This window comes from Streptomyces boluensis (assembly GCF_009908195.1).
Classification (GTDB): Bacteria; Actinomycetota; Actinomycetes; order Streptomycetales; family Streptomycetaceae; genus Streptomyces; species Streptomyces boluensis.
Window position 1 is genome coordinate 1 of sequence record NZ_JAAAHS010000009.1, and the last position, 50,969, is coordinate 50,969.

The window sequence follows — 50,969 nt, forward strand, 5'->3', positions numbered from 1 at the left end:
CCCCCTCACAGCAGCGCCCCGCCCCACACCGTGCGCAGCACCGTGCCGAGCGAGTCCACGACATGCTCCGCACCCGCGGAACGCAGCCGCTTCGCGCGCCGCTCGTTCTGCCCGTACCCGAGGAACGCCACCCCTGCCGCGCGTGCGGCCAGGTAGTCCGCGGGGGCGTCGCCGATCATCAGCGTGGTGGCCGGGTCGGCGCCGAGCGAGTCGAGCGCCCGGTGCAGGCAGTCCGGGTCCGGCTTCAGGGAGCGGACGCGGTCGGTGCGGCGGCCGTGGACGTGCGCGCCGAAACAGCCGGCGACGCCACGCCCTTCGAGGTAGTGGCGGGCGGCCTCGGGGGCGTTGTTGGTGGCGACGGCGAGCCGCGCGCCGGTGGCGTGCCAGGTGCGGATCAGCCGGTCGACGTACGGCGTGGGGAACGCCCTGGCCGCGGCGTGCAGTTCCTCCGCGGTGAGCCGGGCCTCGAGAGCCGACTCGAGCGGGCTGCCGGGGCGGGCGCGGTGCACCGCGCGCAGGACGGCGTGCGGGTCGCCCGACTCCCGCTCCGCCTGGGTGAGCAAGCCGTCCTCGTGCTGCTCGGTGAGCCAGCCGACGAGGTTGTCCACGACGGTCTGGGCGTCGTGGTTCGCGTAGAGACGGCAGATCGGGCCGTCGAAGTCGAAGAGGACGTGCTCCGCGCGTGTGACCAAGTCCCGCATGTTCTCGATCACTTGACCCACCCGCTCGCTCTGCGCCGTTTCGGAAGTCATCTAAGAGAGTGTCAGGGTCCGGGCGATGGTGTTCCAGAGCGCGTCGAACCACTTCTGCGACTCGTTGACGAACGCCTCGTCGCGGTGGCCGGTGAGGTTCTCGAAGGAGAACAGCAGCGACTGCGTGCCGAGGGCGTCGTACATGTGCACCTTCTCGCTGCCGATCTCCTCCTCGCGCTTGGTGACCATGTAGTACGCGAGGAGGGCCTCGGAGCCGTTGAGCAGGTACAGCTTCATCGGTGGGGTGAACGGCAGCGCGCGGAACTCCACCTTGATGTCGATGCCGTGACTGGCGCGCAGGGCACGGAGGTTGTGGCGCAGGACCTGCCCCTGGGCGTTGCGCTGGGCGAGCCAGCGGCTGTGCACCGGGTCGTCCACCGTCGACGAGTCAGCCCCGGTGCCCGCCTCGTCCGGATCGCCGGCGGGTACGGGGAAGGCCAGGTTGATCCGGCTGCTGGGCAGCAGCACGCGCAGGGTGATCGACTCGGGGCGGAGGCGGCCCTCGTATATCAGGCGCAGTGGCTCGCTGAGGCCCATCATCAGGGTCTCGCTGGTCAGGCAGATCGCGTCGATGGTGATGTGCGGGACCTGGAAGGCGTCGACCATGCGCGGGGCGAGGCCGACCATCGTGGTCTGCGGTTCGTCGGCGGCCGGTGACGGCTCGGCGACCTGGGGCGGGCTGCCCTTGGAGACGTTCATGAGCAGGCCCTCGTTCGCGAGGATCGCCAGCGCCTGGCGCACCGCACCCCGCTCGACCCCGAACTCCTGCGCCAGCTTGGCCTGGGTCGGCATCCGGCTGCCCGCCGGCACGGCGCCGCTGCGGATCCGCTGACGCAACGTGTCGGCGATGTCCTTGTGCGAGGGCTTTCTGCCGTTCACCGCAACGCTCTCCTGGGTCACATGCCAACGCTACAACTGCCTGCCATCTAGCGGGAGTTGTTTGAAAGTTGTTTAGCCAAGCCGACCAAGTGGGGACAACCACAGTGTAGTTGGCTGCCAACTTCACCATCCTGGCGAAAGTTGCCAGCCATGTAACTCCTCCCCACCCGAAGGAGGAACCACCATGCCCGCCATTGCCGTACTGGGAGCCCTCTTCGTGATCGGCTTCGAACAGCTCATCGAGTCGCGGTACGGTCCCCTGGGGATCGTCGGAATGCTGCTCCTCAGCATCGGGATCAAGGCGAAGGACCCCACGTGCAGTTCGCTCGGCGCGGTCGTCCTCGCGGTCCTGCTCGCCGGACCCGCACTGGCCTGAACACCCGAGCGGCGCGGCCCGCCGCTCAGAACGTGTCCGGGCACCATGGCAGCCGGGACGTACGCAGCAAGGCGTCGGCAATGGCGGCGGCGCCCCTCCGTTCCTCCACCACCAGGCCGAGCGCGAGCAACCGCACCACGGACTCGCCGCCCAGCCACAGCGCACCCAACTCCCGTATGCCCAGGGAGAGTTCAGCAGCGTCACGGGTCGGCACACAGGACCCGCGGCCGTCCGGTCCGGCCTCCAGGCGGTACCGCCCGCCGGCCAGGCCGAGCCGGTCGTGCACCTCGACGACGAGGCTGCCCGGCACCGCGTACGTCCGCGCCTCCAGGGCCCGTACGACATCGAGGACCCGCACCCACAGCCAGTCCCCGAGCGTCACGATCCGGGCGGCGCGGGCATTCGGAAAGACATCCGGAATCAACGCGTCCGGAGCCCGCACTCCCGTGTGCACCCGCACGATCCAGTCGACCGAGCAGACGTACCGCCACAGCGCGAGCTCGGCGGCCGGGCTCGCGGCGATCAGGTCGCGCACGACGGCGGAGTTCAGCGGCTGCTTGCCGTCGCCCCACTTCTCGTCGCAGGTGTACGCGAGCAGGCCGTCCACCTCGCCCGACGCCGAGCGGTACACGGCGTAGAACGGTTCCTTCCACTCCATCCGGTCCAGGCGCAGCTCACCCGTCGCGACCTGCCACCACCGCGTGTCGCGCCCCACGGCTCCCGGTGTCGATCTCCGTACCCGCTCGAAGAGTTCGGGCCCCAGCTTGCGGACGTCGGCGCCGTCCACGAGGTCGATCCGGCCGCCGTCCCCCGGCTCCGCCCAGCGCGGGTCGAGCCCGGTGCGCTGCACGTCGATCTCCCACTCGGCGACCCGGGTGGCGGGCCCGAAGCCGTACCGCCCATAGATCGGGTACTCGGCGGAGATCAGCGTGGACACCACCTCGCCGCGCTCCTTCGCCGCCCCGAGATCCTCGGTGATCATGCGGCTGAGCAGGCCGCGGCGCCGATGCGTCGGAGACACCGTGACGCTCGATACGCCGCTGGACGCCACCTCGCCCCCACCGACCGCGGTCAGCCGCTGCGGGAACGAGCGGTACGTGGCCACACAGCGGCCGTCCTCGAAGGCGCCCCTGACCCGGTCGAGGGCGACGGACGATCTGCGGTCCTCGACCTCGCGCACGGAAGACGTCGGGGTGCGCAGGAACCCGGTGTTGAGGGCCCGCACCCAGTCGGGGAAGTCGGCCTCGGCGAGGAGGCGTACGTCTACGGCCATGAACTCACCGTAGGGCGGCCCGCACCCCGCACGTACTCAGGTATTTCCCCGACTTCTCCCCTACGAGCCCGGCGCCACGACGCCACGGACGGCCTCCCCGAGACGCCCCTGAACAGCCCCGCGCACGTCAAGAACACCGGGCGTCCCTCAGAACACCAGGCGCGGATCAGAACACCGCGCGCCCCGCAGAACCCCCACGCGCCTCAGAACGCCGCGCGTACCTCGCCGACCTCGCGGGCGCCGCCGAGCAGCGGTGCCGCGCCGATCCGGGCGATCACCGGAGCGTCCAGGCCGAGCAGGCCGAGCGCGCGGGCGAGGATCGGGCCGAGCGCGCGGCCCGAACCGTCGTCGACCTTGAAGGCCAGCGCGCGGCCGTCCGGCAGCGCCACCGCCTGCACCGCCTCGGCCCCCATCTTCGACAGGGCACCGGGCACCTCCCGCATCAGCCAGGTGTCCGGGCGGCGGGTGCCCGCCACGTACTCGGGGTGGGCCCGCATCGCGTCCGCGACCCGGCGCTCCGCCGAGCCCTCCTCCGCGAGCACGAAGTGCCGGAAGGCGCGGGCGAGACCGGTGAGGCTGATCGCCATGAGCGGGGCGCCGCAGCCGTCCGTACCGGTGGCGGCGACGGGCTCGCCCGCGGCCTCCTCGATCACCTCACGGACCAGCTGCTGCAGCGGATGGGACGGCTCCAGATACGAGTCCTGGGGCCAGCCGCGCTCGGCACAGACCGCGAGCATCGCGGCGTGCTTGCCGGAACAGTTCATCGTGACCCGCTCCCGCACCGCGCCCCCGGCCAGGTACGTCTCCGCCTCGGTGGGGTCGAGCGGCAGGTCGGGCGGGCACTGCAGGGCCGACTCGGCGAGGCCGAACTCGCCGATCATCGTGCGCACGAGATCGAGGTGGAAGGGCTCCCCGGAGTGGCTCGCGGAGGCAAGGGCGAGGCGCTCGCCGGAGAGTCCGAGACCGGCCCGCAGCACGGCCGCGGCCTGCATCGGCTTGTTCGCGGAGCGCGGGAAGACGGGAGCGGAGACATCGCCGATGGCCTGCTCCACAGTGCCGTCGGCGGCGAGGACGACCAGCGACCCCCGGTGCCGGCCCTCGACGAAACCGGAACGCACGACCTCGGCGAGGACCGGGGTTATCGCGGGCTGCGGGGCGGCGGAAACGGTAGCGGGTCGCGTCATCGTCGGTCTGGCCTTCCGGTGGTCCCGCTCCGGACCACCGGGGTGGCCGGTGGCTCAGGAGAGCAGGTCGTCTACTTGTGCTTCCCCTTCACGGTACCTGCGGGCGATCTCAGCACTGCAATCGTCGGCCGTACGCTGCAGCAGCTGGCGCCGCCGGGACACCTGCTGCTCGTACCGGACCAGGCGGCCCATCGCGGTGTGCAGCTCGTCGTCGGTGCGGGCGTCCAGGTCGGACAGCTCCACCTCGCCGAGCATCTCGGCGGCCAGGCTGCGGTACTCCTCGCCGTGCGGCGTACCGACCGTGACGTGCCGGGCCGACGAGCGGTGCCGCGAGGGCGTGTCCGTGAGGATCTCGGAGAGCCGAGCCACCATGTCCGGGTCGGGCGCCGGAGCGTCCGGGGCGCGGCGCCGGGCCAGCTCCGCCCGCAGGATGTCGATCCGCCCCTGGAGCAGGCGGCGCACATAGCTGAGGTCGGCCTCGTCCTGCTGTGAGGTGCGGCGCAGGGTCCGTACCTCGGGCAGCCGGAGCACCGCCAGGTTGTGCTCAGGAATCTCCGGCAGCCGGTCCCCGGTGCGCTGTGTGGGCGGGCGCCGCGTACCGGCACGCGCCTTGCGCGCCGTCGGTACGGGCCCCGGCGGCTGCCCCGCGGTGCTCGACGTGCTGTTCATGCTGATGACCGTCCCCTCGACCGGTGCGGCGCGCCAGTGACGCGCGGCTGCTCAGCAGAATGCCACCCTTCGCACCCGGGATGGGGCGGAGTGCACTCGTTCGGCCCCCAAATGGACGCAGCGCCACGGCAGTGCCCAGTTGGGGGCGCCGGACGGCCTGTTGGCATTACGTGGCAGATGAGGGAAACGGACTGCCACGGACTGCCACGGACTGTCGGGGAACTGGCCCCGGAGGTTGTCCACAGGGGGCGCGGGACGGTTCGGGACGGTTATCCACAGGGCGGCGGGGCCGGGGCCCGGACACGGCATCATGGACGGCATGCGAGCAGTGGTGCAGAGAGTGGACGGCGCGAGCGTCGTCGTGGACGACGAAGTGGTCGGCGAGATCAAGGGCGAGGGCCTGTGCGTCCTCGTCGGGGTCACGCACGACGACACCGAGGAGAAAGCGGCCCAACTGGCAAGGAAGCTCTGGTCGTTGCGGATCCTCGGCGACGAGAAGTCCTGCAGCGACATAGCGGCTCCGCTGCTTGTGATCAGCCAGTTCACCTTGTACGGGGACGCCCGCAAGGGCCGCCGCCCCACCTGGAACGCGGCGGCGCCCGGCCCGGTCGCCGAGCCCCTGGTGGACGAGGTGGTCGCCCAACTCCGGGCGCTCGGCGCGACGGTGGAGACGGGCCGGTTCGGGGCGCAGATGCGGGTGTCCCTGACGAACGACGGCCCGTTCACGGTGCTGCTGGAGATGTGAGGCCATAAGTGGAGACGGCGGAGCTCAGGGTTCGACGACGACTTCCTGCGCGGCCGCCGTCGTACCGACGAGGAGTGCGGCGTCGACCGGGATGTTCCGCTTGACCAGGGCGAGGGCGATCGGGCCCAGTTCGTGGTGGCGTGCGGAGGTCGTCACGAAGCCGATCTTGCGTCCCTCGGGTCCGTCGGAGGCGAGCCGGATCTCGGTGCCGTGGCCGGGCAGATGGACCTCGCTGCCGTCCAGGTGCAGAAAGACCAGGCGGCGCGGGGGCTTGCCCAGGTTGTGCACGCGGGCGACGGTCTCCTGGCCGCGGTAGCAGCCCTTCTGCAGGTGGACCGCGGTGCCGATCCAGCCCAGCTCGTGCGGGATGGTGCGGTGGTCGGTCTCGAAGCCGAGCCGCGGCCGGTGCGCCTCCACGCGCAGCGCCTCATGGGCGAGGATGCCGAGCGCCGGTCCGTGCTCCGCGGCGTACGCCTCCAGGTCGGCGCGGGGCAGGAACAGGTCCCGGCCGTGCGCGGTCTCGCGTACGGCGACGCCGTCCGGGGCCGGGGCGATGGAGCCGGCCGGAAGGTGCACGACCGCGAACTCCTCGGTGCGGTCGGCGACTTCGACGCGGTAGAAGAACTTCATCGACTCGAGGTACGCGAGCAGCGCTTCCGTGGTGCCCGGCTCGACGTGCGCCCAGACGGTGCTGCCGTCGTCGACGAGGTAGAGGGCGTGCTCGATGTGACCGTTGGCGGAGAGGATCAGCGCCTCGGTGGCCTGACCCACGGGCAGGTCGCTGACGTGCTGGGTGAGCAGCAGGTGCAGCCAGCTGAGGCGGTCGTCGCCGGTGACCGTGATGACGCCGCGGTGCGAGAGGTCCACGAGACCGGTGCCATCGGCGAGGGCACGCTGCTCGCGGTACAGCTCGCCGTAGTGCGCGGCGACACCTTCGTCGGCGCCTTCGGCGGGGACGGCACCGGGCAGGGACAGCAGGGGACTCTTCATATCCACTCAGACTACGACTCGGTAAGTGCCGGGCTTATTCCCCGGCCGAATCAGCGGCCGGCTCTGCGACCGTCTCAGCGGCCGACTCGGCGGTCCGCGTGCAGGTGCCGCACCGGCCGAAGATCGCGAAGTGCTTCATGTCGGTGTCGAAGTCGAAGGTGTCCCGGAGCTTCGCGGTGAACTCGGCGGCGATCTCGACATCGGCCTCGACGACGTCCGCGCAGTCCCGGCAGACGAGGTGAAGGTGATGGTGCCGGGCAGCGAGGTGGTACGTGGGCGCCCCGTGCCCCAGGTGGGTGTGGCTGACGAGGCCGAGCTCCTCCAGGAGCTCCAGGGTGCGGTACACCGTGGAGATGTTGACCCCGGAGGCGGTCCTGCGCACCTCGACGAGGATTTCGTCCGGAGTCGCGTGCTCCAGGGTGTCGACGGCTTCGAGGACAAGCTGTCGCTGCGGCGTCAGCCGGTAGCCGCGCTGCCTGAGGTCGCTCTTCCAGTCGGTGGTCACCACGCGTCAAGTGTAGGCGTGCCCGACCTGGGGTCCCCGTGCCGTACGCACTCGGACGCGGGCAGACACCAGCGGGGCCGGTCACCTGCGTACAGGTACCGGCCCCGGGGCTGCTCGAAAACCACGCCTACTGGAAGGCTGTGCCCACTCGAAAACTGCGCCTACTTGAAGGCTGCGTCTACTTGAGCTGTGCCTACTTGAAGAAGGCGATGCCGTCGTCCGGCAGATCGCCGAGGTTCCGGGCCATCTCGGCCACGTCCTCGGGCGAGACGACCTTCTTCAGCTGCGCCGACATGTACGGCCGCAGCGACACCTCGGGGGTCTGCTTCTCGCCGACCCACATCAGGTCACTCTTCACATAGCCGTAGAGCCGCTTGCCACCGCTGTACGGGCCGGAGGCCGCGGTGCGGGCGACGGCGTCCGTGGCCAGGTCGATCTGCGGCTTCTTGTCGGCCAGCTCGCCGTACCAGACCTCGACGACACCGTCGTCGCGGACCATCACGACCTCGACCTTGCGGTCCTTGCCGATGCGCCAGAAGCCGGACTCGGACTCAAGGGGCTTGACCTTGTTGCCCTCGTCGTCCAGCACCCAGGTGTGGGAGCGGTACTCGAGGAAGTCCCGCCCGTCGTGGGTGAAGCTGACCTCCTGGCCGAAGTTGCACTTCTCGCTGCCGGGGAAGTCGTGCACACCCGCACCGGCCCAGTTGCCGAGGAGGAAGGTGAGGGGCACGAGGTCCGGGTGAAGGTCGGACGGGATCTCGATCATGAGCTACTCAGGCGATCTGTGTCGGGGCGGAGGTCAGCGCTGACCCTGGTACAGCTTCTTCACGGTCAGTCCGGCGAACGCGAGAACGCCGACGCAGACCAGGACCAGCAGGGCTGAGAAGAATGCCTCAAGCACGGGGGTGCTCCTTGATGAGCGGTTAGCAGGACGGGGCCGCGCCCCAGCTTAGTCCGCCCGCCCTCGTCCTTCTCTGTGAGGTCGCCCGCCCCCCGCCCGGCCGGGCGGGGGGCGGGTACGGGGCTGCGCTGACCAGGTACGGGGCTACAGTTCCCGGCATGGCGAAGAAGCTCGTGATCAAGGTGACCGCCGGGGCCGACGCCCCCGAGCGCTGCTCCCAGGCCTTCACCGTGGCGGCGGTGGCCGCGGCCAGCGGGGTGGAGGTCTCGCTCTGGCTGACCGGCGAGTCGGCCTGGTTCGCGCTGCCGGGCCGGGCGGCGGAGTTCGAACTTCCGCACGCGGCGCCGCTGCCGGACCTGATCGAGTCGATCCAGGCGGCCGGCCTGATCACCCTGTGCACGCAGTGCGCGGCCCGGCGCGACATCACGGAGAAGGACGTCCTGGAGGGCGTACGCATCGCGGGCGCGCAGGTCTTCGTACAGGAAGCGATGGCGGACGACGCGCAGGCGCTCGTGTACTGAGCCGCGTACGGGCTGAGTGGTCAGTGGCGCCGCTTGCCGTCCAGCTCGTCCCACCACTCGTCGGACTTGGGGTCGCCGGAGGGGTCGTCCCACCAACGGTCGTCCGGGCCGCGGCGGTTGGCGACGATCGCGGCGAGCGGCGGGATGACCATGGCGACCACGCACATGCCGACGGCGACGGGGATCGACCAGAGGCGTACGACGGCCCACGCCAGGACGAAGAGGGCGATGCAGGTGCCCATCATGGCGAAGTAGACGTGCCGCCTTCGCGCGTACATACGTCCAGGGTAGAACTCCGCGTCGGCCCCGGACAGCGGCCGCGTACAGCCGTCCCGGGCAGTCCTCCCGGCAGCACGAGAGGCAGCCGTCCCGGCAGCACGAAAGCCGGAGGACCGCACCCGAGTCCTGGTAAGCGTCCAACCCCCAGGGGTGCGGCCCTCCGGCCGTAGTGAGCGCCGTCCGGCGCGCGCCGTCAGACGGCGATGGCGACCTCGGCGAGGCCTCCGGTCTGGGCGACGACCGTGCGGTCCGCCGTGCCACCGGGCACGAGGGCGCGCAGGGTCCAGGTGCCCTCGGCCGCGTAGAAGCGGAACTGGCCGGTCGCGGAGGTCGGGACCTCCGCGGTGAACTCGCCGGTCGAGTCGAGGAGCCGTACGTAACCGGTGACGGGCTCGCCGTCGCGGGTCACCTGGCCCTGGATGGTCGTCTCACCGGGCTTGATCGTCGAGGCGTCGGGGCCGCCTGCCTTTGCACCACACATAAGTCACTGTCCTCCGGGATCAGTTGGAGCCGAGCTCGATCGGGACGCCGACGAGGGAGCCGTACTCGGTCCACGAGCCGTCGTAGTTCTTGACGTTGTCGACACCGAGCAGCTCGTGCAGGACGAACCAGGTCAGGGCCGAGCGCTCACCGATGCGGCAGTACGCGATGGTGTCCTTGGCGAGGTCCACCTGCTCGTCGACGTAGAGCTGCTTGAGCTCGTCGTCCGACTTGAACGTGCCGTCGTCGTTGGCGTTCTTGGACCACGGGATGTTGCGGGCGCTCGGCACGTGGCCGGGGCGCTGCGACTGCTCCTGCGGGAGGTGGGCCGGGGCGAGCAGCTTGCCGCTGAACTCGTCGGGCGAGCGCACGTCGACGAGGTTCTCGGTGTTGATCGCCTTGACCACGTCGTCGCGGAAGGCGCGGATCGCGGTGTTCTGCGGCTTGGCCTTGTACTCGGTGGCGGGGCGGCTCGGCACCTCGGCGACCAGGTCGCGGGAGTCCAGCTCCCACTTCTTGCGGCCGCCGTCGAGAAGCTTGACGCCGTCGTGGCCGTAGAGCTTGAAGTACCAGTAGGCGTACGAGGCGAACCAGTTGTTGTTGCCGCCGTAGAGGACGACGGTGTCGTCGTTGGCGATGCCGCGCTCGGAGAGCAGCTTCTCGAAGCCGGCCTGGTCGATGAAGTCACGGCGGACCGGGTCCTGCAGGTCCTGCTGCCAGTCGACCTTGATGGCGTTCTTGATGTGGTTCTTGTCGTACGCCGACGCGTCTTCGTCGACCTCGACGATGACGACCTTCGGGTTGTCGAGGTTGGCCTCGACCCAGTCGGCGTCTACCAGGACGTCGCTGCGGCTCATGCTGTTCTCCTCCGGGGCAGTTGCGGCGGGGTGGTGCGTGAGGGGGCTCGTGGGTACGCGGCGACAGCGCGGCGTACGCGACACGGGGTGGCCCGGCGGACGCCCGGAAGGCGTCAAAGGGCCCGGGGAATACGGGAGTTGAACGTCCCGCTCAGAAGGAGCGACAGAGCATGGCGGCGACGCGGCACAGGTCTACTGCCCGCCGCTTCGTGAGGTCCGCCTGTCGCTTCATGTGACCGATCGTAGGGAGGGAGCGGCGGCCGTGTCACCGGCGTGTCGTATTTTGAGACACGATCGTCCGTATCCTGATATGCGAACCGCCCCGGCCCCCGCGCGAGCGGGTTCCGGGGCGGCTGTATCGCCCATCACATCTACGTTCCGGACGGGATCGTCTCGCACTGCGGACTTATCACCGTCGGCACCCGGAGTCTCACCGAGCGTGGCGCTGGGTGCGGCTCGGGGTACGGCTCGGGGCGCGGGTCAGGATGTGGGTCCGGGTGCGGGCTATCCGGCGAGCTTCACCTGCGAGCCCGTCACGGTGATCTCGACGCCGTCGCCGCGCGCCTCGACCTTGTCGAGCTCGATACCCGCGGGCAGCCCGTCGATCACCTGCTGGAAGTCGGTGATCTGCCGCAACCGCTGCTCGGCCACCGGGACCGCGCCGAGCTTCGGCAGCTTGTCGGCGCTGACCTGCACGGTCTTACCGCCCTCGACCTTCGCCGAGCTCACCACCTCGACCGGCTCCGGCAGGGTCTGGCCGAGCACGGTCGCCTCGACGGCCACCTTGATCTTGCCGTTGCCCCCGTCGGAGAGGCCGACCACCTTCGCGGTGACACCGGGAGCGACCTCGACCGGTTCGACCTTGGCGGCCTTGAGCAGTTCGTCGTACCCGATCCGCGCGGAGCCGGTGGCCTCGGCGGCGGTCGCGGAGCTGTAGTCGGAGGAGAAGGCCACCCCGAGCATCCGCGCGTTCAGCTCGGCGATGCGGACCTTGCCACCGCCGTTCGACGCCTCCAGGTCGTCGATGCCGATCTCCACGTCGTCGAGCTCGCCGCCAAGGACCTGGGTCAGGAACGGGAAGCCCTTGATCGACACCTCCGGGTCCTTCTCAAGGCCCTCGCTGCTGCGCAGCTGTTCGGCGACCTTGTCCTCGGCGAAGCCGACGGCGACCCGGTCGGCCGCCACGAAGAGGCCCCCAAGGACCACGGCGATGATCAGGACTATTCGCAGTGCACGCATGGTTCGGTGCTTCCCCCCACTGAATTACCCCCACTGGTACGGACGTTCCGCGAGCCTAAACGACCGGTCCCCCGCCGCGGTTCCAGGTGGGAGGCGCGACGGGGGACCTGTCGAAGGGCTGTGACGATCGGGGCGTAAGGGTCAGCCGACGACACGTCCGAGCAGGTACAGCGCGGGCACCGCCGCGGTGAGCGGCAGCGCCACCCCGGCCGTCATGTGCACGAAGCGCGACGGGTAGTCGTAGCTCGCCACCCGCAGGCCGACCAGGGCACCCACGCCCGCGCCGGCGCCGAGCAGCGCGCCCGCGGCGCCGATGGCCGTCAGGCCGCCCACCGCGATGCCCGCGCCCGCGGCGGCGAGCAGCGCCACCACGACGGAGACCGGGCCGGACAGCGGCAGCACGCGGGCGATCACGGCGACACCGACGGCGACCGCGCCGACCGTGACCGCCTCCGGGTCGGCGGCGAGAGCGCCCGCCGCGAGGATCGTGAGCGCGGCCGACGAGACCGTCGCCATCAGGCCGTACATCCGCTCGTCCGCGCCCGCGTGGCTGCGGAGTTGGAGGACGAGGGTGAGCAGCACCCAGACGCCGCCGGTGCCGAGGATCGCGGCGGGCGCGTGCTCCCGGCCGACGGTCAGCACCACCGCGTCGGCGGCCACACCGCCGAGGAAGGCGAGCGCGATGCCCTGGCGCGCGGGCCACATGCCGTTCAGCCGGAACCAGCCCGCCGCCGTCAGCGCCTGCAGCAGGAGCAGCGGCACCAGGAGTCCGTACGCCCCGAGGGCCGCGCCGCCCGCGAGCAGCAGGGCGAGCAGGGCGGTGAGCCCGGCGGGCTTGAGGCCGGGGGCGATGATCGGTGAACGCCCTTCGAGCCGGGCCCGCTGGGCGTACGTGAGCCGCGCCTCCCCGTCGTTCGGGGCCGCAGCGGCCGCCGGTGCGGACGTGCCGCCCGACCCGGCCTGCTGACCTTGCTGCCCCTGCTCGAACTGCTGGGCCTGGTGGGCCTGGTGGGCCTGGTGGGCCTGGTGGGCTTCCGGTGACTGAGGTGACTGGGGCGTCTGCGGCGGCAGGTACGCGGTGTCCGCGGCGGCCTGCTGCGGCTGTCCGTACCCGGTCTCCCAGGACTGGCCCTGGAAGGTCTGGGTCCGGCCCGGCTCCTCGTACCCCCCGCCCTGCGGCCACTGCGCGGCCTGCTGCTGCGGCTGTTGATACGGGTCGTACGACTGCTCGTACGGCTCATACGGCTGCTGACTCATCGCGTGCGGCTCACCCTCCTGCGAACGGCGGGAGCACCTCGACCGTGCCGCCCTCGGCAAGCGCCACCGTCTCATGGGCGCGGGTGCCCACGGGGTCACCGTCGACCAGGAACGAGCATCGCTGCAGGACCCGGACGAGTTCGCCGGGGTGTCGCTCGCGTACGGCGTCCAGCGCCTCGGCGAGCGTCCCCGCGGCGTAGGGCTCGTGGGCGATTCCGGCGGCGGACTTGGCGGCCGCCCAGTAGCGGATCGTGCCGTTGGCCATGGCGGGCGCTCCTTTCGTTGTCTACCGCCCCAGTATCCGTGCTCGGCGCGGCGGCTCGGGACGCCTGTGGATAACCCGGCGGGACGGTGCGGAACCCCGGCCGTTCAGGACACCGACCAGCGGGCGATGCGGTCGAGCAGCGCGTCGTCGGCCGCGTGCTCCGCGTGCCCCATCCCCGGCTCCAGCCAGAGCTCGGCACCGCCGGCCGCGGCGTCGGCCAGCATCCGAGGGTGGTCGACCGGAAAGTACGGGTCCCGGTCGCCGTGCACGATCAGGAGCGGGGTCGGAGCGATCAGCGGGACCGACTCGACCGGCGAGAGCGGCACCGGGTCCCAGTCGCGGTGATGGATACGGGTATGCAGCACATGGCGCCCCACGACCCGGCCGGCGGGGCGGGTGACCAGCCAGTGCAGGCGGCGCATCGGTGCCGTGCCGCGGTAGTACCAGCGCGCCGGGGCGCTCACCGCGACGACCGCGTCGGCGTGCGCGTCCGTGCGCCCCTCGCCCTCCCGATCCGTACGGCCCTCCTCCGGCGCCCGGTACAGCGCCGCCTGCCGCAGCACCACGGAGCCGCCCATGGAGAAACCGACCGTCACCACGCGCGCGTGCCCGAGCTCCCGTGCCCAGGTCACCGCCGCCGTCAGGTCGAGCACCTCGCGGTCACCCACCGTGGACCGTCCGCCGGAGCGCCCGTGCCCCCTGAAGGTGAACGTGACCACGCTCGCGTGCCGGGCGAAAACCTCCGCCGCGCGGCGTACGTGCGGCCGTTCCAGGTCCCCGGTGAAGCCGTGCGCGATCACCACCGCGGGGCCCTCGGCACCACGCGGACCAGGCTCGTAGAACGCGTCCACGGAGACCCCGTCGACGGTCCTCAGGGTGGTACGGAGCGTGCCGCCGGGGCCGCTCTCCGTGTCCGTCGTGCGCGGTCGGCGCGGAGTAGTTCGCGTCACACGCCCTGCCGGTCGGGTGCTCATGTGGGCTATTCTCCTAGGCGAAGGACCTGGGCAGCGCAGCCCCCGGGTCCTTTCGTGCTTTCACGACCGGTTCGCGAGGACCGGACGAGGAGCGCGGCGGGACCCAGGGCGCGGGTGCCGCACCAGCTCCACCGGTTGTGCGTGTTCGAAGCAGTGTCACAACTCCCCCATCGCCTCGAATGGCGTGGGAGATGCCCCCAGCGCAGGGACCGAGGAGGAACCGACGTAATGGGCGAGCAATACGTGCACGACAGTCACCCGACCCGGGCAGGTGGGTCGCGATGAGCTCTCTGCTGCTCCTGACCAACGCCCTTCAGCCGTCGACGGAGGTGCTCCCCGCTCTCGGTCTGCTGCTGCACAACGTGCGCGTGGCCCCCGCCGAGGGCCCCGCACTCGTCGACACCCCTGGTGCCGACGTCATCATGATCGACGGCCGCCGTGACCTGCCGCAGGTCCGCAGCCTCTGCCAGTTGCTCCGGTCCACCGGACCCGGCAGCCCGCTGATCCTGGTCGTCACCGAGGGCGGCCTCGCGGCCGTCACCGCCGACTGGGGCGTCGACGACGTACTCCTGGACACCGCGGGACCGGCCGAGGTCGAGGCCCGGCTGCGGCTCGCGATGGGCCGCAAGGAGATCACCGGCGACGACTCCCCCATGGAGATCCGCAACGGCGACCTCTCCGTGGACGAGGCGACGTACAGCGCGAAGCTCAAGGGCCGGGTGCTCGACCTGACCTTCAAGGAGTTCGAGCTCCTGAAGTACCTGGCGCAGCACCCCGGCCGGGTCTTCACGCGCGCGCAGTTGCTCCAGGAGGTCTGGGGCTACGACTACTTCGGCGGTACGCGGACCGTGGACGTCCATGTGCGACGCCTGCGCGCCAAGCTGGGCCCTGAGCACGAGTCGCTGATCGGCACCGTGCGCAATGTGGGCTACCGCTTCGTGACGCCGGAGAAGGTCGACCGGGCGGCCGACCGGGAGAAGGCGACGGAGGCGCGGCCCAAGCCGGAGGGATCCGGGGGGAGGGATGCGGCTTCTGCGGCATCTGTCACCCGGAAGGGCGTGGAAGTGCCGGTGGAAGCCGGTACGCGACCTGCAAAGAGTTAGCTCTCCACGCGTAGACTTCGTGCGTGGCCAAGGTGACGCGGGACGACGTTGCACGACTTGCGGGTACTTCGACCGCGGTCGTCAGTTACGTCATCAACAACGGACCCCGGCCGGTCGCCCCGGCCACGCGCGAGCGCGTTCTCGCCGCGATCAAGGAACTGGGGTACCGGCCCGACCGGGTCGCCCAGGCCATGGCGTCGCGGCGGACCGACCTCATAGGCATGATCGTGCCGGACGCGCGCCAACCGTTCTTCGCGGAGATGGCGCACGCTGTCGAACAGGCCGCCGCCGAGCGCGGAAAGATGGTCCTCGTCGGCAATTCCGACTACCTCGACGAGCGCGAGGTGCACTATCTGCGGGCCTTCCTCGGGATGCGGGTCTCCGGGCTGATCCTGGTCAGCCAGGGGCCGAGTGAGCACGCCGCCGCCGAGATCGACGCCTGGGACGCGCGCGTGGTGCTGCTGCACCGGCGCCCGGAGGCCATCGAGGACGTAGCGGTCGTCACCGACGATGTCGGTGGCGCCCAGCTCACCACCCGCCACCTCCTGGAACACGGCCACGCGTACGTCGCCTGCCTCGGCATCACCGAGACGACGCCCACCATCGGTGACCCGGTGGCCGACCACGTCGAGGGCTGGCGGCGGGCCATGGGCGAGGCCGGTCTCGCCACCGAGGGCCGCCTCTTCCAGGCGCCGTACAACCGCTATGACGCGTACAACGTCGCGCTCGGCATCCTCTCCGCGCCCGACCGCCCCACCGCCATCGTGTGCGCCACCGACGACCAGGCCATCGGCGTGCTGCGGGCCGCCCGTGAGCTGCGTATCGATGTGCCGGGCGAGCTGGCCGTCGCCGGGTTCGACGACGTGAAGGAGGCGGCGCTCACCGATCCGCCGCTCACCACGGTCGCCTCGGACCGGCCCGCCATGGCGCGGGCCGCGGTGGACCTGCTGCTCGACGATTCGCTGCGGGTCGCCGGATCGCGCCGGGAGCGGCTGCGCCTCTTCCCGTCCCGGCTCGTCGTCCGGCAGTCCTGCGGCTGCGCCTGAGCGACCGCTCCCCCCCCCGCTGCTCCCCCGCTTTATTTCGGGCATACGCACTTCTGTCGGGCTTCTCAGGGCGTACTCAGACGGTTCTCATACGGGCTGTCGAAGCTCTGAGACATGACCGAAAGTTTTCGCCGCAGCGGCGACCACCCCGAGCAGCAGCACTCCGAGCAGTACCCGTCCTACGCGGGCCCCTACTCGGACCCCTACGGCACCTATCCGCCGCCGCCTCCGTACGCCCCCGCCCAGCACGCGGCGCCGCGGCGGGCGAAGGGGCCGGTCGCGCTGCTCGCCGCCGTGGCGCTCGGGGCCGCGGCGGTCGGCGGGGGCACGGCGTTCGCGGCGCAGGAGCTGTGGGGCAAGACCGCTTCCGCGTCGACCGGGGTGAACGGCACCAACGCCGCCGCGGGCAGCAAGGGCAGCGTCAGCGGGGTCGCGAACGCGGTGAGCGACAGCATCGTGGAGATCCAGGCCGACACCGCCTCCGGGCAGTCCACCGGCTCCGGCGTGATCATCGCGTCCGACGGCGAGATCGTCACCAACAACCACGTCGTCTCCGGCGCCTCCACGGTCAAGGTGCGCACCAACGACGGCAAGAGCTACACCGCCGAGGTCGTCGGCACCGACTCCGCCAAGGACCTGGCGTTGATCAAGCTGCGCGGCGCGTCCGGGCTCAAGGCGGCCACGCTCGGCGACTCGGAGCAGGTGAACGTCGGCGACCAGGTCGTCGCCATCGGCTCCCCCGAGGGCCTCACCGGCACCGTCACCAGCGGCATCGTCTCCGCCAAGGACCGCGACGTGACCGTGTCCAGGGACGGCGGGCAGGACCAGGAGCAGGGCGGGCAGGGGCAGGACGGCGGCGGGCAGTGGCCGTTCGAGTTCGAGGGGCGGCAGTTCAACGGCGACACCGGCTCGTCGAAGACCACGTACAAGGCGCTGCAGACCGACGCCTCGCTCAATCCGGGCAACTCCGGTGGCGCGCTCATCGACATGAACGGCCGGATCATCGGCATCAACTCCGCGATGTACGCGCCGAGTTCGGGCAGCGGGTCCAGCTCGGGCAGTGTCGGGCTCGGGTTCGCCATCCCGGTCGACACGGTCAAGGCCGACCTCGCGAAGCTGCGCGCCGGCTCCACGGACTGACCCGGCCGCGCAGCGGAGGAGGTACGCCATGTCCCGTACGACGCGTCCGGTCGCCGTTCCGGTGAACCGGGTCCGGCACGCCGTGGCCGGGGTGATCGGCTGGGGGGAGAGTCGCGCCCCCGAAACACCCGTCGCCGCAGGTGGGGACGGGCGGAAGACGCGGCGCGAAGGGTTTTCCACAGGCCGCCGCACGGGGTTTTCCACAGGCCGAGGCAAGCGTCGCGACTCCGTGCGACGCTGACGGCACGACACCGGAAGACCACGTGCAGACCCTTGAGGACCCGACACCGATGAGCCCCACCGAAGGCGACACCCAGCGCATCCTGATCGTCGACGACGAGCCCGCCGTGCGCGAGGCGCTGCAGCGCAGCCTCGCGTTCGAGGGGTATGCCACGGACGTGGCCGCGGACGGACTCGAAGCCGTCGAGAAGGCCGCGTCCGGCGACCCCGACCTGATCGTGCTCGACATCCAGATGCCCCGTATGGACGGCCTGACCGCGGCCCGCAGACTGCGCGCGACCGGCTCCACCACACCGATCCTGATGCTCACGGCCCGCGACACGGTCGGCGACCGGGTCACCGGCCTGGACGCTGGGGCCGACGACTACCTGGTCAAGCCCTTCGAGCTGGACGAGTTGTTCGCCCGCATCCGGGCGCTCCTGCGCCGTAGTTCGTACGCGGCGGCCCTGCTCGGCGAGCAGGGCGGTGCGGACACGGATGTCCTGGAGTTCGGCGACCTGCGGATGAACCTGGCGACGCGGGAAGTGGCGCGCGGCGGGCGGCGGGTCGAGCTGACCCGGACCGAGTTCACGCTCCTGGAGTTGTTCCTGGCCCACCCGCGCCAGGTCCTCACCCGCGAGCAGATCCTGAAGGCCGTCTGGGGCTTCGCCTTCGAGCCGAGCTCCAACTCCCTTGATGTGTACGTGATGTACCTCCGCCGCAAGACCGAGGCGGGTGGCGAGCCGCGTCTCGTGCACACCGTGCGGGGCGTGGGGTACGTCCTGCGGGCGGGCGGCGCGGAGTGAACGCAGCCGTGCGGCGCTTCCGCTCGCTCCCACTCCGGTCCCGGCTCGCGCTGCTCGTTGCCATGGCGGTCGCGGTGGCGGTGGCGGCGAGCGCGGGCGCGTGCTGGTTCCTCGTACGGGACACGTTGTACAACTCCCTGGACGACACGCTCCGGCAGAACCGGGTCGACGGTGACCTGGTGGCCGAGATGGCGCAGCGCGGCGAGTGCAAGGCGTCCGGGCCGACCGTCGTCTACCCCGACCCCGGTTCACGCGTGCTGAAGCTGAGCATCCAGGTGGTCGACCCGCAGGGCAAGCGGTGTGTGATCGGCGGCGAACCGCTCAAGGTGACCGAGGACGACACGGCGGTCGCGGACGGCCGCAGCAGCGAGAGCGCGCACGACGCGAAGACCGCCGACGGCACCGACTACCGCGTCATCACCTACCCGTTGGAGCACTACACGGGCGCCGTGACCGTAGGCCGTCCGCTCGCCGAGGTGCACGCCACGCTCGGCAACCTGACCCTGCTGCTCGCCCTGGTCGCCGGGGTCGGAGTCGTCGGGGCCGGCGCGGCGGGACTGTGGGTGGCCCGCACCGGACTGCGCCCCGTCGACGAGCTCACCGGGGCCGTCGAGCATGTGGCCGTCACCGAGGACCTGACCGTGCGCATCCCCGCCGAGGGGGACGACGAGATCGCCCGCCTGTCGAGGTCGTTCAACGCGATGACGGCGGCCCTGGCCAGTTCGCAGGAGCGGCAGGCGCAGCTCATCGCGGACGCGGGCCACGAACTGCGCACACCGCTGACGTCGTTGCGTACGAACATCGAGTTGCTCGCCCGCAGCGACGAGACCGGCCGGGCCATCCCGCCCGACGACCGCAAGGCGCTGCTCGCCTCGGTCAAGGCCCAGATGACCGAACTGGCCGCGCTGATCGGGGACTTGCAGGAGCTGTCCAGACCGGACACCGGGCCCGCGAAGGTGCAGGTGGTCGCGTTGCACACGGCGGTGCGCACCGCCATCGACCGGGCCCGGCTGCGGGGCCCCGAGCTGACGATCACGGCGGAACTCGCACCGTGGTACGTCCGGGCGGAGCCGCCCGCGCTCGAACGGGCCATCGTGAACGTCCTCGACAACGCGGTGAAGTTCAGCCCGCCGGGCGGCACGGTGAATGTCGTCCTCGACCGGGGCGAGCTGACGGTGCGGGACCGGGGGCCGGGCATCCCGGAGGACGAACTCCCGCATGTCTTCGACCGGTTCTGGAGATCGCCTTCGGCGCGGAGCCTGCCGGGTTCGGGGCTCGGCCTCTCGATCGTGGCGCGGACGGTGCAGCACTGCGGGGGTGAGGTGTCGCTGCGGCAGGCGGTGGACGGAGGTCCGGGGACGGTGGCGGTGATCCGGCTGCCGGGCGCACCGACGCCGCCGCCGGGAGATCCGACGGCGGCGGCGTAAGCCCTGGCCGGGCCCGGTTGGAGGGCTCCCTAGCCGTCGACCCGTACGTCACCGACGAAGGCCGTCCACGCGCCCGCCGGGATCAACAGCGCTGGACCCTCAGGGCACTTGCTGTCGCGGACCGGGACCACGCCGGGGTAACCGTCGGCGACCTCGATGCAGTTGTTGGCTCCGCCGTCGCTGTACGAGGACTTGCGCCACACGGCGTTGCTGAGGTCGAGGGTGCCGGTCATGAGCGGTGCTCCTCGACGAACGCCGCCCACGCGCCCGCCGGGATCAACAGCGCCGGGCCCCCGGGGACCTTGCTGTCGCGGACCGGGACGACACCGGGGTAACCGTCGGCGACCTCGATGCAGTTGTCGTCCCCGCCCGCGCTGTACGACGACTTGCGCCACACGGCGTTGCTGAGGTCGAGGGTGTTCTTCATGCTCGGTGCTCCTCTATGACGTCCCGAATGAACGCGAGCGAGTCCGACGGGGACAGCGCCAGGTCTCTGAGCCGATCGTAGGACAGGCGATAGTTCAGAACACTGTCGTTGTCCTCGATCAGCACGCCATTGCTGTTGCCTTCCACGTAGACAACACCGCTTCCGTCCTCCTGCCACAGCAACGTGAGTGATTCGCGCATGTGGTGGTGGAACCCCGCCCGGAAGGGGAGCACTTGGATCACGATGTTCGGCCACTGAGCTGCGGCCTCAATGTGCCGGAGCTGATCCCCCCAGACCTCCGCGCACGCCACCGGGCGCCTTAAGGCGTACTCGTCGATGATGACGCGGACGTAGGGCCGGGGCTCCTGGTTCAGCAACTGCTGTCGGCCGAGCCGGGCCGCCACTTGCTCCTCGACCCACCCTTCCGGTTCGCGTGTTGCCTGGGGCCCAGACAACACCTCCTGGGCGAAGCCTTCGGTCTGCAACAGCCCCGGAACACTGGGCGTGTACTTCCACATGACCCGGGCCGTTTCTTCCAGGTCCATGAACCCCTTGAACTCGTCCTTGAAAACCTCCCGCCTAGCCGCCCTCCAGCGCGAAACCAGCAGGTCACCGGCCCCGTAATAGCGGTCGAGTTCCTCCATCACGGCCAGTTTCGAGAAGCGTTGCCCGGACTCCAGGCGCGACAGATAGCTCTTGTCGTAGGTCGTGTCCTCGGCCAGCTTGCCGAGCGTTATCCCGGACTTCTCGCGCAGATACCTGAGGGTCCGCGCCAGCGTGTCGCGCCCGGACTCCCCCTCCACACCCGGAATTTCAGCCATTACTCACCCTCTCCGTTGCCTGCGTTGCCTGCTGTTGCCTGTTGTTGCCCCTTGCGCAGGCAACAGCGAACCCCTGTTGCAGCGTATGCCGGAGGCGTAATCATCGAGACACGAACGGTGATCACCGCTCGCCGCACATCCCCCTGCCTGGAGTCTCGCCGTGGTTCAACGCGCCCTTTTGCTCTGCCTGTTACTCGTACTGAGCCTGTTCCTGCCCGCGCGGGGGCGGCACCGCGCCGGGGGCGCCCCCGTCGAGCGCCGTGCGCGCCGGCGGATGGAGCTTCGGCTCGCGGTGCTCGGGTTCGACATGGGGCCGCGTCGGATCCACGGAGCGGAGGTGGGGCGGCGGTGAGCAGTGCCAACCTGCGTTTGCTGCCGTGGAGTTCGGCTGACGGGAAGCCCTGTTACCTCAGTACGGACGACCCGCTCAGCACCCTCAGTCGACTGGCGGACGACCTCGAAGAGGAACAACTGACGTGCGGCGAGGACGTATTGGAAGGGGCTGCCGCCGTGCTTGCCGACCCCGTGGCCGGGGAGCGCGCGGTGCGGTTCGCGCTCTCCCAGGCCGTCGCGTCGCTGCGTGAGGTGCTGCGGGTCGCGGTCAGTCGGGGAGGTCGGATCGAATCAGGCGCCGTTGTGCCGGATCAGGGAATCGACCAGGCCTGACCTCGTGTTCGGGTAGTCCATCGGCACGATGCCGAGACCCCGCCACCCCGCGCCCTCGGCCGAGTCCAGCAAGTCGTGGACCTGCGGGTTCAGACGGTCCGCGTTCCACCTCGGCGGCAACCCCGCAGCCGTACTGACGAAGTTGATGTAGAACGGGCCCGGTTCCGTGGCCGCCTTGCGGAAGTGGGCCTCGATCTTGGGCCACTTGGCGAACGGCTCCGCCATGTACTCGTCCTGGAGGGAGAAGACGGACGTGTCGCCCCAGCGGACCCCACCCGGCAGGCCGCCGTTGTCCGCGATCAGGACGACCTTGCCGCGCGCCTGCCCGAGCGAAGGCAGCGCGTCCCCGATGGCGAAGAGGGAGCGCCAGCCGCGTACGTCCAGGTAGTCCGTGAAGACCGCGCCGAACTCGGCGTCGGCCACCTCCGAGTACTCCTGCTTGACCCGCATGAGAACCGTCTCGGAGGGGTGCGCGGCGAGGAAGTCGCGGCAGGCGATCAGGACGTCGCCGAACATCAACTCCTGGTAGGACGCGCCGTGATGGATGGCGAAGGAGCCGTCGATGGCGCGGCAGCGTACGTCGAGGAAGCGGATGCCGGAAGCCAGTTGCTCCGCGATGGTGGTGTTCTGGCACTCGGTCCACGGGCCGCCGAAGCGCGCCCCCGAGTCATGCGTACCCGGAATCGTCAGTGAGCTGAGCGCGGCACCGTCGCCCAGACCCGCCATCCAGTCCTGGGTGCCCAGGGTGGTGGCGGGCCGGGCGTGTGCGGTTGCCGTTCCCGCGTAGGTGAAAAGTCCGGCGGCGGAGAGGGCCGCCGCTCCGGTGAGGAATCCCCGTCGGTCCATGGTCATGACAGAGAGCGAAGCACAGGGGACGGGTGGGGCGACAGATACGTAAGTGCCAAATGCGGGACGGGAGTTGGAGACACCCTTACTTGTCGAACCTCAACCCCTCACCCGCCAGCCGCACCCGGATCCCCTCCTTCTCCACCTTCACGTCGCGCAGCCGTACGTCGCCCGCGTCGCCCGGCAGCTTCGGGAGCTGGAAGCCGAGGGAGAGGCGGTCGGCGAGGGCGGGGCGGGTGAGTTCGGAGAGGCCGTCGAGGAGGGCCGGGTCGAGGCCGAGCTTCTTCAGGAGCCAGGGGTGCTCCATCGCCACATCGATCAGGTTGATCTTCATGAGGTTCTTCACGAAGCGCGGGGAGCCGGTGAGTTCGGCGAGTTTGCGCTCGTTGTGGAGCGCCGCGCGGACCACGGAGTCGGGTACGCCGAGGCGCTCGACGACCGCGTCCACCGCGAAGAGTGCCTTGACCTTCTCGGTCTCGCGGCGCAGATCGGCCACCGACTTGCGGCTCAGGTGCAGGCCCTGGCTCGGTCCGGTGCCGGGCCGGTACGTGGCCAGGTCACCGATGTCGAGGCGCATGTTGCCGATGCGGGTGGAGATGCCGCGCTCGCCGCTGCGCTGGATCCGGGCCTCGGCGGCGACCCGCAGGTCGTGCCCGGCGACCGGCAGGGTGCCGCGCGCGATCACCCGGTCGTGGCCGTCGGCGGTGAACGTGACTTGGGAGGCGCCGAGTTCACGGTTCAGGTCGTCGAAGGAGAGCAGCACCTCGCCGTCCATGGCGCCGATCTCGGCACCCTTGAAGTCGAGCAGGCCGCCCTTGATCTTCACGTCGGTCGCGGTGGTGGACACCTTGGCCAGGGAGATCCGGTCGGCGGCCACGTCCGGCACGGTGACGCGGACGGTGTCCAGGCGCTCGTCGACGGCCTGGGTGAGGAAGGGGAAGCCCTCGATGTCGACCTCGGGCGCGGCGCTGAGGTGCATCGCTTCCTTGAGCTTCTCGGCCGACTCGTGCTCGGTGTAGAGCAGCGCCCAGCGGTCACCGAGGCCGAGGAAGGCCGTGGCCACCAGGAGCAGGACCACGATCTTGGCCGCGATGGGCAGGCCCGCGAAGCGGTTGCGCTTGCGACGGCTGCCGCGGCGGTGATTCGGCGGTGACCAGTCCTCGTCGTCGCCGGGGTCGTCCTCGCGCAGGAACTCGTCGAGCGGGCTGCCCGCCAGGGCGGCCAGTTCCTCGTACGGGTTGCCCTGCGGCGGAGTATCCATTTCCTCCCGGAAGGAGGTGTGGTCGGGGTGTTCGGGGTGACGCGTGGTTATGCGGTGGGGGGTGGTACGCATCGGCTCATCTGACCATGCGCGCCGCCCCCCGCCGCAAGTCCCTACTCCCAGTAAGGGCGGAAATGCGTCACATCTCTTTCACGAACCACTTACTGACCACTTACTGACCAGGTGTTGAGTTGCTCACTTCACGACGGTAATGCGGTCGGCCTTCGGCGGCGCGATCGGCTTGTCCGCCGAGGAGTTGGCGGTCAGGTAGTCGTTGAACGCCTTCAGGTCGTCGCTGCCGACGACCGGGTTGGTGCCCTTGCCCAGCTCGGTGAAGCCGTCGCCGCCGCCCGCGAGGAACGCGTTCATCGCGACCCGGTAGGTGGCGGTCTTGTCGATGGCCTTGCCGTTCAGCTTGACCGAGTCGGCCACGACCCGGTCCGCGCCCGACTTGGTCATGTCGAGCGTGTAGGTGACGCCGTCCGAGACCTGAAGGATCTTCGGGGACGCCTCGTTCGGGCCGCTGACCTGCTGCTGAAGCGCGGTGATCAGCTGGGCGCCGGTGAGGTCGACCAGGTTCACGGTGTTGCTGAACGGCTGCACGGTGAACGCCTCGCCGTACGTCACCACCCCGTCGCCCTCGCTGCCGCTCGCCTTGTGCACCAGGTCGGAGCGGATGCCGCCGGGGTTCATCAGGGCGAGTACGGCCTTGTCGTCCAGGGACTTGGCGTGCGCGAGCTGCGCGTCCGCGATCAGGTCGCCGAGCGGCTGCTCGGGCGTGCCCGCGCCACGACCCGGGATGTCACCGGAGATGTACCCGACGGGCTGCTCCGCGATCGGCGCGGCCAGCTTGTTCCAGCGCTCGATCAGCGAGGTCATGTCGGCGGCCTTCGCACCGTCCCGCTTCACCACCCGGTTCGCGGACTCCACGCCCGTACGCACGATGTCCTTGGTCTTGCGGTCGTACGTGAGCGTGGTGTCCGTGAACAGCTTCCCGTACGAGGAAGCCGAGGTGACCAGGCGCGGCTTGCCCGCCGGGTCCGGGATGCTGCACACGTACGCCTGGTGGGTGTGGCCGGTGACGAAGGCGTCCACCTTGGGGCTGACGCCCTTGGCGATCTCGCTGATCGGACCGGAGACACCGTCGCCGGGACCGGGGCTGTCACAGTCGTAGTTGTACGCCTGCGAGGCCGGCTCGCCGCCCTCGTGGACGAGCGCGACGATCGACTTCACGCCCTGCTTGTCCAGCTCCTTGGCGTACTTGTCGATCGTCTTGATCTCGTCGTGGAACTTCAGGCCCTTGATGCCCTCGGCGGAGACGATGTCGGGGGTGCCCTCCAGGGTGAGGCCGATGAAGCCGATCTTCACCCCGTTCTTCTTCCACACGGTGTACGGCGTGAGGATCGGCTTGTCCGTCTTCTCGTCCGTCACGTTCGCGGCGAGATACGGGAACTTGGCGCCCTCGAAGACCTTGCCGTCCTCGTAGCAGCCGTCCTTGGGGTGGCAGCCACCCTTCTGTATCCGCTCCAGCTCCGCCCGGCCCTCGTCGAACTCGTGGTTGCCGACGCTGCTGGCGTCCAGGTCGAGCTTGTTGAGCGCCTCCACGGTGGGCTCGTCATGGAAAAGGCCGGAGAGCAGCGGGGACGCGCCGATCAGGTCACCGGCGGCGACGGTCGCGCTGTACCGCTCACCCTTGCGCGCCTCGCGCAGCGCCGTGGCGAGGTACTCGACCCCGCCCGCGTCGATCTTCTTCTCAGTGCCGTCCTGCTGACGCTCGGTCACCTGGCCCGAGGAGCCCGCGGGCGGCTGCAGGTTGCCGTGCAGGTCGTTGAAGGAGAGGAGCTGCACATCGACCGTGCGCCCGCCCCGCCCGGCGTCCTGCTTCCCCTCGGCTCCCGCGGGCAGCGCCGCCACCATTGCGGCGGTGGCACCGAGCGCCGCGACGCCCACCAGCAACCGGCCCCCGATTCGGCGCCGTTGTGCTCCGACTGACATCAGATCCCCCTTCAGGTCCGCACGATGCGAGCCGCAGCCTAGAGTCAACGCGCGTAGCGCAACAGGGGGTAGCGGGTTACGAGGAGGTTGCCGCCAGGACGAACCGGGGCCCACCGGGCGAGCGGCGGGCGCCGTGTCCATGGGCTCGCGGCCTCGGGCGACGTACGCTCAAGGACATGACTGACGCAGCTCCCGCGGTCCCGCCGCGCTCGATCCTGACCCTCGACGCGCTCACGCCGGAACAGGCCGAAGCCGTGCTCGCGCTGCTCGCGGACGCCGCCCGCACCGACGGGCAGCAGGCAGTGTCCGAGCAGGGCCGGCTGCAGTTGCGCGGCGGCCCGCGCGACGGGGTGCGCCACCTCCTGCTGCTCGTCGGCGAGGAACTCGTCGGGTACGCCCAGCTGGAGGACACCGACCCGGTCGAGGCGCCCGCCGGTGAACTCGTGGTGCACCCGGGCCAGCGGGGCCACGGTCACGGCCGGGCGCTCGGCAGCGCCCTGCTCGCGACCTCCGGCAAGCGGCTGCGGGTCTGGGCGCACGGCGGGCACTCGGCGGCCCGGCACCTCGCCCAGGTGCTCGGCCTGACCCTCTTCCGTGAACTGCGGCAGATGCGGCGCCCGTTGAGCCTCGACTCGGTGGCGGAACCGGCGCTCCCCGCGGGTGTGCGGGTCCGCGCCTTCGTACCCGGCCAGGACGACGCGGCCTGGCTCACGGTCAACGCGGAGGCCTTCGCCCACCACCCCGAGCAGGGCTCCCTCACCCAGCGCGACCTGAACGACCGGATCGCCGAGCCGTGGTTCGACCCGGCGGGCTTCTTCCTGGCCGAGTCGGCCGAGGGCGAGCTGCTCGGCTTCCACTGGACGAAGGTGCACGCCGAGGAGCAGCTCGGTGAGGTGTACGTGCTCGGGGTCCGCCCGTCCGCCCAGGGCACCGGACTCGGCAAGGCGCTCACCGCGATCGGCCTGCGCCACCTGGCGGCCCAGGGCCTGCCGACGGCGATGCTGTACGTGGACGCGGACAACAAGGCGGCCGTGTCGGTGTACGAGCGGATCGGCTTCGTCACCCACGAGACGGACCTGATGTACCGCACGGAGACGTGAGCCACCCGGCAGCGGCGTGATCCGCCTTCTCTGAAGGCCTGTTGGGGCGGTGACAAGAGCTTCGGCTCTTGACGCCGCCCCTTCTTTGGATCACCCTTTCACTACTTGATTAGTGAAAGGGGGTTGAGCAGACGTGTTCGCCTACCGGATCGACCGGCGCAGCGGAGTCGCCACGTACGTCCAACTGGTGCAGCAGACCAAACAGGCCCTGCGCCTCGGCCTGTTGGAGCCCGGCGACAAACTCCCGACCGCGCGCGAGGTCGTCGAAGCCACGGCCATCAACCCGAACACCGTCCTGAAGGCCTACCGCGAGCTGGAGCGCGAAGGCCTCGTCGAGGCCCGCCGCGGCCTCGGCACCTTCGTACGGAAGTCGCTCGGCTCCACGCCGGCCGACTCCCCGCTGCACGGCGAGCTGAGCCAGTGGGCCGCGCGCGCCCGCGCCGCGGGGCTCGAACGGGACGACGTGGCGGCGCTGTTCGCCGCCGTACTGGAAGAACAGTTCACGCAAGAGCACGGACCCGAGGGGGATCCCGCATGACCGACACCGCCATCGAGGCGGCCGCACTGGGCAAGAGCTACGGGCGCCGCGGCCGGGCCCTCGACGACTGCTCCTTCCGGCTGCCCGCCGGACGGATCTGCGCGGTCGTCGGCCCGAACGGCGCCGGCAAGTCCACCCTGCTCGCCCTCGCCGCCGGACTGATACGCCCCACCACCGGCGCCCTCACCGTGCTCGGCGGAGCCCCGGCCGACACCCGCCCCAAGATCGCGTACGTCGCCCAGGACAAGCCGCTCTACCCGCAGCTCAGCATCGCCGACACGCTGCGCCTCGGCGCCGAGCTGAACCCCGGCCGCTGGGACGCGGAGCTCGCCGAACGCGTCGTGCAGGAAGGGGAGTTGGACCCGGCGTCCCGCGTCCGCACCCTCTCCGGCGGTCAGCGCACCCGCGTCGCGCTTGCCCTCGCCCTCGGCAAGCGGGCCGAGCTGCTGCTCCTCGACGAGCCGATGGCCGACCTCGACCCGCTCGCCCGGCACCAGCTGATGGGGACGCTGATGGCCCAGGCCGCCGAGCACGGCACGACCGTCGTCATGTCCTCGCACATCGTCGGTGAACTGGCCGACTCCTGCGACCACTTGCTCCTCGTCTCCGGCGGCCGCGTCCGCCTCGGCGGCCCCATCGACGACCTCGTCGACGCGCACACCCTGGTCACCGGCCGCGGCCCGGTCGCCGAACTCGCCCCGCACACCGTCGTCGAGTCCCGCGCCACCGGCCGCGGCACCACCGCCCTGATCCGCCCCGAAGGCCCCGTGGGCCCCGGCTGGGAGGCCCAGGAACCGTCCCTGGAGGACCTGTTGCTCGCCCACCTGCGCTCCCCCGACGCCCCCGCACTGCTCACGCCGGGCACGGACCCGCGCACCGCGCCGCTCGCCGCGCCGCTCGCCGAGGGCGAGGTGACGGTGTGAGCTCGTCCCTCCTCAAGGGCCCCCGTACGTCACTGCTCAAGGGCCCCCGCTGGACCGAACTGCGCCTGCACCGCACGGCCCTGCGTACGACACTCATCGCCCTCGTCCTCGCCGCCGCGGTCACCGCCTTCGTGCGCTGGGCAGCCAGCGCTTACCCGCCCGTGGAGGGCGCCTGCGATGGCGTTTGCGAGCCCACCTTCCTCGGTTTCGCCAACGGCGAGCACCTGCTCGGGGAAGCCACGGTCCAGGCGTCCCACGCGCTGCTCCTGCTCCCGCTCCTGATCGGCGTCTTCATCGCGGGCCCCTTCACCGCCCGCGAACTGGAGTCCGGCACCCACCAGTTGGCCTGGACCCAGTCCGTGACGCCCACCCGCTGGCTCGCCTCCCGGCTGGCCACGGCCACCACTCTCGCCGTGGCCACCGCCCTCGTCCTGATGGCCATCTTCCGGTTCGGCGCCTCCGACCTGCTCGGCGCCTGGAACATGAACTGGCCCGACCGCGGCGTCTACGAGGCGACCGGCCCCGCCCTGGTCGCGTACTGCCTGTTCGCCGTGGCCGTCGGCACCCTCGTCGGACTGCTCGTGCGCCGCACCCTGCTCGCCGCCTCGCTCACCGCTCTGGTCACCGGCACCGTCCTCGCGGTCCTCGGCTCCGTGCGCTGGCAGCTCTGGCCGGTCGTCCAGGCCTCCGGGCCCGCGACCACCATGGAGCCGCACTGGATGAAGGTCCTGCCGCGCGGCGCCTTCATGACCGACGTCGGCGTCACCAACGCCGCCGGTGAACGCTTCATCGCCCGCCAGTGCACGCCCGACCAGATGGCACACTTCCCGTGCCCCTCGGACACCCGTATCGCGGGCTGGTTCCTCGACTACCACCCGCGTTCCCACTTCTGGTACACCCAGTTCATCGAGTCCGGCATCGTGCTCGTCCTCGCCGCGGCCGCCGCGTACGCCGCGTTCCGGGTGCTGCGCCGCCGTACGGCCTGACGCACCGGCCGACCCCCGGGCCGTAAGGACGCCCGGGGGTCGCCCGCCCATGTCCCGCACGTCATGTCGCCGTAACCAATGATTCAGACGGGCTTGCGACCCTCACGGAATGCAGCCCGCCGTACCCGAACCGTCGATCCCGACGCCCAGAGCAGGCCTCGGCCCTTCGCCGTTCGGCGCGCCCGGAACCACCTGGACGCGGAAGAATGGGTTCATGAACCAGGCAAGCGCCCAGGCGGCTCAGCACCCCCAGCCCTCCGTAGGCTCGATCGCGGCCCACCGCCCGCACACCGTGGCCGCGGCCGTCTCCGATCTGGAACCCGACCTCGACGCCGATCTCGACACCTACGAGGCGTACGAGAAGGAGACCGAAGGGGCCGAGGGCACCGAGCTGCCGCAGGGCCGGTTCCTGGACCGGGAACGCAGCTGGCTCGCGTTCAACGAACGGGTCCTCGAACTCGCCGAGGACCCGTACACCCCGCTCCTGGAGCGCGCCAACTTCCTGGCGATCTTCGCGTCCAACCTGGACGAGTTCTTCATGGTCCGGGTCGCGGGTCTGAAGCGCCGCATCGCCACCGGCGTCGCCACCCGCTCCGCCTCCGGACTCCAGCCCCGCGAGGTCCTCGACCTGATCTGGACCCGCACCCGCGAGCTCATGGCCCGGCACGCCGCCTGCTTCCAGGAGGACGTGGCGCCCGCGCTCGCCGACGAGGGCATCGGCATCATCCGCTGGGCGGAGCTCACCGAGAAGGAGCAGGCCCGCCTCTTCACCCTGTTCCGGCAGCGGATCTTCCCCGTCCTGACCCCGCTGGCCGTCGACCCGGCGCACCCCTTCCCGTACATCTCCGGGCTCTCCCTGAACCTGGCCGTCGTCGTCCGCAACCCGGTCAGCGGCCACCGGCACTTCGCCCGGGTCAAGGTCCCGCCGCTGCTCAGCCGCTTCCTGGAGGCCTCGCCCGGCCGGTACGTCCCCGTGGAGGACGTCATCGCCGCGCCCGCGCACCTGGAGGAGCTTTTCCCCGGCATGGAGGTGGAGGCCCACCACATGTTCCGGGTGACCAGGAACGAGGACCTGGAGGTCGAGGAGGACGACGCCGAGAACCTCCTCAAGGCCCTGGAGAAGGAGCTCATGCGGCGCCGCTTCGGCCCGCCCGTACGCCTGGAGGTCGAGGAGTCCATCGACCGCCACATCCTCGACCTGCTGATCCGCGAGCTGAAGATCTCCGAGGCCGAGGTCTACCCGCTGCCGGGCCCCCTCGACCTCACCGGCCTCTTCGGCATCGCGGGCCTCGACCGGCCCGAGCTGAAGTACCCGAAGTTCGTCGCGGGCACCCACCGCGACCTCGCCGAGGTCGAGTCGGCGTCGGCGCCCGACATCTTCGCCGCCCTGCGCGAGCGCGACGTCCTGCTCCACCACCCGTACGACAGCTTCTCCACCTCCGTACAGGCCTTCCTGGAACAGGCCGCGGGCGACCCCGACGTACTCGCCATCAAGCAGACCCTCTACCGGACCTCCGGCGACTCCCCCATCGTCGACGCCCTCATAGACGCGGCCGAGTCCGGCAAGCAGGTCCTCGTCCTGGTCGAGATCAAGGCCCGCTTCGACGAGCAGGCCAACATCAAGTGGGCCCGCAAGCTGGAGGAGGCCGGCTGCCATGTCGTGTACGGCCTGGTCGGCCTGAAGACGCACTGCAAGCTGTCGCTCGTGGTCCGCCAGGAGGGCGAGACCCTGCGCCGCTACAGCCACGTCGGCACCGGCAACTACCACCCGAAGACGGCCCGCCTGTACGAGGACCTGGGCCTGCTGACGGCCGATCCCCAGGTCGGCGCGGACCTCTCCGACCTGTTCAACCGGCTCTCCGGCTACTCGCGCCGCGAGACCTACCGACGCCTTCTCGTCGCCCCCAAGTCCCTGCGCGACGGCCTGATCTCGCGCATCGACAAGGAGGTCCAGCACCACCGCGCGGGCCGCCCCGCCCATGTCCGTATCAAGGTCAACTCGATGGTCGACGAGGCCGTCATCGACGCGCTCTACCGCGCCTCGATGGCGGGCGTGCACGTCGACATCTGGGTGCGCGGCATCTGCGCGGTCCGCCCCGGCGTCACCGGACTCTCGGAGAACATCCAGGTCAGGTCCGTACTGGGCCGGTTCCTCGAACACTCACGGGTGTTCGCCTTCGGCAACGGCGGTGAGCCGGAGGTGTGGATCGGCAGCGCGGACATGATGCACCGCAACCTCGATCGCCGTATCGAAGCACTGGTCAGGGTCACGGACCCGGCCCACCGCGCGGCCCTCAACCGCCTTCTGGAAACCGGCGTTTCCGACACCACCGCCTCCTGGCACCTCGGCCCGGACGGCGACTGGACCCGGCACGCCATCGACCCGGAGGGCAAGCCGCTGCGGAACGTACAGGAGATGCTCATAGACGCCCGGAGGCGCCGGCGTGGCTCAGCGACACCCTGACAGCGACACCCCCGTGGCCGGGGAGGTGCTCGCGCCCTACCTGCGCGAACAGGCCACGGAATTCCTGCGCGCCCTGCGCCAGCACCGCGAGAGCGGCGCCGACGAGGCAGCGGAACCGGCCCACGCCCTGCGCGCCGCGGCCCGCCGCATCAGCGGCGCCCTGCACACCTTCCGGCCACTGCTCGACGCCGACTGGTCCGACCGGCTGCGCACCGAACTGGCGTGGCTGTCCGGCACGTTGGCGCGCGAGCACGCCTACGCGGCCCGGCTCGACCGCCTCATCGGCGCCCTGCACCGGCTCTCCCCCTCGGCGGGTCCTCGTTCATCTGTGCCCTCCCAGAACGGCGGCCTGACCGTGGGCGCCGCCAAGGCCGGCGCGCTGATCGAGCGCCAGCTCACCCTGGCCCGCACCCGCGCCCACTCCACCGCCCTGCAGGCGCTCGGCTCGTCCCGCTTCCACGCGGTCGCCGACGGCGCCGCCGTACTCGCCAGCGAGGTGCCGCTGCGCAAGGACGCGGGCGGCCACCCGCTCGCGCCCTTCGCCGCCGATGTCGAGGCCCGCCTCGACGAAGCGGTCACCGCGCTGCCGCTGGTCCGTGCCGGGCACCCGTACAACGCCGAGGCACTCCTGCACGGCCTCGCAGCCGACGCCGCGCCGGAGTCCCAGGACGCGCCCTGGCACCAGGTACGGCTACTGCTCCGCCTGCACCGGTACGCCCAGGAGGCCACCGGCGCCCGGCCCGACCGTGACGTGCGGCTGATCAGCGCGGGCCAGTCCCTCGACCGCCACCGCGACGCCGCCGAGGCCGCCACCGCCGCCGCCTCGGCCGCCCGCACCCCGCGCATCGCCCCCGCCACGGCGTACGCGCTCGGCGTCCTGCACGCCGACCAACGCCACGAGGTCGAAGCGTCCCGCTTCACGTTCCAGGCAGCCTGGCGCCGCGCCCCTTCCCCCGATCACGCGGTGCCCACGCCATGACGACCCCGGACCGGGCCCCGATCCTGGCGGCGGGCTGCGTGCTGTGGCGCCACGCCCGCCCCGGGATCGAGGTGTGCCTGGTCCACCGCCCCAAGTACGACGACTGGTCCCACCCGAAGGGCAAGCTGAAGCCCGGCGAGGATGCCTTGGCGGCGGCGGTGCGCGAGGTCCAGGAGGAAACCGGCCACACCTGCGTCCCGGGCCCGGCTCTGCCCACGGCGCGGTACGTCGTCGGGGGGCGGCCGAAGCTGGTGCGGTACTGGGCGGCGGAGGCGGGGGCGGGTGCGTTCGTCCCCAACTCGGAGGTGGACCGGGTCCTGTGGCTGCCGCCGGGTGAGGCCAGGTCCCTTCTCACGCAGGCCCGTGACCGGGAACTGATCGACGCGTGGCTAGCCCTTCTTCCCCAGCCCCGCCCCTTCCCGTAAGTCCTACCGGACGGGCCTCCTCAAGCGCCGGAGGGGCTGAAAAAGAGCCCCGACAGGGGCGCGGGGAACTGCGCGACCAGCCACGACGGCGGGGCAGCCGAACGATGGGGTCCGGGGCGGAGCCCCGTGAGGGTGCCGCACGACCACGGTGCACGTAACCCCGCCGTGACCTAACCGCACCGCCCTCCGAGGTTCACCCCCCGTTCACTCTCGCCCTTCGGCCGCTTCACCTGTCCTGCCTAATTTCGGACTTGCGCGAAGCGTGGTGCGGTCACAACGGCCGGCCCGCACGGGCACATGAAACGAGACAACCACGCACGCCGTCCCCCTCCGGCGGCTCCTGGAAGGAAATCCCGACAGTGAAGCTTCAGCGCATGAACCGGCGGGCCCTCACCCTCGGTGCTCTCGCCGTCTCCGGCGCCCTGGCCCTCACGGCGTGCGGCTCGGACGAGACCGGATCCACCGGTGGCGAAGGCGGAAAGACGACCAACGCCGCCAACATCAAGTGCGACGACGCCAAGGGGCAGCTCGCCGCCTCCGGCTCGTCCGCGCAGAAGAACGCGATCGACGCCTGGACCAAGGCGTACGCCCAGGCCTGCCAGGGTGTCCAGGTCCAGTACAACCCGACCGGCTCGGGCGCGGGCATCACCGCGTTCCTGCAGGGTCAGACCGCCTTCGCGGGCTCCGACTCCGCCCTGGAGCCTGAGGAGATCGAGAAGTCGAAGAAGATCTGCAAGGGCGGCCAGGCGGTCGACCTGCCGATGGTCGGCGGCCCGATCGCGGTCGGCTACAACGTCCCCGGCGTGGACAACCTCGTCCTCGACGCCGCGACGCTCGCCGACATCTTCAACGACAAGATCAAGACCTGGGACGACCCGGCGATCAAGAAGCTGAACCCGGGCGCCAAGCTCCCGAACACCAAGGTCCAGGCCTTCCACCGCTCGGACGAGTCCGGCACCACGGACAACTTCACCAAGTACCTGAAGGGTGCCGCCGCCGACGCGTGGCCGCACGAGCCGGGCAAGACCTGGGAGGCCAAGGGCGGCCAGTCCGCCAACGGCTCCGCGGGTGTGTCCAGCCAGGTCAAGCAGACCGCCGGCGCCATCTCCTACTTCGAGCTCTCCTACGCCGACGGCATCGACACCGTCGACCTGAAGACCGAGGCCAAGGAGCCCGTCGAGGCCACCGTCGACAACGCCTCCAAGGCGATCTCCGAGGCCAAGGTCACGGGCAAGGGCAAGGACCTCGCCCTGGAGCTGAACTACAAGCCGCAGGCCGAGGGCGCGTACCCGATCACCCTCGTCACGTACGAGATCGTCTGCGACAAGGGCAACAAGGCGGAGACCCTCGCCACCACCAAGTCGTTCCTGACCTACATCGCGAGCGAGGACGGCCAGAAGGTTCTCAAGGAGAACGACTACGCGCCGATCCCCAGCGAGATCATCACCAAGGTCCGCGAGACCGTCGCGGCCCTGAGCTGACCCGAGTGCGACCCGGTTCACGCACGTGAGCCGGGCCGCACCGTCCGGTGCACCGCCGCCAGGAGCCTCCCGTACGGCCACCTTCGTACCGAGGCTCCGCAGAACCGGAGAATCCTCATGGACATATCTACGAAGACAGCAACAGCCCCACCACCACCGCCCGCCACCACCGAGAAGAAGCGCGCCACGAGCGGCGCGACCCGTCCGGGTGACCGGATCTTCCTCGGCCTCTCCCGTGGCTCGGGCATCGTCCTCCTCGTGATCATGGCGGCCATCGCGGCCTTCCTGACCTACCGGGCCGCGCTCGCGCTCTCGGACAACACGGGGAACTTCCTGACCACCTTCGAGTGGGACGCCACCGCGGTCCCGCCGAAGTTCGGCATCGCGGTCCTCGCCTTCGGCACCGTCGTGAGCTCGATCATCGCCCTGGTGATCGCCGTTCCGGTCGCCGTCGGGATCGCGCTGTTCATCTCGCACTACGCGCCCCGCAAGCTGGCCTCCCCGATCGCGTACGTGATCGACCTGCTCGCCGCGGTGCCCTCGATCGTCTACGGCCTGTGGGGCGCCATCGTGGTGGCCCCCAACCTCACCGGCCTCTACAGCTGGCTCGACACGACCCTCGGCTGGACCGGTGTCTTCGAGTACCAGGGCGGCGCCCCGCGCTCCCTGATGACCGTCGGCATCCTGCTCGCCATCATGATCCTGCCGATCATCACCAACGTGAGCCGCGAGGTCTTCCTCCAGGCCCCGAAGATGCACGAAGAGGCCGCGCTGGCCCTCGGCGCCACCCGCTGGGAAGTCATCCGGATGTCGGTGCTCCCCTTCGGCCGCTCCGGCATCATCAGCGCCTCCATGCTGGGCCTGGGCCGCGCGCTCGGCGAGACCATCGCCGTCGCCACCGTGCTCTCCCCGAACTTCCTGATCGGCGCCTCGCTCCTGGACCCGGGCGGCGGCACGTTCGCGCAGAACATCGCCAGCAAGTTCAACGAGGCCAGTGAGTACGGCCGGGACGCCCTGATCGCCTCCGGACTCGTTCTCTTCCTCATCACGCTGCTGGTCAACGGCGCGGCCCGCATGATCATCGCCCGCCGCAAGGAGTACTCGGGGGCCAACGCATGAGCACCACCACACCCACCGCACCCGCCGCCAGGGCCGCCACGCCCGACACGCTGCGCGCGGCCCGCCTGCCCCGCTGGGCCAACCCGCTGCTCGCGCTCGGCTCGGTCGCCGCCGCGGTCGGCATCGGCCTCGGCGCCGGACTGCACAGCCGCGTCCAGTGGGGCCTGATCGCCGCCCTGCTGTTCGTCGTCGGCGCGTACGTCCTCGCCTCCGTGGTCGAGGGCAAGCGCCAGGCCAAGGACCGCTTCGCCACCTCGATGGTGTGGGTCACGTTCCTGCTCGCCGTGATCCCGCTCGCCTCCCTGATCTGGGAGACCGTGGAGCGCGGATCGAAGGTCTTCAGCCCGTACTTCCTCTCCCACTCCATGGGCGTCGTCGCCGACAAGGACCCGGGCGGCGGCATCAACCACGCCATCGTCGGCACGCTCCAGCAGGTCGCCCTGGCCTCGCTCATCGCCGTACCGATCGGCCTGCTCACCGCGATCTACCTGGTCGAGTACGGCCGGGGCAAGCTCGCGAAGGCCGTCACGTTCTTCGTCGACGTCATGACGGGCATCCCGTCGATCGTCGCGGGTCTCTTCGTCCTCAGCTTCTGGATCCTGATACTGGGCTTCGACTTCTCCGGCTGGGCCGGCGCCATGGCGCTGTCGATCCTGATGATGCCGGTGGTCGTCCGCTCCACCGAGGAGATGCTCAAGCTCGTCCCGAACGAGCTGCGCGAGGCCTCGCTCGCCCTCGGCGTACCGAAGTGGCGCACCATCCTCAAGGTGGTCCTGCCCACCGCGATCGGCGGCATCACGACCGGCGTCATGCTGGCCGTCGCCCGTATCGCGGGCGAGACCGCCCCGGTGCTGCTCCTGGTGTGGGTGAACCCCTTCATCAACAACAACCCGTTCGAAGGCGCCCAGGGCTCGCTGCCGCTGTACATCTACCAGCAGTACGCGGCCGGCTCCGAGGCCTCGTACGACCGGGCCTGGGCGGCGGCGCTCACCCTCATCGGCTTCATCATGATCCTCAATCTCGCGGCCCGCGGCATCGCCCGCTGGAAGGCCCCGAAGTCCGGTCGCTGACGCGGCCAAACAGCGACCGACGTACCCCCCTCGAAAGAAGCAGTGATCCCATGGCCAAGCGAATCGACGTCAGCGGCCTCTCCGCCTACTACGGCAGCCACAAGGCCATCGACGACATCTCCATGACCGTCGAGCCCCGCTCGGTGACGGCCTTCATCGGCCCGTCCGGCTGCGGCAAGTCGACGTTCCTGCGCACCCTCAACCGCATGCACGAGGTCACCCCCGGCGGCCGCGTCGAGGGCAAGGTGCTCCTGGACGGCGACGACCTGTACGCCTCCGGCATCGACCCGGTGAACGTACGCCGCACCGTCGGCATGGTCTTCCAGCGCCCCAACCCCTTCCCCACCATGTCGATCTTCGACAACGTGGCGGCGGGCCTGCGGCTCAACGGCTCGTACAAGAAGGCCGAGCTGAACGAGATCGTGGAGAAGTCCCTCAAGGGCGCCAACCTCTGGAACGAGGTCAAGGACCGCCTGAACAAGCCCGGCTCCGGTCTCTCCGGCGGTCAGCAGCAGCGGCTCTGCATCGCCCGCGCCATCGCGGTGGAGCCGCAGGTGCTGCTCATGGACGAGCCCTGCTCGGCGCTCGACCCGATCTCGACCCTCGCCATCGAGGACCTGATCGGCGAGCTGAAGGAGCGCTTCACGATCGTCATCGTGACGCACAACATGCAGCAGGCGGCCCGTGTCTCGGACCGCACCGCGTTCTTCAACCTGTCGGCCGTCGGCCAGCCCGGCAAGCTGGTCGAGATCGACGAGACGGAGCGGATCTTCTCCAACCCGTCGGTCCAGGCCACCGAGGACTACATCTCGGGCCGCTTCGGCTAGGCCCGTACGGACTCCTCGCGGCGCTGCATGGCGGTGCCGCCGCGAGGACGAGAAGGGCCCGTCCCCGATTCCCGGGGACGGGCCCTTCTTTCCGTGCCCCGTAAGGGGCGCGGGGCTGTGACACTTGCGGCTCCGCCGCGCGGGCGCGACCAGCCACAACGGACCGGCAGGTAAGAGCCCTACAGGAACGCCAGGTTCACAATCCAGAAGCTCAGCGCAGCGACCAGCGCCGCAGCCGGCATGGTGATGAACCACCCGAGGATGATGTTCTTCGCGACGCCCCAACGCACAGCGTTCACACGCTTGGTCGCGCCCACACCCATGATCGCGGAGGTGATCACGTGGGTGGTGGAGATCGGCGCGTGGAACATGAACGCGGTGGTGAACATGATTCCGGCACCGGTGGTCTCGGCGGCGAAGCCCTGCGGCGGGTCCAGCTCGATGATCTTCCGGCCGAGGGTCCGCATGATCCGCCAGCCACCCGCGTACGTACCGGCGGAGAGCATCAGCGCACAGGCGATCTTGACCCAGATCGGAATGGGAGCATCGGCGCTCTGCACATCGGAGATGACGAGCGCCATCACCACGATGCCCATCGTCTTCTGCGCGTCCTGAAGACCGTGACCGAGCGCCATACCGGCCGCCGAGACGGTCTGCGCGATCCGGAAGCCGCGCTTGGCCTTGTGCGGGTTGGACTTGCGGAACATCCACATGATCGCGCACATCACCAGGTAACCGGCGACGAGGCCGACCACCGGGGACAGGAACATCGGGATGACGATCTTGTCGAGCACCCCGGACCAGATGACGCCGATACCGCCCGCGAGCGCCGCGCCGACCATGCCGCCGAAAAGCGCGTGCGACGAGGAGGAGGGCAGTCCGAAGTACCAGGTGATGAGGTTCCAGACGATCGCGCCGATGAGCGCGGCGAAGAGGATCCACATGCCCTTGTCGCCGTGCGGGGTCTCGATGATCCCCTCACTGACGGTCTTGGCGACCCCGCTGCCCATGAAGGCACCGGCGAGGTTCATCACCGCGGCCATCGCCAGCGCCGCGCGCGGCGTCAGCGCGCGCGTGGAGACGGAGGTGGCGATGGCGTTCGCGGAGTCGTGAAAGCCGTTCGTATACGTGAATCCGAGCGCGACACCAATGGTCACGATCAAGGCGAAGGTGTCCATGGAGGGGTCAGGACTCCTTGACCGCGATGGTCTCCACAGTGTTCGCCACGTGCTCGAAGGCGTCAGCGGCCTCTTCCAGCACATCCACGATCTGCTTCAGCTTCAGCACCTCCATGGCGTCGTACTTGCCGTTGAAGAGGTGCGCGAGCAGCTTGCGGTGGATCTGGTCGGCCTGGTTCTCAAGGCGGTTGACCTCGATCCAGTACTCCGTGAGGTTCTCCATGGTCCGCAGGTGCGGCATGGCCTCGGCGGTCAGCTCGGCAGCGCGCGAGAGCACCTCGATCTGCTGCTCGACGCCCTTGGGGAGCTCCTCGACCTGGTAGAGGACGACCAGGTCGACGGCCTCCTCCATGAAGTCCATGATGTCGTCGAGGGACGACGCGAGGTTGTAGATGTCCTCGCGGTCGAACGGCGTGATGAACGAGGAGTTCAGCTGGTGGAAGATCGCGTGCGTCGCGTCGTCTCCGGCGTGCTCCGCGGCCCGCATCCGCTCTGCGATCTCGGCTCGGGCGGAGGTGTCCGCCCCGAGCAGTTCCATGAGGAGCTTGGAGCCCGTGACGATGTTGTCCGCGGATGCGGAGAACATGTCGTAGAAGCTCGTCTCCCTGGGGGTCAGACGAAAGCGCACGTGGGGTCCTCGGGGTGCTTTGGATTCGGTCAGGCTGATGCTAGGCGCATCATCCGGCCACGGCTAACCGGCCGTCCTCCAGTGTCGCCCATCAGGCAGAGTCATCCGCACGGGGCCCGTCGGGGACCCGAAATATCCGGTACCATATACCCACCAGGGGTATACGAACCCTTGCGGGACAACAGGAGGACGCGATGACGACGACCGAGGCCGGCGCGGCTGCGAACGCGGCCCCCTCCGCCGGAGCGGAGAGCCCGATCACCGACCACGACCACGGTGTGCACGGCTACCACAAGCAGAAGGACGAGCACCTCAAGCGGCTGCGCCGGATCGAGGGCCAGGTCCGCGGTCTGCAGCGCATGGTCGACGAGGACGTCTACTGCATCGACATACTTACCCAGGTTTCCGCCAGCACAAAGGCCCTGCAGTCCTTCGCCCTGCAGCTCCTCGAGGAGCACCTGCGGCACTGCGTCGCGGACGCCGCGGTCAAGGGCGGCGAGGAGATCGACGCCAAGGTCGAGGAAGCGACGAAGGCCATCGCCCGCCTGCTGCGCACCTGACCGCACGGCCCCGCGCTCACTCCGGGTCGGCCCCGCTCGCCTTACGAGGGTGCTTCGCCTCGTACACCTTCAGCACCTCGTCGATCCGGTCCACGCTGAGCCGGTCCCCGTCCGCGGTGGACGCCGCGATGATCAACTCACCGCACAGCTCGATCTCGGCGAGGGCGACCGGGTCGTGGACCGCCGCCTTACCGGCCCTAGCTGGCACGCCCCTCACCTCTTCCCGCCGTCGCCGGATCCTGGCCCCGTCGACCTAGGGTAGGGACCGGGCCACTCACCGCGCATGGCACGGACGGGCTATTTGCGACGCGAACTCGCCCTCCGCACAGTCCCGTTCACGGCGGCGGAAGCGCTACTGCCCGGCGATCTCGCCGGCGAAGATGTCCTCGGCAGCGGGCAGTTCCGCCGGCACCGCGGCCCCGAAGCCGTACAACAGCGTGGTCGAGGCGACCATCACGTCGCCGCCCCCCGCGGTGGCCGAATCTCTCCGTACGCGTTCGTCCCGCACACCCGCTCCGCTGCCGTTCTTCGCGTCGTTGGCGAAGCTGAAGCGGTGCCGGATCTTGCGGAGCCGGCCCTTGTCGTCGAGGTACGCGTCGAACGGCACCGTGTCCTCGGCGAAGCCCTTCGCCGCCGCGAGCAGCACCTTCCGGTTCGTCCCGGTGGCGCGGTCCGCCGCGCGCGCGATGTCGGTGGTGCCGCGGTAGTGCCGTACCGGAGTGCCCGCGAGCCGGGTCTCGCCCACGTAGCTCACCGCGAGCGCGCCGCGCAGCAGCTCCGCCGCGGCCAGCGGATCGGTGGCGCCGCCCGTCACCAGGTTGCCGTCCGCGAGGGACGTGGTGTCGACGCGCACCCACTTGTCCTCGGGGACGCCCGCGCCGCGGTTCTTCATGTAGAGGGCGCCGGGGGCGAGGAGTTCGGTGATCGGACGGTGCGCGTCGACGCCCGCCGGGTCCTGCGGCAGCATCACCTTGAGCCGCCCGAGCGGCTTCGCGAAGTCGTACGCGCCCTCGCCCCTGATGGTGACCCGGGTGCCGCCGCTGGCCATCTCCATCGAGGTACGCGCCTTCGCGCTGCCCACGGCGCGCAGGGCGTCGACCGCGCGGTGCACCGTGTCGACCGGGTCGGCCGCGTGCTGGTCGTCGGCCGCGGCTCCGTCGCCGGAACACCCGGTCGTGGCCAACACCAGGGAGGCAAGAGCCCCACTCACCATCGCGGTGGCGGCCCGCCCGCCTCCGCGCCTGTGCTGCTGCGCCACCATCGCCTGCCTACCCCCAACACTGGGCCGTCCCACGGCCCCCCTTCACGCCCCGCCTAACGACCGCTGCCGCAACCCGTCACGCCCACGGCGGGGCGCCGGGCCCGTGTCGCGCGTTCACCTCGGGCCGCTACGGTGACGCCGTGTCTTTGCATCAGGACCCGCCCGCGGCCGCCGAGCACCGCACCAGCACCGTCGAGCAGGGCCGTTTCTGCACGGCCCGCTGCACCTGCGGCTGGCGCGGCCCGGCGAGACGCGCCCGCTCCAAGGCACGGTCGGACGCCGAGGAGCACCTCGCCGGGAACTGAGCCCGGCCCTCCGGGGTGGAACCCGTACGTCGCGGTCGTCGTCTCGTCCTGCGGGAGGCGACATGGACCGCAGGACGGACCGCAGCAGTACGGACCGACGCAGAGTCATCACCGCAGGCGCCGCACTGGCGTTGGGCGCGGCCGCGACGGCGTGCGAGGCCGGACCGGTCGACGACGCGCGCGGCACGGCTCCGGCCGAGGTGGCGGGCACCAGTACCCGGCCGGCCGGCGCCGGGCGCACGCGCCGCCCCGCGGCCGGGGCCTGGACCGCGTTCGCGAAGGACCTCGACGGCTCCCTCGTCCGCCCCGGCGACAGCGACTGGGCCTCGGCGCGGCAGCTCTACAACACCCGCTACGACGCCCTGAAGCCCGCGGCGGTCGCCTATGTCGCGCACGAGGACGACATCCGCACCGCCCTGTCCTTCGCGCGCCGCGCCAAGACCCCGATATCCATACGCAACGGCGGCCATTCGTACGGGGGTTGGTCCTCCGGCGACGACCGGCTGATCATCGACGTGTCCCGGCTGAAGTCGGTGCGCGCCGCCGCCGGGGCGGCGACCGTCGGCGCGGGCGCCAAACTCATCGACGTCTACCGGGCGTTGGCCGCCAAGGGCGCCACCGTGCCCGCGGGCTCCTGCCCCTCGGTCGGTGTCTCCGGGCTCACCCTCGGCGGCGGCCACGGCGTCACCTCGCGGGCCTACGGCCTGACCTGCGACAGCCTCACCCAGGCCACGCTCATCACCGCCGACGGCCGCCGCCTGGTCTGCTCGGCTGACGAGAACACCGACCTGTTCTGGGCGCTGCGCGGCGCGGGCAACGGCAACTTCGGCGTCGTCACGGAGCTGCGGTTCCGTACGCACCCGGCGCCGCAGGCCGTCACCGCGTATCTGACCTGGCCCTGGCGGAAGGCGGCCACGCTGCTGAGCGCCTGGCAGAAGTGGGGGCCGGAGCAGGACGACGAGATCTGGTCCTCGCTGCACCTGGACGCCGCCCCCGGCTCCGCCCCCACGGTCTCCCTCGCGGTGTTCTCGCTCGGCGGCTACGGCGAGCTGCAGAACGCCGTCGACCGCCTCGCCGACGGCCCCGGCGGCCCCGGCTCCGCCTCCAACGTCTCGCTGAAGCGCCGCTCGTACCTCGACGCGATGGAGGTGTACGCGGGGTGTGCGGGTTTCGGTGATGACGCACAGTGTCATCTGCCGGGCTCGACCCCCGGCCGGGACTCGGCCGGCGCGCTCGGCCGCGAGACGTACGCGGCACGCTCCGACTTCTTCGCCCGCTCGCTCTCCGATGCCGGCGTACGCACCCTGCTCACCCGGCTCGAACAGGTGGAGGGCGGTCCCGGCAGCGTGTCCCTGACCGCGCTCGGCGGCGCGATCAACCGGGTCGACCCGACGGCGACGGCGTTCACGCACCGTCGGCAGCGGATGCTCGCGCAGTACATCGGGGCCTGGCGTGCCGGTACTTCGGGCACCGCCGCACGGCGCTGGCTGGACGGCACGCACACCGCGATGCGGCGGTACGCCTCGGGCTCGGCGTACCAGAACTACGCCGACCCGTCGCTGAAGGACTGGCGCAGCGCGTACTACGGCCCCGCGGCGGGACGCCTCGCGCGGCTCAAGAAGCGGTACGACCCGGACCGGCTGTTCGACTTCCCGCAGGCGCTGTGAGCGGACGGCGGGGCGGAGCGGGGCGGGCAGCACGGCCGGTGGCCGACGGCAAGCGCTGACCGCCGGTCGAGACCGAGCTCCGCCCGTACGGCCCCCTCCGCCTTGCCCGGTCGCCGCGGCGGCGTTGCCCTGAAGGTCCACGGACCCCACTCAGGGCAGGACGACCATGACCGGACACGCCGCACCACGAATAGCCACCCTCGGCACGCTCGCCGCCGCGCTCCTGCTCGCCGTCTCCGCGCCCGGTGCCGCGGCGGTCGATCAGCCCACGGAACCAGGTGAGTTGACGCTCATCGACACCCCGGACGGCCAGGTACTCGCCGACAAGGACGGCAATCCGCTCTACCTCCGCGACGCCGACAAGGCCGACACCCCGGGCTGCACCGGCGACTGCGCCGCCAACTGGCCCGCCGCGATCGGCTATCCGACGAAGGCCGCGGGCGTCACCGGCGAGACCGCGCAGACCGAGGAGAAGGCCGAGGGCACCGAGCAGCCCCAGGTCATCTACGAGACGCACCCGCTCTACTACTTCAAGAACGACAAGCCGAACGAGCCGCAGGGCCAGAACGTCAAGGGCTGGAGCCTGATCGGCGCGAACGGCGACGCGGTGAAGCCGGGCAGCGGTACGGGCGAGTCCGTGGCCCCCTACGGTTCGGTGTCCCAGTCCGACGGAGCGTCCCCGTCCGGCGCGGCAGGCGGCGGCGCCCCGCACTCGGTGCGCAACGCCGCCGACGAGCACCCCGAAGCCGGACCGCTGGCCCTCGGCTCCGCCGCGGTGGCGGCCGGTGCGGGCACGGTCGGCCTCGCCCTGCTGCGCCGGCGCCGCGAACGGGGCGACGCCTCCGGCCCGGCGGACGGCCCCAGCTGAACCGGCACCGCCGTCCGCCGCGTGGTCCCCGTACCGCGATCAGGGTGCTGTTCTCCGCATCGGCGCTGTGTCTGCTGGCCGCGCTGCTGCTGCACCAGTTCCCGTGGCTAGACGGTTCGGTCAGGGCGGCGGTGACCGCCTCGCTCGCCGATCTCACCTCGGGCGGCACGCGCCGGGCGGCCTCAACTGCCGTACCGGACCCGGCGACCGCGCCCGTCCGGCTCCGGGTCCCGGCGATCGGTGTGGACGCCGAGGTGCTGCCGCTCGGCCTGGACGCGGGCGGGGCGATCGAGGTGCCGGGGTTCGAGGACGCGATGAAGGTCGGCTGGTACACGCTCGGCGCCCGCCCGGGTTCCTCCGGCGCCACGGTGCTCGTGGGGCACCGGGACGCACCGGCCGCGCCGCCGCGCCCCGGCTACCGGGACGCCGTCTTCGCCCGCCTCGACCGCCTGGTGCCCGGCGACCGGGTGGAGACCTGGAGCGAAGGCGGGCGGACGGTGCGGTTCCGGGTGACCGCCGTGGACACGTACCCAACGGAGTCCTTCCCGACCCGGAAGGTCTACGGCCCGGTGCGCGACTCGCAGTTGCGCCTGATCACCTGCGGCGGCGCGCTGGGCCGCGACGGGCACTGGGACTCGAATCTCGTGATCAGCGCGGTACGCGAGACACGCACGGATGCGGCGCCGGAGTAGCGCCGCCCCGCCGCCGTACGTACGAGGGACGGCTGACGGCTCAGGCCGCGAGGTCGTTCTCGTCGGACTCCGGGGTCGGCTCGGTGCGCGGGCCCGGCAGGCCGAGCGCGCCCGGCACGACGGGGCCGTGGGCGCGGGCCCGTACCAGGAAACCGGCCCTCGGCGAGCGGGCGACGGCCTTGGTGACGGGGGTGAGCAGGGCCATCGCGATCGGCGCGAGCAGCAGTGTGACGGCGGTGCCGAGGGCGAAGCCGCCGACGACGTCCGTCGGGTAGTGCACGCCCATGTAGACCCGGCAGAGCCCTTCGAGCAGCGCGAGTCCGATACCGATGAGGCCGAACTTGCGGTGGGCGACGAAGAGTCCGACGCCGAGGGCCATCGCGAGCGTGGCGTGGTCGCTGACGAAGGAGAAGTCGGTCTTGCCGTCGACCAGCACGTCGAGGCCGTCGTGGTCGAGGAACGGGCGGCGGCGCTCCACGAATTCACGGATCGGGATGTTCACGAGGACCGCGATCCCGGCGGCGAGCGGGGCCCACACGAGGGCGGCGACGGAGGTCTCGGCGTCCGGCCCGCGCCGCACGGTGCGCCAGCACCAGAGGACGAGAAGGATCATGGCGAGAAGCAGTCCGTACTCACCGACGAAGCCGACGAGCCGGTCGACCCACTCGGGTGCGGCCTTGGCGACGCCGTTGATGTCGTAGAGCAGCCCGACATCGGGGTTCGCTGTCGAGGTCCCTGGTCCAGCCTCTGGTCCAGCCATGGTGCCGTGACCCCTTGTCCTAGTCGCCCACGGGCGCGCGCCTTGCGTGCCCTCGCTCAACCCCCGTGCCTCAGAGCTGGTCAGTGCTGCTGTGGTTCTCCGGTGCTGATCCACCGGTGATCGGTGCTGATCAAACCGGTGATCGGTGCCGATCCGCCGGTTCTCGGTGCTGGTGTCTCCAGTCAAGGGAACGACCGGTTCCCCCGTCTACGTTCCACGGTCCACCGAAAGATCACCCAGACGTTATCGAAGAGTGACTCGACGTCGCAGTTCAGAAGGGCCGCGCAGCGCATGGTTCCAGCCACCCGGACCGCTCTCCGCGCCGCTCGCGCCCTGCTCCCGCTACCGCATCGCGAGCGCCTTCGCCCCGTCCTCGGTGACCCGGGTCGCGCCGAAGTAGTCCGGGGTGTCGATGGCCGTGAAGCGGATGACGGCACCGGTGCGCGGGGCGTCGATCATGTACCCGCCGCCGACGTAGATCCCGACGTGCCGGATGGCCCGCGAATTGCTCAGGTCGTCCGAGAAGAACACGAGGTCGCCGGGGAGCAGTTCCTCCCGCTTGGGGTGCGGCCCCGCGTTGTACTGGTCGTTGGCGACCCGCGGCAGCTCCACCCCGACCGTGTTGTACGCGGCCTTGGTGAGCCCGGAACAGTCGAACCGCCCGCCGTCCTCGGGCGTCCCGTCGCCGCCCCACAGATAGGGCTCGCCCAGGTGGTCCTGCGCGAAGGAGATCGCCGCGGCGGCCTGCTTCGAGGGGTCGACCCGGCCCACTGGGCGGGCGAAGCTGTCCGACAGATCGGTGATCGTCTTCACGTAGTTCTGCGTCTCGCGGTACGGCGGCACGCCCCCGTACTTGATCACCGCGTACGCGCCCGCGTTGTACGCGGCGAGCATGTTGTGCGTCGGATCGCCGGGGGCGTCCTTCACGTATCCGGCCAACTTGCAGTCGTACGAGGCGGCTGACGGAATCGCGTCGGCGGGGTCCCAGATGTTGCGGTCGCCGTCCTTGTCGCCGTCGACGCCGTGGGCGGCCCAGGTGCCGGGGATGAACTGGGCGATACCGCGCGCGTCGGCGGGGCTCTCCGCGGTCGGGTCCCAGCCGCTCTCCTGGTACAGCTGCGCGGCGAGCAGCGCCGGGTTGATGGCGGGGCAGAGGGTGCCCCACTTCTGCACCAGCGACTGGTACGCGGCGGGCACCGCGCCCTTGGCGAGACCCACGGCTCCCTTGCCCGCCCCGCCGGCCATGCCACCCGCCGTCATGTACGTACCGACGACGAGCAGCGCCACAAAGCTGAGGGCGAGCCCGAACCCGACTCCTGAGACGACCCAGACTTTACGCACGACTCAACCCTCCCCCACACGGCCGGGGTTCACCGCTATTTCCGGCATGTGACGCCCCGTCACCCCACTGAACCCCGGTCAGCCCACGCGGAAGCCGTGGCACGAGATGCTCGCGTAGTCCGTGGGGCTGCCCTTCACATGGTAAAAGAGCACGGTCCAGTCGCCGGGGTCGTTCTCGACCGGGATGCTGGGCCAGACCTTGCCCGCGGCGTGGCTCTCGAAGTCGTCGGGGTAGGTCAGTTCGACCCACCCTCCGGTCTTCCAGTACTTGTAGATGTCGACCGGCTTGCTGGTGTAGCCGATCGTCTTGTTCTCCGACCCGGAGGAACGCCCGGTCTCGATGTCGATGTCGTGCTCGGGCTTCACGCCGACGGAGACGTAGTACGGACCGGGCTTCTTCTGCTCCAACTCGGCGTATTTGATACGCATTTGGATCTTCACCCGGCCGGAGACGGTGGCGCTCCCCGGGTCGTCGGCGTCGGTCGCGCCGACCTGCAGGTCGGCGCCGGGCGCCCGTTCCTCGGAGATCTGGCTGCACTGGCCGACGCCGTGCGAGGCCTGCATCTCGTTCTCCGAGAGGGTCCAGAAGTCGCGGTTGATCCGGTCGTTCTCGATGTACGCGGGCGGCTTCCCGGTGGCTCCGCCCGAGGCCTTGTCCGACGGCGTCTTCGACGTGCCGCCGCCCTTGCCCGCCTCCGTGCCCTTCCCGCCCTCGTCGCCGGGGAGCAACTGCACGACCAGGGCGGTGGCGAGGCCCGCGACCAGGGTGGCCGTGCCGAGCCCGAGCCAGAGCCCGCGGCGCGAGCGGCCCCGCGCGGCGACGGCCTGGACGTCAGGGGCCAGCGTCGGCACGTACCCGGCACCGACGGTCGGCCGCTGGACGGGCCCGGCACCGACAGTGGGCTGCGCGGGCGTCGGTGCGGGCGTCGGTGCGCCGTGCCCCTGCGGTACGAGCCCGGCGGCCACGGCGGTCGGCAGGTCGCGCGGGGCGGCCGAGCCGAGCTCCGCGAGGCCGACGTAGAACGGGCTCCCGGTGAGCGTGGCGGTGACGCGGCAGCGCCGGATGATCTCGGCGGGCTCGGGCCGGTCGGCGGGTTCCTTCGCGGCGCACTCCGTGATGAGTGCCGCCAGAGCGGGCTCCACGCCGTCCACGTCGATGGGCTCGTGGACGGCCCGGTACGACACCGCGTCCATCGGCCCCGAACCGAACGGCGGCCGTCCCGTCGCCGCGTACGCGAGGGTCGCGCCCAGGGCGAACACATCGGCGGCGGCGCCCACTTCATTGCGCATCAGCACTTCGGGCGCGGTGAAACCGGGGGTGCCGGGGGCGACTCCGGTGCGGGTCAGGGCGGTGTGCTCGGCGCCGCGCGCGATACCGAAGTCGATGAGCTGCGGGCCCCGCTCCGACAGGATGATGTTCTGCGGCTTGAGGTCGCGATGCGTGACCCCGTACGCGTGCACACTGGCCAGCGCCTCCGCCAGGGCGGCGAAGAGACCCTGGCAGGCCTCGGCGGGGAACGCGCCCCGCCCCGCCACCGCCCCGCTCAACGTCGGCCCCGCCACGTACTCCGTGGCCAGCCAGAGCGGCACCGTGTCCAGGGACGCGTCGATCAGGTTCGCCGTGTACGCGCTGCGCACCGCGCGTACCGTCTCCGCCTCCCGGCGGAAGCGGGCCAGCGCCTCCGGGTGCTCGATGATCTCGTCCCTGATGACCTTGAGGGCGACGAGCAGGCCACCCGGCGAACGGCCGAGGTACACCTGCCCCATGCCGCCCGCGCCAAGGCGGGCGAGAAGGGTGTGAGCACCTATGTGTGCCGGGTCCTGAGGCTTGAGCGCGTCCACCGGCGCAAGGCTTCCACACCTGGTCCGGCCTGCGGCGACCGGTTGCCCAGTTGTGATCAACTCCGGACATGGACAGGGGTTCGGGGCGCGGGCCGGGCACGGGTACGTCAACCGCCGCTCCTGCTCGTCCAGTTGAGGCGTACGGGTCGGCCGTGCAGGGTCGTTCCCGCAGAGGGCGCGCGAGCCGCCCCGCCCCTCTCACCCGGGCCCCTCACCCGGGCCTTTCACCCGGGCTCCGGCAGCTCCGCCGGCACCAGCGCGCCCCGCTCCACGAGCCGCGTCACCTCCGGCATGGCCGCCTCCGCGAGCCGCTCGGGATCGGCGCCCTCGGCCTCCGCGATCCGGGTCAACTGCTCGCCGAGCGTGGCCTCCCGGCCCGCCCCGCCGAGCAGGGCGACCGCGAGCGGCGTGACTCTCTCGCTCCAGTTCAGGCCGTCCCCCGGCACCTTCAGGACCTGCCGGGTCAGCTCCCAGCCGGTGCCGCCGCGCTGGTCGGCCTGCTGCCACAGGGTCAGGCCCTGGCCCGGTACGTACCGGGCGGCGAGCGGGTCGTGCGCGCGCAGCCAGTCCCGGCGGGTGAACCACCCGGCGACCTGCGCCCCGGTCAACTCGCCCGCTTCCGGCGAGAGTTCCTCGACCCGTACCAGGGTGTTCCGGTGCCCGGAGCGGCGCACGACGACGGTGCCCGCGCCGATCGCCTCGATCTTCTGCGTCTCGAACCAGCGCAGCCACGCCTCGCGCTGCCCGAGCGCCTCCTCGCCGCCGGAGAGCTCCAGCCACTGGTCGACGTAGGGCACGACCCCGGTGACGGACCGCTGCACGATCCACGCGTCGAGCCCGGCGCCCTGCGGGATCCACCCGCCGACCCGCTCGCGCCAGTCCTCCCCGGCCCGGTGCACCCAGTGCGCCCGGAACTGCAGATGCCCGCCCTCGGTCAGCAACTCCCCGGCCGACCCGGCGAGTTCCGCGCACAGCGCGTCCCCCGGCCGCCCGGAGTCCCGGTGCTCGCTGTGCACGGTGCCGGGGCCCACCGCGTACGGCGGGTTGCTCACCACCAGGTCGAAGCGGCGCCCGGCGACCGGCTGGGCCATGTCGCCCTGCAGGATCTCCCAGTCGAACCCGTTGAGCGCGGCCGTGGTCGCCGCGAACCGGGCGGCGCGCGGCGACAGATCGGTCGCGGTCACCCGCTCCGCCTGCCCGCTCAGGTGCAGCGCCTGCACCCCGCCGCCGGTGCCCAGATCGAGGGCCGACGCCACCCGGTGGGTCAGCGTGGCCCGCCGCAGCAGCGTCGCGTCCAGACCGATGGGCGCCACCGCGTCGGCCCGCCGGTCCTGCGGATCGGGCCGCAGGAACGTCGGGAAGTCGGAGATCGCCCACCATTTGTCGTACGGATGGAGATGCACACTGGCGCGCACGGCGCCGTCGCCGGTGGACTCCAGGAGCGGCACGACGGCGGGCTCGACGTCGTCGAGCGGTACCGCGCGGCCGCACATGAAAAGCTGGATGAGGACGGCCAACGGGTCGTCCTTGCCGAGCAGTTGCAGGGTCAGCGTGGGGTCGTAGCGGTTCAGGCCCTGGGCGGCCTCGATCCCGACGCGCGTCACGATGCCCTCCCGCGTGTAGCCGTGGGCCGTCAGGGCGTCCCGCAGGGCGGCGACGGCGGTGGGGGCGATCAGGGGCTGCGTGGTCATCATGGTCGGGTTGTCGGCCGGTGTGCCCGGCGACTGAACCCTTAGGCCATTGGGTTACCGCCAATGGGCGAACCGGATGAAATCGCCTTGCGGGCCCGCGCGTTGGGTCACCTCTGCCCCGTGACCTGGTAGGGCGCCGCGATGGATCTTGTCCGGAGCCGTCCACTCGGCACACCGCCACCGAACTGTCCACAGCCTGTGGACAACGACTGCCGGTGTCGCGCACCGGCTCCCGAACCCCCGGCAAGCCAGGCATTCATGACTCCACGTCACGTAATGCCAGTACCACCCGAAATCCACGGAACGGCTCGCGATATGCGGCCCGCACATGCGCCCGCCCGTCGACGGCACCGCAAAGAAC

Annotated in this window: 55 protein-coding genes; 25 read left to right on the forward strand and 30 right to left on the reverse strand. The window is 70.9% G+C overall.

The features are described 5' to 3' along the window. Nucleotides 1-5 precede the first annotated feature (5 nt). Together GUY60_RS02445 and GUY60_RS02450 are read right to left on the reverse strand one after the other, a co-directional pair. A complete protein-coding gene (locus tag GUY60_RS02445) occupies nucleotides 6-752 on the reverse strand; it encodes an HAD family hydrolase (RefSeq protein ID WP_161693236.1) in 747 nt (248 codons plus the stop codon). Next, a complete protein-coding gene (locus GUY60_RS02450) occupies nucleotides 753-1,631 on the reverse strand; it encodes a GntR family transcriptional regulator (RefSeq protein WP_161693238.1) in 879 nt (292 codons plus the stop codon). A 184-nt stretch (nucleotides 1,632-1,815) separates the two neighbouring features. On the opposite strand from GUY60_RS02450, the gene GUY60_RS02455 reads away from it, so the two are divergent. After that, nucleotides 1,816-2,007 (forward strand): hypothetical protein, encoded by a 192-nt coding sequence (locus GUY60_RS02455; RefSeq protein ID WP_161693240.1) that lies wholly within the window; start codon nucleotides 1,816-1,818, stop codon nucleotides 2,005-2,007. A 25-nt stretch (nucleotides 2,008-2,032) separates the two neighbouring features. Here the strand turns inward: GUY60_RS02455 and GUY60_RS02460 are convergent, their stop codons facing one another. The 3 genes from GUY60_RS02460 to GUY60_RS02470 form a co-directional block, all read right to left on the reverse strand. Continuing rightward, nucleotides 2,033-3,280, reverse strand: coding sequence for a GNAT family N-acetyltransferase (locus GUY60_RS02460; RefSeq protein WP_161693242.1), 1,248 nt, complete (start codon nucleotides 3,278-3,280; stop codon nucleotides 2,033-2,035). A 203-nt stretch (nucleotides 3,281-3,483) separates the two neighbouring features. Then, complete coding sequence (locus tag GUY60_RS02465; RefSeq protein WP_161693244.1) at nucleotides 3,484-4,464, reverse strand: asparaginase; 981 nt, start codon at nucleotides 4,462-4,464, stop codon at nucleotides 3,484-3,486. Nucleotides 4,465-4,518: 54 nt separating this feature from the next. Beyond that, nucleotides 4,519-5,133 (reverse strand): RsiG family protein, encoded by a 615-nt coding sequence (locus GUY60_RS02470; RefSeq protein ID WP_161693246.1) that lies wholly within the window; start codon nucleotides 5,131-5,133, stop codon nucleotides 4,519-4,521. 319 nt (nucleotides 5,134-5,452) lie between these two features. Between GUY60_RS02470 and dtd the strand changes: the two genes are divergently transcribed. Further along, entirely contained in the window at nucleotides 5,453-5,878 is a 426-nt protein-coding gene (gene dtd, locus GUY60_RS02475) for a D-aminoacyl-tRNA deacylase (protein ID WP_161693248.1), read from the forward strand. Nucleotides 5,879-5,902: 24 nt separating this feature from the next. Here the strand turns inward: dtd and ygfZ are convergent, their stop codons facing one another. The 3 genes from ygfZ to GUY60_RS02490 all read right to left on the reverse strand — a co-directional run bounded on the left by ygfZ (nucleotide 5,903) and on the right by GUY60_RS02490 (nucleotide 8,139). Next, complete coding sequence (ygfZ, locus tag GUY60_RS02480; protein WP_161693250.1) at nucleotides 5,903-6,868, reverse strand: CAF17-like 4Fe-4S cluster assembly/insertion protein YgfZ; 966 nt, start codon at nucleotides 6,866-6,868, stop codon at nucleotides 5,903-5,905. 34 nt (nucleotides 6,869-6,902) lie between these two features. Further along, nucleotides 6,903-7,376, reverse strand: a complete 474-nt coding sequence (locus GUY60_RS02485; protein ID WP_161693252.1) for a Fur family transcriptional regulator — start codon at nucleotides 7,374-7,376, stop codon at nucleotides 6,903-6,905. 190 nt (nucleotides 7,377-7,566) lie between these two features. Continuing rightward, nucleotides 7,567-8,139, reverse strand: a complete 573-nt coding sequence (locus tag GUY60_RS02490) for a heme-binding beta-barrel domain-containing protein (protein ID WP_161693254.1) — start codon at nucleotides 8,137-8,139, stop codon at nucleotides 7,567-7,569. Nucleotides 8,140-8,432: 293 nt separating this feature from the next. Between GUY60_RS02490 and GUY60_RS02500 the strand changes: the two genes are divergently transcribed. Next, the gene (locus GUY60_RS02500) at nucleotides 8,433-8,795 is read left to right on the forward strand and encodes a DsrE family protein (RefSeq protein WP_161693255.1); all 363 of its coding nucleotides are present in this window, start codon (nucleotides 8,433-8,435) and stop codon (nucleotides 8,793-8,795) included. Nucleotides 8,796-8,815: 20 nt separating this feature from the next. Here the strand turns inward: GUY60_RS02500 and GUY60_RS02505 are convergent, their stop codons facing one another. The 8 genes from GUY60_RS02505 to GUY60_RS02535 all read right to left on the reverse strand — a co-directional run bounded on the left by GUY60_RS02505 (nucleotide 8,816) and on the right by GUY60_RS02535 (nucleotide 14,146). Further along, nucleotides 8,816-9,073 (reverse strand): DUF3099 domain-containing protein, encoded by a 258-nt coding sequence (locus GUY60_RS02505; protein ID WP_161693257.1) that lies wholly within the window; start codon nucleotides 9,071-9,073, stop codon nucleotides 8,816-8,818. A 194-nt stretch (nucleotides 9,074-9,267) separates the two neighbouring features. After that, nucleotides 9,268-9,555, reverse strand: a complete 288-nt coding sequence (locus tag GUY60_RS02510) for a DUF1416 domain-containing protein (protein ID WP_127832476.1) — start codon at nucleotides 9,553-9,555, stop codon at nucleotides 9,268-9,270. A 19-nt stretch (nucleotides 9,556-9,574) separates the two neighbouring features. Next, entirely contained in the window at nucleotides 9,575-10,411 is an 837-nt protein-coding gene (locus GUY60_RS02515) for a sulfurtransferase (protein ID WP_161693259.1), read from the reverse strand. A gap of 151 nt (nucleotides 10,412-10,562) precedes the next feature. Beyond that, nucleotides 10,563-10,643, reverse strand: a complete 81-nt coding sequence (locus GUY60_RS39870) for a putative leader peptide (RefSeq protein WP_351515640.1) — start codon at nucleotides 10,641-10,643, stop codon at nucleotides 10,563-10,565. A 272-nt stretch (nucleotides 10,644-10,915) separates the two neighbouring features. Beyond that, a complete protein-coding gene (locus GUY60_RS02520; protein WP_161693261.1) occupies nucleotides 10,916-11,650 on the reverse strand; it encodes an LmeA family phospholipid-binding protein in 735 nt (244 codons plus the stop codon). A 141-nt stretch (nucleotides 11,651-11,791) separates the two neighbouring features. Continuing rightward, entirely contained in the window at nucleotides 11,792-12,907 is a 1,116-nt protein-coding gene (locus tag GUY60_RS02525) for a hypothetical protein (protein ID WP_312866155.1), read from the reverse strand. A gap of 10 nt (nucleotides 12,908-12,917) precedes the next feature. Then, nucleotides 12,918-13,172 carry a MoaD/ThiS family protein gene (locus GUY60_RS02530; protein WP_161693265.1) on the reverse strand — a complete coding sequence of 85 codons (255 nt, stop codon included), beginning with the start codon at nucleotides 13,170-13,172 and terminating at the stop codon, nucleotides 12,918-12,920. Between the two features lie 104 nt (nucleotides 13,173-13,276). Further along, nucleotides 13,277-14,146 (reverse strand): alpha/beta hydrolase, encoded by an 870-nt coding sequence (locus tag GUY60_RS02535; protein WP_161693267.1) that lies wholly within the window; start codon nucleotides 14,144-14,146, stop codon nucleotides 13,277-13,279. Nucleotides 14,147-14,427: 281 nt separating this feature from the next. Between GUY60_RS02535 and GUY60_RS02540 the strand changes: the two genes are divergently transcribed. The 5 genes from GUY60_RS02540 to GUY60_RS02560 all read left to right on the forward strand — a co-directional run bounded on the left by GUY60_RS02540 (nucleotide 14,428) and on the right by GUY60_RS02560 (nucleotide 19,887). Continuing rightward, nucleotides 14,428-15,249 (forward strand): winged helix-turn-helix transcriptional regulator, encoded by an 822-nt coding sequence (locus tag GUY60_RS02540; RefSeq protein ID WP_161693269.1) that lies wholly within the window; start codon nucleotides 14,428-14,430, stop codon nucleotides 15,247-15,249. A gap of 23 nt (nucleotides 15,250-15,272) precedes the next feature. Further along, nucleotides 15,273-16,295 (forward strand): LacI family DNA-binding transcriptional regulator, encoded by a 1,023-nt coding sequence (locus GUY60_RS02545; RefSeq protein WP_161693270.1) that lies wholly within the window; start codon nucleotides 15,273-15,275, stop codon nucleotides 16,293-16,295. A gap of 114 nt (nucleotides 16,296-16,409) precedes the next feature. Then, entirely contained in the window at nucleotides 16,410-17,435 is a 1,026-nt protein-coding gene (locus tag GUY60_RS02550; RefSeq protein WP_161693272.1) for a S1C family serine protease, read from the forward strand. Nucleotides 17,436-17,725: 290 nt separating this feature from the next. Beyond that, nucleotides 17,726-18,460 (forward strand): response regulator transcription factor, encoded by a 735-nt coding sequence (locus GUY60_RS02555; protein WP_161693274.1) that lies wholly within the window; start codon nucleotides 17,726-17,728, stop codon nucleotides 18,458-18,460. Further along, on the forward strand, nucleotides 18,457-19,887 hold the full coding sequence (locus tag GUY60_RS02560; RefSeq protein ID WP_376771144.1) for a sensor histidine kinase: 1,431 nt from the start codon (nucleotides 18,457-18,459) through the stop codon (nucleotides 19,885-19,887). The genes GUY60_RS02555 and GUY60_RS02560 overlap by 4 nt, the downstream gene beginning before the upstream one ends. A 29-nt stretch (nucleotides 19,888-19,916) precedes the next feature. On the opposite strand, the gene GUY60_RS02565 is transcribed toward GUY60_RS02560, so the two are convergent. From GUY60_RS02565 to GUY60_RS02575, 3 genes are read right to left on the reverse strand one after another with little or no spacing between them, the layout of a single operon-like run. Then, entirely contained in the window at nucleotides 19,917-20,120 is a 204-nt protein-coding gene (locus tag GUY60_RS02565) for a DUF397 domain-containing protein (RefSeq protein ID WP_161693276.1), read from the reverse strand. Next, nucleotides 20,117-20,314 (reverse strand): DUF397 domain-containing protein, encoded by a 198-nt coding sequence (locus GUY60_RS02570; RefSeq protein ID WP_161693278.1) that lies wholly within the window; start codon nucleotides 20,312-20,314, stop codon nucleotides 20,117-20,119. Before GUY60_RS02570 ends, GUY60_RS02565 begins: the two co-directional genes overlap by 4 nt. After that, on the reverse strand, nucleotides 20,311-21,135 hold the full coding sequence (locus tag GUY60_RS02575) for a helix-turn-helix domain-containing protein (RefSeq protein ID WP_161693280.1): 825 nt from the start codon (nucleotides 21,133-21,135) through the stop codon (nucleotides 20,311-20,313). The genes GUY60_RS02570 and GUY60_RS02575 overlap by 4 nt, the downstream gene beginning before the upstream one ends. Nucleotides 21,136-21,483: 348 nt before the next feature. Here GUY60_RS02575 and GUY60_RS02580 point away from each other — a divergent pair, with 348 nt between their 5' ends. After that, a complete protein-coding gene (locus GUY60_RS02580; protein WP_161693282.1) occupies nucleotides 21,484-21,801 on the forward strand; it encodes a sulfatase in 318 nt (105 codons plus the stop codon). On the opposite strand, the gene GUY60_RS02585 is transcribed toward GUY60_RS02580, so the two are convergent. The 3 genes from GUY60_RS02585 to GUY60_RS02595 all read right to left on the reverse strand — a co-directional run bounded on the left by GUY60_RS02585 (nucleotide 21,760) and on the right by GUY60_RS02595 (nucleotide 25,903). Beyond that, nucleotides 21,760-22,653 carry a phosphatidylinositol-specific phospholipase C gene (locus tag GUY60_RS02585; protein ID WP_161693284.1) on the reverse strand — a complete coding sequence of 298 codons (894 nt, stop codon included), beginning with the start codon at nucleotides 22,651-22,653 and terminating at the stop codon, nucleotides 21,760-21,762. The two genes, GUY60_RS02580 and GUY60_RS02585, sit on opposite strands and share 42 nt — an antisense overlap. A gap of 79 nt (nucleotides 22,654-22,732) precedes the next feature. Then, nucleotides 22,733-23,980: an LmeA family phospholipid-binding protein gene (locus GUY60_RS02590; RefSeq protein WP_161693286.1), complete on the reverse strand. Its 1,248-nt coding sequence runs from the start codon at nucleotides 23,978-23,980 to the stop codon at nucleotides 22,733-22,735. A 123-nt stretch (nucleotides 23,981-24,103) separates the two neighbouring features. After that, entirely contained in the window at nucleotides 24,104-25,903 is a 1,800-nt protein-coding gene (locus GUY60_RS02595) for a bifunctional metallophosphatase/5'-nucleotidase (RefSeq protein WP_161693288.1), read from the reverse strand. A gap of 176 nt (nucleotides 25,904-26,079) precedes the next feature. Here GUY60_RS02595 and mshD point away from each other — a divergent pair, with 176 nt between their 5' ends. From mshD to pstB, 11 genes are all read left to right on the forward strand, one after another. Further along, nucleotides 26,080-27,003, forward strand: coding sequence for a mycothiol synthase (gene mshD, locus GUY60_RS02600; protein WP_161693290.1), 924 nt, complete (start codon nucleotides 26,080-26,082; stop codon nucleotides 27,001-27,003). A gap of 133 nt (nucleotides 27,004-27,136) precedes the next feature. Further along, nucleotides 27,137-27,541, forward strand: a complete 405-nt coding sequence (locus GUY60_RS02605) for a GntR family transcriptional regulator (RefSeq protein WP_161693292.1) — start codon at nucleotides 27,137-27,139, stop codon at nucleotides 27,539-27,541. Then, nucleotides 27,538-28,464: an ABC transporter ATP-binding protein gene (locus GUY60_RS02610; RefSeq protein ID WP_161693294.1), complete on the forward strand. Its 927-nt coding sequence runs from the start codon at nucleotides 27,538-27,540 to the stop codon at nucleotides 28,462-28,464. The genes GUY60_RS02605 and GUY60_RS02610 overlap by 4 nt, the downstream gene beginning before the upstream one ends. Then, nucleotides 28,461-29,450, forward strand: coding sequence for an ABC-2 membrane transporter-related protein (locus GUY60_RS02615; RefSeq protein ID WP_161693296.1), 990 nt, complete (start codon nucleotides 28,461-28,463; stop codon nucleotides 29,448-29,450). The genes GUY60_RS02610 and GUY60_RS02615 overlap by 4 nt, the downstream gene beginning before the upstream one ends. Before the next feature lie 109 nt (nucleotides 29,451-29,559). Beyond that, complete coding sequence (locus GUY60_RS02620) at nucleotides 29,560-31,914, forward strand: RNA degradosome polyphosphate kinase (RefSeq protein WP_161693298.1); 2,355 nt, start codon at nucleotides 29,560-29,562, stop codon at nucleotides 31,912-31,914. Beyond that, nucleotides 31,895-32,893 (forward strand): CHAD domain-containing protein, encoded by a 999-nt coding sequence (locus tag GUY60_RS02625; protein WP_161693300.1) that lies wholly within the window; start codon nucleotides 31,895-31,897, stop codon nucleotides 32,891-32,893. Before GUY60_RS02620 ends, GUY60_RS02625 begins: the two co-directional genes overlap by 20 nt. After that, the gene (locus GUY60_RS02630; protein ID WP_161693302.1) at nucleotides 32,890-33,318 is read left to right on the forward strand and encodes an NUDIX hydrolase; all 429 of its coding nucleotides are present in this window, start codon (nucleotides 32,890-32,892) and stop codon (nucleotides 33,316-33,318) included. The genes GUY60_RS02625 and GUY60_RS02630 overlap by 4 nt, the downstream gene beginning before the upstream one ends. 359 nt (nucleotides 33,319-33,677) lie before the next feature. Continuing rightward, a complete protein-coding gene (gene pstS / locus GUY60_RS02635; protein WP_161693304.1) occupies nucleotides 33,678-34,799 on the forward strand; it encodes a phosphate ABC transporter substrate-binding protein PstS in 1,122 nt (373 codons plus the stop codon). 117 nt (nucleotides 34,800-34,916) lie between these two features. Continuing rightward, nucleotides 34,917-35,918, forward strand: coding sequence for a phosphate ABC transporter permease subunit PstC (gene pstC / locus GUY60_RS02640; RefSeq protein WP_161693306.1), 1,002 nt, complete (start codon nucleotides 34,917-34,919; stop codon nucleotides 35,916-35,918). Beyond that, nucleotides 35,915-36,988, forward strand: a complete 1,074-nt coding sequence (gene pstA, locus GUY60_RS02645) for a phosphate ABC transporter permease PstA (protein ID WP_161693308.1) — start codon at nucleotides 35,915-35,917, stop codon at nucleotides 36,986-36,988. Before pstC ends, pstA begins: the two co-directional genes overlap by 4 nt. Nucleotides 36,989-37,038: 50 nt before the next feature. Next, on the forward strand, nucleotides 37,039-37,815 hold the full coding sequence (gene pstB, locus GUY60_RS02650) for a phosphate ABC transporter ATP-binding protein PstB (RefSeq protein WP_161693310.1): 777 nt from the start codon (nucleotides 37,039-37,041) through the stop codon (nucleotides 37,813-37,815). Nucleotides 37,816-37,994: 179 nt separating this feature from the next. On the opposite strand, the gene GUY60_RS02655 is transcribed toward pstB, so the two are convergent. Continuing rightward, nucleotides 37,995-38,993, reverse strand: coding sequence for an inorganic phosphate transporter (locus tag GUY60_RS02655; RefSeq protein ID WP_161693312.1), 999 nt, complete (start codon nucleotides 38,991-38,993; stop codon nucleotides 37,995-37,997). 7 nt (nucleotides 38,994-39,000) lie between these two features. After that, on the reverse strand, nucleotides 39,001-39,621 hold the full coding sequence (locus GUY60_RS02660) for a DUF47 domain-containing protein (protein ID WP_161693314.1): 621 nt from the start codon (nucleotides 39,619-39,621) through the stop codon (nucleotides 39,001-39,003). A 194-nt stretch (nucleotides 39,622-39,815) separates the two neighbouring features. Between GUY60_RS02660 and GUY60_RS02665 the strand changes: the two genes are divergently transcribed. After that, nucleotides 39,816-40,181 carry a metal-sensitive transcriptional regulator gene (locus GUY60_RS02665; protein ID WP_161693316.1) on the forward strand — a complete coding sequence of 122 codons (366 nt, stop codon included), beginning with the start codon at nucleotides 39,816-39,818 and terminating at the stop codon, nucleotides 40,179-40,181. Nucleotides 40,182-40,197: 16 nt separating this feature from the next. Here the strand turns inward: GUY60_RS02665 and GUY60_RS02670 are convergent, their stop codons facing one another. Both GUY60_RS02670 and GUY60_RS02675 read right to left on the reverse strand, forming a co-directional pair. Continuing rightward, nucleotides 40,198-40,389 carry a hypothetical protein gene (locus tag GUY60_RS02670; RefSeq protein ID WP_161693318.1) on the reverse strand — a complete coding sequence of 64 codons (192 nt, stop codon included), beginning with the start codon at nucleotides 40,387-40,389 and terminating at the stop codon, nucleotides 40,198-40,200. 144 nt (nucleotides 40,390-40,533) lie between these two features. Beyond that, a complete protein-coding gene (locus GUY60_RS02675) occupies nucleotides 40,534-41,442 on the reverse strand; it encodes an SCO4651 family lipoprotein (RefSeq protein WP_161693320.1) in 909 nt (302 codons plus the stop codon). Nucleotides 41,443-41,582: 140 nt separating this feature from the next. On the opposite strand from GUY60_RS02675, the gene GUY60_RS02680 reads away from it, so the two are divergent. From GUY60_RS02680 to GUY60_RS02695, 4 genes are all read left to right on the forward strand, one after another. Further along, the gene (locus tag GUY60_RS02680) at nucleotides 41,583-41,747 is read left to right on the forward strand and encodes a hypothetical protein (protein WP_161693322.1); all 165 of its coding nucleotides are present in this window, start codon (nucleotides 41,583-41,585) and stop codon (nucleotides 41,745-41,747) included. Nucleotides 41,748-41,809: 62 nt separating this feature from the next. Next, nucleotides 41,810-43,414, forward strand: coding sequence for an FAD-binding oxidoreductase (locus tag GUY60_RS02685; protein WP_161693324.1), 1,605 nt, complete (start codon nucleotides 41,810-41,812; stop codon nucleotides 43,412-43,414). A 166-nt stretch (nucleotides 43,415-43,580) separates the two neighbouring features. Continuing rightward, nucleotides 43,581-44,282, forward strand: a complete 702-nt coding sequence (locus GUY60_RS02690; protein ID WP_161693326.1) for a COG4315 family predicted lipoprotein — start codon at nucleotides 43,581-43,583, stop codon at nucleotides 44,280-44,282. A gap of 44 nt (nucleotides 44,283-44,326) precedes the next feature. Continuing rightward, nucleotides 44,327-44,974 (forward strand): sortase domain-containing protein, encoded by a 648-nt coding sequence (locus GUY60_RS02695; protein WP_161693328.1) that lies wholly within the window; start codon nucleotides 44,327-44,329, stop codon nucleotides 44,972-44,974. Nucleotides 44,975-45,014: 40 nt separating this feature from the next. Here GUY60_RS02695 and GUY60_RS02700 read toward each other — a convergent pair whose 3' ends face one another. The 4 genes from GUY60_RS02700 to GUY60_RS02715 all read right to left on the reverse strand — a co-directional run bounded on the left by GUY60_RS02700 (nucleotide 45,015) and on the right by GUY60_RS02715 (nucleotide 50,611). After that, nucleotides 45,015-45,734 (reverse strand): phosphatase PAP2 family protein, encoded by a 720-nt coding sequence (locus tag GUY60_RS02700; RefSeq protein ID WP_161693330.1) that lies wholly within the window; start codon nucleotides 45,732-45,734, stop codon nucleotides 45,015-45,017. A 342-nt stretch (nucleotides 45,735-46,076) separates the two neighbouring features. Beyond that, nucleotides 46,077-47,075 carry a bifunctional lytic transglycosylase/C40 family peptidase gene (locus tag GUY60_RS02705; RefSeq protein WP_161693332.1) on the reverse strand — a complete coding sequence of 333 codons (999 nt, stop codon included), beginning with the start codon at nucleotides 47,073-47,075 and terminating at the stop codon, nucleotides 46,077-46,079. Nucleotides 47,076-47,153: 78 nt separating this feature from the next. Next, the gene (locus GUY60_RS02710; protein WP_161693334.1) at nucleotides 47,154-48,917 is read right to left on the reverse strand and encodes a serine/threonine-protein kinase; all 1,764 of its coding nucleotides are present in this window, start codon (nucleotides 48,915-48,917) and stop codon (nucleotides 47,154-47,156) included. A gap of 224 nt (nucleotides 48,918-49,141) precedes the next feature. Then, on the reverse strand, nucleotides 49,142-50,611 hold the full coding sequence (locus tag GUY60_RS02715) for a DUF7782 domain-containing protein (protein ID WP_223178646.1): 1,470 nt from the start codon (nucleotides 50,609-50,611) through the stop codon (nucleotides 49,142-49,144). Nucleotides 50,612-50,969: the final 358 nt, after the last annotated feature.

Bases quoted from the DNA above. Each gene is read 5' to 3' on its own strand.
- GUY60_RS02445 (WP_161693236.1), bottom strand. From the start codon at position 752: ATGACTTCCGAAACGGCGCAGAGCGAGCGGGTGGGTCAAGTGATCGAG.
- GUY60_RS02455 (WP_161693240.1), top strand. From the start codon at position 1,816: ATGCCCGCCATTGCCGTACTGGGAGCCCTCTTCGTGATCGGCTTCGAA.
- GUY60_RS02460 (WP_161693242.1), bottom strand. From the start codon at position 3,280: ATGGCCGTAGACGTACGCCTCCTCGCCGAGGCCGACTTCCCCGACTGG.
- GUY60_RS02465 (WP_161693244.1), bottom strand. From the start codon at position 4,464: ATGACGCGACCCGCTACCGTTTCCGCCGCCCCGCAGCCCGCGATAACC.
- GUY60_RS02470 (WP_161693246.1), bottom strand. From the start codon at position 5,133: ATGAACAGCACGTCGAGCACCGCGGGGCAGCCGCCGGGGCCCGTACCG.
- dtd (WP_161693248.1), top strand. From the start codon at position 5,453: ATGCGAGCAGTGGTGCAGAGAGTGGACGGCGCGAGCGTCGTCGTGGAC.
- ygfZ (WP_161693250.1), bottom strand. From the start codon at position 6,868: ATGAAGAGTCCCCTGCTGTCCCTGCCCGGTGCCGTCCCCGCCGAAGGC.
- GUY60_RS02490 (WP_161693254.1), bottom strand. From the start codon at position 8,139: ATGATCGAGATCCCGTCCGACCTTCACCCGGACCTCGTGCCCCTCACC.
- GUY60_RS02500 (WP_161693255.1), top strand. From the start codon at position 8,433: ATGGCGAAGAAGCTCGTGATCAAGGTGACCGCCGGGGCCGACGCCCCC.
- GUY60_RS02505 (WP_161693257.1), bottom strand. From the start codon at position 9,073: ATGTACGCGCGAAGGCGGCACGTCTACTTCGCCATGATGGGCACCTGC.
- GUY60_RS02510 (WP_127832476.1), bottom strand. From the start codon at position 9,555: ATGTGTGGTGCAAAGGCAGGCGGCCCCGACGCCTCGACGATCAAGCCC.
- GUY60_RS02515 (WP_161693259.1), bottom strand. From the start codon at position 10,411: ATGAGCCGCAGCGACGTCCTGGTAGACGCCGACTGGGTCGAGGCCAAC.
- GUY60_RS39870 (WP_351515640.1), bottom strand. From the start codon at position 10,643: ATGAAGCGACAGGCGGACCTCACGAAGCGGCGGGCAGTAGACCTGTGC.
- GUY60_RS02520 (WP_161693261.1), bottom strand. From the start codon at position 11,650: ATGCGTGCACTGCGAATAGTCCTGATCATCGCCGTGGTCCTTGGGGGC.
- GUY60_RS02525 (WP_312866155.1), bottom strand. From the start codon at position 12,907: ATGAGTCAGCAGCCGTATGAGCCGTACGAGCAGTCGTACGACCCGTAT.
- GUY60_RS02530 (WP_161693265.1), bottom strand. From the start codon at position 13,172: ATGGCCAACGGCACGATCCGCTACTGGGCGGCCGCCAAGTCCGCCGCC.
- GUY60_RS02535 (WP_161693267.1), bottom strand. From the start codon at position 14,146: ATGAGCACCCGACCGGCAGGGCGTGTGACGCGAACTACTCCGCGCCGA.
- GUY60_RS02540 (WP_161693269.1), top strand. From the start codon at position 14,428: ATGAGCTCTCTGCTGCTCCTGACCAACGCCCTTCAGCCGTCGACGGAG.
- GUY60_RS02550 (WP_161693272.1), top strand. From the start codon at position 16,410: ATGACCGAAAGTTTTCGCCGCAGCGGCGACCACCCCGAGCAGCAGCAC.
- GUY60_RS02555 (WP_161693274.1), top strand. From the start codon at position 17,726: ATGAGCCCCACCGAAGGCGACACCCAGCGCATCCTGATCGTCGACGAC.
- GUY60_RS02565 (WP_161693276.1), bottom strand. From the start codon at position 20,120: ATGACCGGCACCCTCGACCTCAGCAACGCCGTGTGGCGCAAGTCCTCG.
- GUY60_RS02570 (WP_161693278.1), bottom strand. From the start codon at position 20,314: ATGAAGAACACCCTCGACCTCAGCAACGCCGTGTGGCGCAAGTCGTCG.
- GUY60_RS02575 (WP_161693280.1), bottom strand. From the start codon at position 21,135: ATGGCTGAAATTCCGGGTGTGGAGGGGGAGTCCGGGCGCGACACGCTG.
- GUY60_RS02585 (WP_161693284.1), bottom strand. From the start codon at position 22,653: ATGACCATGGACCGACGGGGATTCCTCACCGGAGCGGCGGCCCTCTCC.
- GUY60_RS02590 (WP_161693286.1), bottom strand. From the start codon at position 23,980: ATGCGTACCACCCCCCACCGCATAACCACGCGTCACCCCGAACACCCC.
- GUY60_RS02595 (WP_161693288.1), bottom strand. From the start codon at position 25,903: ATGTCAGTCGGAGCACAACGGCGCCGAATCGGGGGCCGGTTGCTGGTG.
- mshD (WP_161693290.1), top strand. From the start codon at position 26,080: ATGACTGACGCAGCTCCCGCGGTCCCGCCGCGCTCGATCCTGACCCTC.
- GUY60_RS02610 (WP_161693294.1), top strand. From the start codon at position 27,538: ATGACCGACACCGCCATCGAGGCGGCCGCACTGGGCAAGAGCTACGGG.
- GUY60_RS02620 (WP_161693298.1), top strand. From the start codon at position 29,560: ATGCAGCCCGCCGTACCCGAACCGTCGATCCCGACGCCCAGAGCAGGC.
- GUY60_RS02630 (WP_161693302.1), top strand. From the start codon at position 32,890: ATGACGACCCCGGACCGGGCCCCGATCCTGGCGGCGGGCTGCGTGCTG.
- pstC (WP_161693306.1), top strand. From the start codon at position 34,917: ATGGACATATCTACGAAGACAGCAACAGCCCCACCACCACCGCCCGCC.
- pstA (WP_161693308.1), top strand. From the start codon at position 35,915: ATGAGCACCACCACACCCACCGCACCCGCCGCCAGGGCCGCCACGCCC.
- pstB (WP_161693310.1), top strand. From the start codon at position 37,039: ATGGCCAAGCGAATCGACGTCAGCGGCCTCTCCGCCTACTACGGCAGC.
- GUY60_RS02655 (WP_161693312.1), bottom strand. From the start codon at position 38,993: ATGGACACCTTCGCCTTGATCGTGACCATTGGTGTCGCGCTCGGATTC.
- GUY60_RS02665 (WP_161693316.1), top strand. From the start codon at position 39,816: ATGACGACGACCGAGGCCGGCGCGGCTGCGAACGCGGCCCCCTCCGCC.
- GUY60_RS02675 (WP_161693320.1), bottom strand. From the start codon at position 41,442: ATGGTGGCGCAGCAGCACAGGCGCGGAGGCGGGCGGGCCGCCACCGCG.
- GUY60_RS02685 (WP_161693324.1), top strand. From the start codon at position 41,810: ATGGACCGCAGGACGGACCGCAGCAGTACGGACCGACGCAGAGTCATC.
- GUY60_RS02690 (WP_161693326.1), top strand. From the start codon at position 43,581: ATGACCGGACACGCCGCACCACGAATAGCCACCCTCGGCACGCTCGCC.
- GUY60_RS02700 (WP_161693330.1), bottom strand. From the start codon at position 45,734: ATGGCTGGACCAGAGGCTGGACCAGGGACCTCGACAGCGAACCCCGAT.
- GUY60_RS02715 (WP_223178646.1), bottom strand. From the start codon at position 50,611: ATGATGACCACGCAGCCCCTGATCGCCCCCACCGCCGTCGCCGCCCTG.